At 74.5% G+C, this 57671-nt stretch carries 47 protein-coding genes and 3 tRNA genes (1 of these 50 running past the window's edge); 33 read left to right on the forward strand and 17 right to left on the reverse strand.

What is annotated here, in order from left to right:
- Positions 1–300 precede the first annotated feature (300 nt).
- Positions 301–1053, reverse strand: coding sequence for a GPP34 family phosphoprotein (locus ACFVFS_RS25780; RefSeq protein ID WP_380627071.1), 753 nt, complete (start codon positions 1051–1053; stop codon positions 301–303).
- Positions 1054–1353: 300 nt separating this feature from the next.
- Here ACFVFS_RS25780 and ACFVFS_RS25785 point away from each other — a divergent pair, with 300 nt between their 5' ends.
- Positions 1354–3642 carry a hypothetical protein gene (locus ACFVFS_RS25785; RefSeq protein WP_380627072.1) on the forward strand — a complete coding sequence of 763 codons (2289 nt, stop codon included), beginning with the start codon at positions 1354–1356 and terminating at the stop codon, positions 3640–3642.
- A 49-nt stretch (positions 3643–3691) separates the two neighbouring features.
- Here the strand turns inward: ACFVFS_RS25785 and ACFVFS_RS25790 are convergent, their stop codons facing one another.
- Both ACFVFS_RS25790 and ACFVFS_RS25795 read right to left on the reverse strand, forming a co-directional pair.
- Positions 3692–4651 carry a YhjD/YihY/BrkB family envelope integrity protein gene (locus ACFVFS_RS25790; protein WP_380627073.1) on the reverse strand — a complete coding sequence of 320 codons (960 nt, stop codon included), beginning with the start codon at positions 4649–4651 and terminating at the stop codon, positions 3692–3694.
- 78 nt (positions 4652–4729) lie between these two features.
- Positions 4730–6295 (reverse strand): glycosyltransferase family 39 protein, encoded by a 1566-nt coding sequence (locus ACFVFS_RS25795; RefSeq protein WP_380627074.1) that lies wholly within the window; start codon positions 6293–6295, stop codon positions 4730–4732.
- Positions 6296–6498: 203 nt separating this feature from the next.
- On the opposite strand from ACFVFS_RS25795, the gene ACFVFS_RS25800 reads away from it, so the two are divergent.
- Positions 6499–6571: transfer RNA gene (locus ACFVFS_RS25800), tRNA-Arg, on the forward strand.
- 85 nt (positions 6572–6656) lie between these two features.
- Here the strand turns inward: ACFVFS_RS25800 and ACFVFS_RS25805 are convergent.
- Positions 6657–7496 (reverse strand): phosphatase PAP2 family protein, encoded by an 840-nt coding sequence (locus ACFVFS_RS25805; protein ID WP_380627075.1) that lies wholly within the window; start codon positions 7494–7496, stop codon positions 6657–6659.
- Positions 7497–7890: 394 nt separating this feature from the next.
- Between ACFVFS_RS25805 and ACFVFS_RS25810 the strand changes: the two genes are divergently transcribed.
- Complete coding sequence (locus ACFVFS_RS25810; RefSeq protein ID WP_350553867.1) at positions 7891–8862, forward strand: sigma-70 family RNA polymerase sigma factor; 972 nt, start codon at positions 7891–7893, stop codon at positions 8860–8862.
- Between the two features lie 142 nt (positions 8863–9004).
- A complete protein-coding gene (locus ACFVFS_RS25815) occupies positions 9005–9250 on the forward strand; it encodes a hypothetical protein (RefSeq protein ID WP_380627076.1) in 246 nt (81 codons plus the stop codon).
- 21 nt (positions 9251–9271) lie between these two features.
- Here ACFVFS_RS25815 and mscL read toward each other — a convergent pair whose 3' ends face one another.
- The 5 genes from mscL to ACFVFS_RS25840 all read right to left on the reverse strand — a co-directional run bounded on the left by mscL (position 9272) and on the right by ACFVFS_RS25840 (position 13876).
- Complete coding sequence (mscL, locus tag ACFVFS_RS25820) at positions 9272–9691, reverse strand: large conductance mechanosensitive channel protein MscL (protein WP_380627077.1); 420 nt, start codon at positions 9689–9691, stop codon at positions 9272–9274.
- A gap of 29 nt (positions 9692–9720) precedes the next feature.
- Positions 9721–10020: a hypothetical protein gene (locus ACFVFS_RS25825; protein ID WP_380627078.1), complete on the reverse strand. Its 300-nt coding sequence runs from the start codon at positions 10018–10020 to the stop codon at positions 9721–9723.
- A gap of 231 nt (positions 10021–10251) precedes the next feature.
- Positions 10252–10572 (reverse strand): FmdB family zinc ribbon protein, encoded by a 321-nt coding sequence (locus ACFVFS_RS25830; protein WP_380627079.1) that lies wholly within the window; start codon positions 10570–10572, stop codon positions 10252–10254.
- Positions 10573–10699: 127 nt separating this feature from the next.
- Entirely contained in the window at positions 10700–11959 is a 1260-nt protein-coding gene (locus tag ACFVFS_RS25835) for an MFS transporter (protein WP_380627118.1), read from the reverse strand.
- 426 nt (positions 11960–12385) lie between these two features.
- Entirely contained in the window at positions 12386–13876 is a 1491-nt protein-coding gene (locus tag ACFVFS_RS25840) for a potassium/proton antiporter (protein WP_380627080.1), read from the reverse strand.
- 289 nt (positions 13877–14165) lie between these two features.
- Here ACFVFS_RS25840 and ACFVFS_RS25845 point away from each other — a divergent pair, with 289 nt between their 5' ends.
- Positions 14166–16883, forward strand: coding sequence for a penicillin acylase family protein (locus ACFVFS_RS25845; RefSeq protein ID WP_380627081.1), 2718 nt, complete (start codon positions 14166–14168; stop codon positions 16881–16883).
- A 69-nt stretch (positions 16884–16952) separates the two neighbouring features.
- Here the strand turns inward: ACFVFS_RS25845 and ACFVFS_RS25850 are convergent, their stop codons facing one another.
- Entirely contained in the window at positions 16953–17528 is a 576-nt protein-coding gene (locus tag ACFVFS_RS25850; protein WP_380627119.1) for a 5-formyltetrahydrofolate cyclo-ligase, read from the reverse strand.
- Between the two features lie 119 nt (positions 17529–17647).
- Between ACFVFS_RS25850 and ACFVFS_RS25855 the strand changes: the two genes are divergently transcribed.
- From ACFVFS_RS25855 to ACFVFS_RS25890, 8 genes are all read left to right on the forward strand, one after another.
- Positions 17648–18616 (forward strand): GGDEF domain-containing protein, encoded by a 969-nt coding sequence (locus ACFVFS_RS25855; RefSeq protein ID WP_380627082.1) that lies wholly within the window; start codon positions 17648–17650, stop codon positions 18614–18616.
- Between the two features lie 13 nt (positions 18617–18629).
- Positions 18630–19550, forward strand: a complete 921-nt coding sequence (gene galU, locus ACFVFS_RS25860; RefSeq protein WP_380627083.1) for a UTP--glucose-1-phosphate uridylyltransferase GalU — start codon at positions 18630–18632, stop codon at positions 19548–19550.
- A gap of 26 nt (positions 19551–19576) precedes the next feature.
- Entirely contained in the window at positions 19577–20932 is a 1356-nt protein-coding gene (gene glp / locus ACFVFS_RS25865) for a gephyrin-like molybdotransferase Glp (protein WP_380627084.1), read from the forward strand.
- A gap of 187 nt (positions 20933–21119) precedes the next feature.
- The gene (gene moaC, locus ACFVFS_RS25870) at positions 21120–21572 is read left to right on the forward strand and encodes a cyclic pyranopterin monophosphate synthase MoaC (protein ID WP_380627120.1); all 453 of its coding nucleotides are present in this window, start codon (positions 21120–21122) and stop codon (positions 21570–21572) included.
- Positions 21569–22072, forward strand: a complete 504-nt coding sequence (locus tag ACFVFS_RS25875) for a molybdenum cofactor biosynthesis protein B (protein WP_380627085.1) — start codon at positions 21569–21571, stop codon at positions 22070–22072. The genes moaC and ACFVFS_RS25875 overlap by 4 nt, the downstream gene beginning before the upstream one ends.
- Positions 22069–22695 (forward strand): GNAT family N-acetyltransferase, encoded by a 627-nt coding sequence (locus ACFVFS_RS25880; protein ID WP_376093628.1) that lies wholly within the window; start codon positions 22069–22071, stop codon positions 22693–22695. Before ACFVFS_RS25875 ends, ACFVFS_RS25880 begins: the two co-directional genes overlap by 4 nt.
- A 150-nt stretch (positions 22696–22845) precedes the next feature.
- The gene (locus ACFVFS_RS25885) at positions 22846–23901 is read left to right on the forward strand and encodes a hypothetical protein (RefSeq protein WP_380627086.1); all 1056 of its coding nucleotides are present in this window, start codon (positions 22846–22848) and stop codon (positions 23899–23901) included.
- 112 nt (positions 23902–24013) lie between these two features.
- Positions 24014–24087, forward strand: a tRNA-Ala gene (locus ACFVFS_RS25890).
- A 188-nt stretch (positions 24088–24275) separates the two neighbouring features.
- Here the strand turns inward: ACFVFS_RS25890 and ACFVFS_RS25895 are convergent.
- Positions 24276–25148 (reverse strand): peptidase, encoded by an 873-nt coding sequence (locus ACFVFS_RS25895; RefSeq protein ID WP_380627087.1) that lies wholly within the window; start codon positions 25146–25148, stop codon positions 24276–24278.
- Positions 25149–25150: 2 nt separating this feature from the next.
- On the reverse strand, positions 25151–26470 hold the full coding sequence (locus ACFVFS_RS25900) for a VWA domain-containing protein (RefSeq protein ID WP_380627088.1): 1320 nt from the start codon (positions 26468–26470) through the stop codon (positions 25151–25153).
- A gap of 288 nt (positions 26471–26758) precedes the next feature.
- Between ACFVFS_RS25900 and ACFVFS_RS25905 the strand changes: the two genes are divergently transcribed.
- The 3 genes from ACFVFS_RS25905 (at position 26759) to ACFVFS_RS25915 (ending at position 30799) form a co-directional block, all read left to right on the forward strand.
- A complete protein-coding gene (locus ACFVFS_RS25905; RefSeq protein WP_380627089.1) occupies positions 26759–27268 on the forward strand; it encodes a DUF1269 domain-containing protein in 510 nt (169 codons plus the stop codon).
- A 489-nt stretch (positions 27269–27757) separates the two neighbouring features.
- The gene (locus ACFVFS_RS25910) at positions 27758–29245 is read left to right on the forward strand and encodes an amino acid permease (RefSeq protein ID WP_380627090.1); all 1488 of its coding nucleotides are present in this window, start codon (positions 27758–27760) and stop codon (positions 29243–29245) included.
- Between the two features lie 129 nt (positions 29246–29374).
- Positions 29375–30799: a glycosyltransferase 87 family protein gene (locus ACFVFS_RS25915; protein ID WP_380627091.1), complete on the forward strand. Its 1425-nt coding sequence runs from the start codon at positions 29375–29377 to the stop codon at positions 30797–30799.
- A 19-nt stretch (positions 30800–30818) separates the two neighbouring features.
- Here the strand turns inward: ACFVFS_RS25915 and ACFVFS_RS25920 are convergent, their stop codons facing one another.
- Positions 30819–32582 (reverse strand): penicillin-binding transpeptidase domain-containing protein, encoded by a 1764-nt coding sequence (locus ACFVFS_RS25920; protein ID WP_380627092.1) that lies wholly within the window; start codon positions 32580–32582, stop codon positions 30819–30821.
- Between the two features lie 175 nt (positions 32583–32757).
- Positions 32758–34638: a dolichyl-phosphate-mannose--protein mannosyltransferase gene (locus tag ACFVFS_RS25925; protein ID WP_380627093.1), complete on the reverse strand. Its 1881-nt coding sequence runs from the start codon at positions 34636–34638 to the stop codon at positions 32758–32760.
- A 106-nt stretch (positions 34639–34744) separates the two neighbouring features.
- Here ACFVFS_RS25925 and rsmI point away from each other — a divergent pair, with 106 nt between their 5' ends.
- From rsmI to ACFVFS_RS25960, 7 genes are all read left to right on the forward strand, one after another.
- Complete coding sequence (rsmI, locus tag ACFVFS_RS25930; RefSeq protein ID WP_380627094.1) at positions 34745–35626, forward strand: 16S rRNA (cytidine(1402)-2'-O)-methyltransferase; 882 nt, start codon at positions 34745–34747, stop codon at positions 35624–35626.
- A gap of 279 nt (positions 35627–35905) precedes the next feature.
- On the forward strand, positions 35906–36355 hold the full coding sequence (locus ACFVFS_RS25935) for a hypothetical protein (protein ID WP_380627095.1): 450 nt from the start codon (positions 35906–35908) through the stop codon (positions 36353–36355).
- Positions 36356–36452: 97 nt separating this feature from the next.
- Positions 36453–38072 carry a methionine--tRNA ligase gene (gene metG / locus ACFVFS_RS25940; protein WP_380627096.1) on the forward strand — a complete coding sequence of 540 codons (1620 nt, stop codon included), beginning with the start codon at positions 36453–36455 and terminating at the stop codon, positions 38070–38072.
- Positions 38073–38092: 20 nt separating this feature from the next.
- On the forward strand, positions 38093–38974 hold the full coding sequence (locus ACFVFS_RS25945) for a TatD family hydrolase (protein ID WP_380627097.1): 882 nt from the start codon (positions 38093–38095) through the stop codon (positions 38972–38974).
- A 249-nt stretch (positions 38975–39223) separates the two neighbouring features.
- Positions 39224–40120, forward strand: a complete 897-nt coding sequence (gene rsmA, locus ACFVFS_RS25950) for a 16S rRNA (adenine(1518)-N(6)/adenine(1519)-N(6))-dimethyltransferase RsmA (RefSeq protein WP_380627098.1) — start codon at positions 39224–39226, stop codon at positions 40118–40120.
- A gap of 10 nt (positions 40121–40130) precedes the next feature.
- On the forward strand, positions 40131–41066 hold the full coding sequence (locus ACFVFS_RS25955) for a 4-(cytidine 5'-diphospho)-2-C-methyl-D-erythritol kinase (RefSeq protein WP_380627099.1): 936 nt from the start codon (positions 40131–40133) through the stop codon (positions 41064–41066).
- Between the two features lie 123 nt (positions 41067–41189).
- A complete protein-coding gene (locus ACFVFS_RS25960; RefSeq protein WP_380627100.1) occupies positions 41190–43028 on the forward strand; it encodes an ABC-F family ATP-binding cassette domain-containing protein in 1839 nt (612 codons plus the stop codon).
- 17 nt (positions 43029–43045) lie between these two features.
- Here the strand turns inward: ACFVFS_RS25960 and ACFVFS_RS25965 are convergent, their stop codons facing one another.
- Positions 43046–45079: an FUSC family protein gene (locus tag ACFVFS_RS25965; protein WP_380627101.1), complete on the reverse strand. Its 2034-nt coding sequence runs from the start codon at positions 45077–45079 to the stop codon at positions 43046–43048.
- Between the two features lie 413 nt (positions 45080–45492).
- Between ACFVFS_RS25965 and ACFVFS_RS25970 the strand changes: the two genes are divergently transcribed.
- From ACFVFS_RS25970 to ACFVFS_RS26010, 9 genes are all read left to right on the forward strand, one after another.
- Positions 45493–46044: a hypothetical protein gene (locus ACFVFS_RS25970; RefSeq protein WP_380627102.1), complete on the forward strand. Its 552-nt coding sequence runs from the start codon at positions 45493–45495 to the stop codon at positions 46042–46044.
- A gap of 40 nt (positions 46045–46084) precedes the next feature.
- Complete coding sequence (locus ACFVFS_RS25975; protein ID WP_380627103.1) at positions 46085–47752, forward strand: WXG100 family type VII secretion target; 1668 nt, start codon at positions 46085–46087, stop codon at positions 47750–47752.
- A gap of 146 nt (positions 47753–47898) precedes the next feature.
- On the forward strand, positions 47899–49164 hold the full coding sequence (gene mycP, locus ACFVFS_RS25980) for a type VII secretion-associated serine protease mycosin (protein ID WP_380627104.1): 1266 nt from the start codon (positions 47899–47901) through the stop codon (positions 49162–49164).
- A 105-nt stretch (positions 49165–49269) separates the two neighbouring features.
- Entirely contained in the window at positions 49270–50604 is a 1335-nt protein-coding gene (locus ACFVFS_RS25985) for an MFS transporter (RefSeq protein ID WP_380627105.1), read from the forward strand.
- A gap of 66 nt (positions 50605–50670) precedes the next feature.
- Positions 50671–50743 (forward strand) — tRNA-Thr (locus ACFVFS_RS25990).
- A gap of 181 nt (positions 50744–50924) precedes the next feature.
- A complete protein-coding gene (locus tag ACFVFS_RS25995) occupies positions 50925–51593 on the forward strand; it encodes a response regulator transcription factor (protein ID WP_350557932.1) in 669 nt (222 codons plus the stop codon).
- A 171-nt stretch (positions 51594–51764) separates the two neighbouring features.
- Positions 51765–52727 (forward strand): UDP-glucose 4-epimerase GalE, encoded by a 963-nt coding sequence (gene galE / locus ACFVFS_RS26000; RefSeq protein ID WP_380627106.1) that lies wholly within the window; start codon positions 51765–51767, stop codon positions 52725–52727.
- Between the two features lie 328 nt (positions 52728–53055).
- Positions 53056–54057, forward strand: coding sequence for a LuxR C-terminal-related transcriptional regulator (locus ACFVFS_RS26005; protein ID WP_380627107.1), 1002 nt, complete (start codon positions 53056–53058; stop codon positions 54055–54057).
- 86 nt (positions 54058–54143) lie between these two features.
- A complete protein-coding gene (locus tag ACFVFS_RS26010) occupies positions 54144–55772 on the forward strand; it encodes a polysaccharide biosynthesis protein (protein ID WP_380627108.1) in 1629 nt (542 codons plus the stop codon).
- A gap of 27 nt (positions 55773–55799) precedes the next feature.
- Here ACFVFS_RS26010 and ACFVFS_RS26015 read toward each other — a convergent pair whose 3' ends face one another.
- On the reverse strand, positions 55800–56294 hold the full coding sequence (locus tag ACFVFS_RS26015) for a MarR family transcriptional regulator (protein ID WP_320435994.1): 495 nt from the start codon (positions 56292–56294) through the stop codon (positions 55800–55802).
- 110 nt (positions 56295–56404) lie between these two features.
- Here ACFVFS_RS26015 and ACFVFS_RS26020 point away from each other — a divergent pair, with 110 nt between their 5' ends.
- A complete protein-coding gene (locus ACFVFS_RS26020; protein ID WP_380627109.1) occupies positions 56405–57268 on the forward strand; it encodes a methyltransferase domain-containing protein in 864 nt (287 codons plus the stop codon).
- An 87-nt stretch (positions 57269–57355) separates the two neighbouring features.
- On the opposite strand, the gene ACFVFS_RS26025 is transcribed toward ACFVFS_RS26020, so the two are convergent.
- Positions 57356–57671: the 3' portion of a TetR/AcrR family transcriptional regulator gene (locus tag ACFVFS_RS26025; RefSeq protein WP_350551889.1), read on the reverse strand. It continues 287 nt past the right edge of the window; only the last 316 of its 603 coding nucleotides appear in the window; its start codon lies beyond the right edge, outside the window; its stop codon occupies positions 57356–57358.

Below are 57671 nucleotides of genomic sequence, written 5' to 3' on the forward strand. Positions count from 1 at the left end.
TGTTTTTCTGTCACCGCGGGTTGGGGGGGGGGGGGGGGGGGGGGGGGGGGCGGGGGGGGGGTGGGGGTGGGGGGGGGGCGCGGGGCTAAACCGGGGGGGGGCCCCCGCCCCTTCTCACTGTCGGGTGGTGCCGGTTGCTCGTCGCCGCAGTAGGGCGCGAGCGGTGTGGTGCGCGCTGCTGTGCGCGCCGGTACGCACCCGGCGTGCGGGGTGGCCCGGCGCCGAGCTCGGCGCGGGGCCCGGTGCGTCCCGCGGTCCGGCGGGCCGTGCGGCCCGGTCGTCCCCGCGGCCGCGGAGGCGTCAGCGCACCCCGACGCGGGACGCCGCGACCCGTCCGCCGCCGCCGCGCCCGGGCGCCGTGCGCTGGCCGGCGCGGCCGCCCGAGCCCGACGGGGCCGCTCCGGCCTGGGCGGAACGGTTCTGCTGGCCCGGGAGACCGTTCTGCACGTCCATCACGGCGTGCGCGACCATCCCGCCCAGCGGGTCGTACCGGATCAGATCGCGCAGCCGGGAGCGCGAGGAACGTCCCTCGTTGCCCGGGTAGAGGTGCTTGCCCAGCCCGACCGAGTGCGCCAGCGCGGCGAGCGCCGCCGTCCGCGGGTCCGGCGGCACGCCGGTGCGGATCGCGGTGTCCAGCCGCTGCTTGATCGCGGCGTTGGTGCAGTCGTCCGACGCCTGGTAGCGGGTCGTCGGCAGCACCCCGCACACCTGGCCCGGCACGGCGGTGACCATGCCGCACCGCTCCAGGTGCGCCAGATAGGTCTGCCGCAGCCCCAGCCGGGGCCCGCCGATCCAGTGCGCCGCGCGGACCGGGCTGCCCCGTCGGCGCAGCAGCTCCAGCGCGTGGTCGAGTGTCGGGTCGCCGGTCGGCCGTGGCAGCACCACGGCGATCCGGTCGCCCTCCGGAACGATCCGTCCGGCCAGGGACAGCTCGACGAGCTGGGCCCCGGCGAGTCCGAGGTCGAGGGTCTGCGGCTGCGCCGTGGTGCCCGTGGCCGGGTCCAAAGCGAGCAGCAAGAGCTCCTCGGGAACAGTTCTGCGGCTCTTGCCCATCCAAGCCTCCCCGCGTGGATGGGAAACAGCGTGACGCCTCTCACACGGGCTTGTCGAGTACGCCTCCGAATCGTGACCTTGCGATCGAGCGGGGGAACCGGCCGTGGCGGGCCCGGCGTCTGACCGTTGAACAGGTCGCGGTGCGACCGTGCCACGGCAATAACCGCCGGTCGGGCGGGGTGTGGGCGGCCCGATTCGGTCGCCGGTGGCGGAGACTGTACAGGTACACGGGGCGGGGTGCCGGCTTCCCGAAATACGGGCTTGCCGGTGCCCCGCCGGGCGTTGAGGAGGCTGGGTTACGTGGGCGAGTCCCCCGACAGGGTGCTGCGGGACGGCGAGCGGGCGCGGGAGCGGGACGGCGAACGGGCCGGTTCCGGCGCGGCGGCCGAGGAGCCGGCGGCGTCGGCGGCGGACCCGGCGGCGGGGACGTCCGGGCAGTCCCGGGTGCCCGACGACGCAGACCCCGCCGGTGCCCCGGGCACGGACTCGGCCGACCCGGACGCCGTTGACACGGCCGACGCGGCAGAGGAGGCAGAGGGGGCCGACGCGTCCGCCGAGGGCCCCTCCGCCGACCCGGTCCCGGACGCCGGAGCCGGACCCGGCGCCGCTGCCGGCGAGGCGGTGCGCGCGGCCCGGCCCGGGCCCACCGTGCAGCTGCGTGTCCGGGATGCGGACAACCGGACGACCGCGCTGCGGCTGCCGACCGATCAGGCGACCACCGCCCTGCGCCTGCCCGCCGATGACGCGACGACCGCCCTGCGCCTGCCCGCCGACGACGCGACGACCGCCCTGCGCCTGCCCGAAGAGCTGGCCGAACCCGCCGGTGCCACGGCGGCCGACGTCGCCGGCGCGGAGGACACGGCCGCGCCCGGCGCGCCGGAGCGCCCGGCGGGCGTCGACCCCCGTCTCGCCATGCGGACGGACCGGCCGGCCGGGCCGGCGGCCGACCGGAGCGACGGCCAAGCCGACGCCGAGGCGCCCGCGGCGGCCGAACCGCCGGCGCGGGCCGAGAAGTTCGAGAAGCGGGAGGACGCCGAACGGACCCGCGTCCTGCGCGTCCCCGCCGCGGCCGTCCCCGACGCGGACACCGTCCCGGAGCCGCCCGCCCCGCTCCCGCTGCCCGAACCGGCCCCCGTCCCGGAGCCGACCCCCGAGCCGCACCCGGAGCCCGGGCCGCTGCCCGAACCGGAGCCGGTCCCCGGCCCGGAGCCGCTGCCCGCGCCGGTGCCGGCCCCGAAGCCCGTTCCCACCCCTGCGCCGCGGCCGCTGCCCGTTCCCGACCCGGCGCCAGTGCCCGAGCCCGAGCCGTTCCCGGAGTCCACCTCCGAGGCCATGGAGGTGCTGGCCGCGCTCAACGGCCGACCGGTCTCGCCGCTGCGCCGTGCGCTCAAGCGGATCACCGTCTGGACGCTCTTCCTCGCCGTCGTGCTCGGCGCCGCGGTCACCGCCCAGCTGCTGCGCCCGCTGCCGGACACCAGGCTGGCGATGACCGCCGCCGGCGGCTTCGCCTTCCCCGGCGACCCGCTCGACCTGGCCTGGCCGGCCAAGGGGCAGTCGGCCGCCGAGGTGGTCGGCATCGGCAGCCTGGGCAGTTCCGGCCCGGAGACGCCGGCCTCGATCGCCAGCGTCACCAAGGTCATGAACGCCTACCTCGTGCTGCAGGCGCACCCGCTGAAGAAGGGCGAGGCCGGTCCGAAGATCACCGTCGACAAGCAGGCCGCCCAGGAGTCCGGCAACGTCGACGAGTCCCGGGTCACCCTGACCGAGGGCCAGCAGCTCAGCCAGTACCAGGCGCTGGAGCTGCTGATGCTGCCGTCCGCCAACAACGTCGCCCGGCTGCTGGCCCGCTGGGACTCCGGGTCGGAGGAGGCGTTCGTCCGGAAGATGAACGACGCCGCCGCCAGGCTCGGCATGGCCAACACCACCTACACCGACCCGGCGGGCTTCAACCCGGAGACCAAGAGCACCGCCAAGGACCAGCTGAAGCTGGCCGGCCAGGTGATGCAGGACGAGATCTTCCGGCAGATCGTGTCCACCCCGGACACCACCTTCAACAACCAGAAGATCTCCAACACCAACACCCTGATCTCCCCGAAGAACGGCATCATCGGCGTCAAGACCGGCTCCAGCACCCCGGCCGGCGGCTGCCTGATGTGGGCCGCCTACAAGGAGGTCGCCGGTGTGCGGCGGCTGGTCCTCGGCGTCACCCTGGGCCAGCCGGCGACCACCGCGGAGCCGAGCATCCTCAAGGTGGTGCAGAACGTCAGCGCCAAGCAGATCCTGGCCGCGCAGAACGGGCTCACCGGGCAGACCCTGGCCAAGCAGGGCGACGTGGTCGGCCGGGTCGAGGACGGCCTCGGCGGCTCCGTCCCGGTGGTCGCCGCCCAGGACCTCACGGTGGCGGGCTTCCCCGGTGTCACCGGCACCCTGGTGCTGGACCCGCTGAAGGTCGGCCACCAGGTGGCGGCCGGCACCAAGGTCGGCGTGCTGCGCGCGGGCGAGGGCGACAACCGGGTGGAGGTGCCGGTGGTGCTCGGCTCCGAGCTGGCCCCGCCGTCCATCGCCTCCCGGCTGACCCGCGCCCTGTGAGGCGCTCCTGCTGAAGCGCTCCGGTTGAAGCGCTCCGGGCGGCCCGCGGTCAGAACCGCGGGCCGCCCCACTGCCCCGGCTCGGTGGGCGAGCCCAGCAGTCCGGCGACCGACTCCTCCTCGGACACCACCCGGCCGAGCGCGATCGCCAGGGTCAGCCCGGTGAACACCACGATCAGCCAGGACAGCCCGGTGAACACCACGCCGAACGGGCCGAACTGGCCGATGCTGCGGCTCATCGCGCCCGGCAGGTAGACCCGCGAGGCCACCCCGATCCCCGTCACCGCCACGCCGCAGAGCACCGCGCCCGGCAGGAGTGGCAGCCAGCGCACCCGGGCGCCCAGCAGCAGGTGCTGGGTCCACCACCACATCGCCGTCGCGAGCAGGAAGGTCAGCGGCAGGCCCAGCCAGGCGCCCAGGCCGAAACCGTCCTTGACCGGGGTCTGGAACGCCAGGACGACCAGCCAGACCACCAGCCAGACCAGCCACCGCCAGGCCGCCACCCTGGTCCCCGCCTTGGGCAGCTCCCAGCAGCGCTCGCAGACCCGCTGCATCGCCCGGCTCAGCGCCGTCGCCGACAGCAGGGTCACCAGGGCGCCGACCACGCCGAAGCCGGTCTCCTGCTCGTGCCCGCTCCCGAGCATCTGCTGCACCGACTGCCCCGCCGGGCCCTCCAGGCCCAGCTCCTTGCGGAGCGAGTGCACCACGCCCTCGCGGATCGCCGCGGGGGTGAAGACCGCCACCACGAACAGCGCGGGCAGCGCGCTCAGGAACGCCTGCGCGGCCAGCCGGGTCGCCGAGTCCAGCAGGTTGACCCGGAACAGCTGGCGCAGCGCCCGGCCGACCATCGGGACCTGCTCGGGCAGTCCGCGGGCGGACCCGGCCAGGACCGCCGTCCGGTGCCGCCACCGCGCGGTCCGCCGGTCCTCCCGGTCGTCCGTGCTGCCCCGGTCCTCCGTGCTGCCCTGGCCGTCCCGGCCGGCCGGCCGCCCGTTCGGCTGCTCGCTCACCCGCCGTCCTTCCGACCGTGGTCGCCGGGCTCCATGGTCGCCCGGCCCCGGTCCGGGCGCACCCGGGCCGGTCGGCGCTCAGCGCCCGGTGCGGGTCCCGTCCAGCAGTGAGAGCGTCATCCCGCCCAGCGGCGTCACCTGCTGCGGCGTCCCGAACCGGGCCTGCAGCGCGGCCGCCTGGTCGGCGGGCAGCGCGGTCAGCGGGTCGGGGGTGTTGCCCAGCACGACCAGCCAGACGCGGGTCCCCCGGCCGGTGCACTCGGCGGGCCGCGGGCACGGCACCGGGAAGAGGTCCTCGGCCTGGACCGCCCCGGTCGCCTCGAACAGCGGGTACGGCCGCACGTCGTCCGGCAGGTAGTAGGAGACACCCGGGCCGACCATCGACCAGGCCTGGTCGCCGAGCGGCACGGCCAGACCGTCCCCCGGCCGGTAGCCGGCCGCGATCAGCCGGGCGACGTCCCGGTAGGGCTCCTTGGACTGCGCGTGCGCGTTGGCGTAGCGGACCACGGACTGCTTCGGCATGGCCGCCGCCCCGGTCACCGCCACCATGCCGACCGCGAGCAGCAGGCCCACGACCCGCACCCGCGGCGAGGTCCGGCCGCGCCGGGCCACGGTGGTCACCGCGGCGTAGCCCGCTCCTATCCCGCAGCCGGCCAGCGAGGCCCAGGCCGGCAGGGTGAAGAGCAGGTACCGGTCGAGGAAGTACGAGGTCGGGCCGAACGAGGCGACCCAGACCGCCAGCACCGGCAGCACCGCGAGCGCCAGCAGCCGCAGCGCCGGACCGCGCCGCCCGGGCAGCACCAGGGCCAGCAGCGCCAGCAGCAGGAAGACGTGGAACACCCGGGGCGCGCCGAACAGCGGCTCGCCGAAGTGCAGGAGCTGGTGCACGGTCGGCCGGGCGAGCCAGCCCAGCTGGCGCCCGGACTGCTGGCGGCCCAGCAGCGCCACCGGCAGCACCAGCACCACTACGGCGGCGAGCGTCAGCGCGAGCCGGCCGAGCAGCCGGCGCCGGGCCGGACCGGCGGTGCGCCACAGGTGCGGCGCGACCAGCGCCGCCTGTCCGGCCAGGGCGCTCAGCGAGACCAGGTGCGCCGCGCCCGCCACCGCCATCGCCAGACCGTACGGCGCCCACCAGCGCAGCGCCGGCCGCTCCAGCGCGCGCAGCAGGAACCAGGTCGCGGCGGCGACGGCGCAGGTCACCAGCGCGTACGAGCGGGCCTCCTGGGCGTACCGGGAGATCAGCGGCACCATCGCGAACAGCAGTCCCGCGCAGGCGCCCGCGACCCGGCCGCCGTACAGCCGCTGGGTGGTCAGCGCGGTGAACGCGGCCGCGCCCGCCATCGCCAGGACGGAGGGCAGCCGCAGCGCGATCTCCGAGTCGCCGAACAGGGCCGTCCAGGCGTGCAGCAGGACGTAGTAGGTGCCGTTGCTGGCGTCGACGTGCTGCAGCATCCGCAGCAGGTCACCGAGCGGCCGGGTGGCCGAGGTCCAGCTCGCCACCTCGTCCCGCCACAGCGCGGGCGACGTCAGCCGGTACGCGCCGACCGTCAGCATGACCAGCGCGGGCGCGAGCCACACCGCCGGCCCGGCCGCCCTCCGCACCAGGCGGACGGGGCTCCGGTCCCACCGGTCACCCGACGCCATCTGCCGCCCCCGTTCTCTCCCCCCTGCCGGAGGGGCTCCCCGGCCCGTCCGTCCGAAGGTCCGTCCTCCCAGGCTATCGGCGGCGGGTCCGGGCACTCCGGTCGCCCCCGTCCCATCTGACCCGCCGTCGGCCGACCCGCTGGCCGGGCCCGTCCGGCCCACCCGTCCGCGTCCGATCCGCTAGGCTGTCTGGGGTCGTCCCCGCCTCAGTAGCTCAGGGGATAGAGCACGGCTCTCCTAAAGCCGGTGTCGCAGGTTCGAATCCTGCCTGGGGCACAGCGCCGGTCACGGCGGATGACGTGAATGCGGGCCCCCTCGGTTGCGACCGAGGGGGCCCGCGGTGTTCCCGGGTGAGGGGGCGTCAGCGCAGGAGGCCGTCGGGGTGGTCGGCGGCCGGGCCGGGGGCGCGGTCCGCAGCCGGGTCGGCGGCGGGCTCGGCGGGTTCGCGGGGCGGGCGGGCGGGGGAGACCAGGACGCGTTGCACCCGGGGGCGGGTGCGCCGGTTCACCCGGCGGAAGTCGCGGGCGAGCGCGCCGGGGCGGGTGAGCTCGACGAGGACGGTGACGCTGCCGAGGACGATGCCGGCGGCGAGCCAGCCGCCCAGGACGTCGCTGGGCCAGTGGACGCCGAGGAAGACCCGGGAGGCGCCGATGCCCAGCACGGTCAGCGCGGCGATCGTGCAGGCGGTGATCCGGCCGGCCCGTCCGACCCGCGGCCAGAGCAGGCCGACCACGACGGCGCAGGTGATCGCGGAGGCCATCGCGTGGCCGGAGGGGAGGGCCGGGCCGCCGGCGTGCGAGACGGGGTCGGAGAAGGTCGGGCGCTGGCGGCCGAGGGAGAGCTTCAGCAGCCACAGGCCGCCCCAGCCGACCAGGGTCTGGGCGGCGACCCAGCCGCCCAGCGTCCGGGCGCCGATCAGCCAGAGCCAGAGGGCGGCCGCGCCGAGCACGGAGCGCATGGTGATCGTTCCGCCGGTGTCGGAGAACATCTGCACCGCGGCGGTCCACACGGTGTGATCGACCGCGAAGCGGTGCAGGTTGTCGATCGGTTTGTGGTCGAGTCGGGAGAGCGGGCTCCAACCGGTCTGCACCAGGGCCGCCAGGACGGCGAACAGCACGGCGCAGCAGACCGCGAGTGCCGCGTGCCGGAGCAGGTGGCGGTCACGCGGGGTGATGGAGGGCGAGCTGTTGGTCAGGTGCATGGCTGACACCTTCCCAGCCGCCCGCACCGATCGTGCGCTGTGGTGATAGCGATTTGGCATCTTTTGTGCGGAGGACCTGCGTGCGCCGGGGTGTGGGCGCGCCCCGCGCGGGAACGCGCCCGGGATCCGCGGGGTTGTGGTGGGGGAAGGGCGTGCGCGGGGGTGCGCCGAGCGGTCCCGGAGGGACGCGTCGGGTATCCGGCCGGTCACCCTGCGTCCGAACCGTGGGCGGGATCGGGCAGGATACTGCATCGCCGGAAGAATCTGAGCGACTTGGGAATGTTGTCCGGATTCTGTTCGTTGGATCGTTACGTGTGAGCCCCGCGGGGCCCGCACTTCTTGCCCTCTCCGGGCAGGCAGCCAGACCGCGGCAACACCAGCAAAGGGAGCAAGCATGGCCACCCGTGCCGTCGTTCGCGACAGGGCCGACCGGACTCGCGCGGCCCGCCCGACCAACCTTGAGGCCGACCGTGACCTGGTCGGCATGTACCTCGACGAGATCGCCAGGACGCCCCTGCTCGATGCCGCCGAGGAGGTCGAGCTCTCGCTGCGTATCGAGGCCGGCGTGTACGCCCAGCACCTGCTGGACGAGGGCGGGCTTCCCGAGGGCGTGCGGCGCGAGGAGTTGGAGGCGATAGCCGAGGACGCCGAGCGCGCCAAGGACGTCTTCATCCGCTCGAACCTGCGCCTCGTGGTCGCCGTCGCCCGGCGCTACCCGCGCAGCGGACTGCCGCTGCTCGACCTCATCCAGGAGGGCAACGCGGGCCTGGTGCGCGCGGTGGAGAAGTTCGACTACGCCAAGGGCTTCAAGTTCTCCACCTACGCGACGTGGTGGATCCGCCAGGCGATCACCCGGTCGATCGCCGACCAGTCGCGCACCATCCGGCTGCCCGTCCACCTGGTGGAGGAGCTGGGCCGGATCCGCCGGGTGCAGCGGGAGAAGTCGAAGGAGCTGGGCCGGGAGGCCGAGCCCGCCGAGATCGCGGCCGAGCTGGACACCACCGAGGCCCGGATCAAGGACGTGCTGGACTGGGCGCGGGACCCGGTCAGCCTGAACATGTCGGTCGACGACGAGGGCGAGACCCAGTTCGGGGACCTGGTCGAGGACACCGGTGCGACCTCCCCGGAGGACGCCGTGATGGTGATGCTCCGCCGGGAGGAGCTGGACGGCCTGATCGGGCGGCTGGACGACCGGACGGCCTCGATCATCCGGTCGCGCTACGGCATGGAGGACGGCCGCGAGCGCACCCTGACCGAGGTGGGCAAGCAGCACGGGCTGACCCGTGAGCGGATCCGCCAGATCGAGAAGCACGCGCTGGCCGAGCTGAAGAAGATCGCCGACCACGCGGGCTTCGAGGCCGCGTGACGCGGGCCGGGGGAGTGACGGAGGCCGGCGGGCCCGGTGCGGAGCGGTCCGTACCGGGCCCGCCGTCGCGCCGGGGCCTTCTAGGCTGGTGACAGCGGGCGGGAACGGCGTCGGGGGAAGGTCGAGAGCGGTGGAGGCGAAGGTGTCGGAGGAACAGGCGGTCGAGGAGACGGCGGCCGAGCGGGCGGCGGAAGAGTCGGCGGAGCAGACGGCGGCGGAGAGGGCGCGGAAGGCGGCGAAGGCCCGGCTGGTCTTCGGCGACCCGCTGGAGCGGCAGTCCCGGGACGACACCGACACCGGCTGGGGCGACCGCCCCGGGGCGGGGGACGGCGGTGGGCGGGGCCTCGACTGGTACCTGAGCCAGCGCCCGCCGCACCACGGGGACTGACCGGCCGCCCCCGGCCCGGCCTCAGCCGGCCCTGGTGACCAGGGCGTCGCGGATCTCGGTGAGCAGCTGCACCTCCTTGGCCTCGGCCTCCGCCTGGACCTCGGCCAGCGTCTTGCGCCGGGCGGTGTAGCGGGTCATCGGCAGGATCAGGCAGAAGTAGACGACGGCCGCGGTGATCACGAACTGGAGGGCCGCGCTCAGCACGCTGCCCCAGAGGATGAGGATCCCGGTCGTGACCTCGCCGGTGTCGGACACCTCGCAGGGGCCCTTGAGGCAGGAGCTGTAGGACGCGAGGTCCTTGGCTCCGAAGGCGCCCACGATCGGATTGATCACGCCCTTCACGAAGGCGTTGACGATGTTGGTGAAGGCCGCGCCGATGACCACGGCGACGGCCAGCTCGACGACGTTTCCGCGCAGCAGGAATTCCTTGAAGCCTTTCATGCCGCGTGAACGACGACGTCGTCCGCCGGTCACGGGTGATTTTCTCCCCCCTCCGCCGGACAACCCGTTCGGCCCACCGGCGGCGGCGCCCCGGGCGCGGGCGGGACCGCCCGGGCCGGGCCGAGGGTGAGCGCGGCCGCCGCCGCGAACAGCAGCACGGCCGGGACCGGGACGCGGTGGCGCAGCGCCCGCCGGAGCCGGCAGCGCGGTCCGGCCCGGCCGCCGATCGGCGCGAACGGCGGCACCGGCTGCCGGGGCGGCACGCTGGACGCGGGCAGCGGCGGGATCGGCAGCGGACGGGGGGAGAGGACGGGCGAACCGGTGCGCACGGGCACCTCCAGGGTCGGCTTTCGGGGTTCCGGTGACCGCCACTCTGGGCCGCCCGCGCCCCGCCCGGAAACGGTGATTCCCAGCCTGTGGAAAACCCCGGGGCTGTGGACGGAAACCTTCACCCCGAGGAGTGAGGGAACGCCCCCGGAGATGACGGAAGGCCCGTCGTTCCCGCGGGGAAGCGGGAGCGACGGGCCTTCCGGAACCTGGCGCCGGTGCCCGGCCGAAGGTCAGCCGGCCGCCGGAGCGGGGCTCGCGGCGGGAGTCGACGAGCTGCTCGACGAGGACGAGCCCGAGCCCGAGGAGGACGTCGACGAGCCCGAGGCGGACGAGGAGGCCGAGGACGAGCCCCCGCCCACCGAGCTGCTGGAGGAGGAGCGGCTGTCGGTCCGGTAGAAGCCGGAGCCCTTGAAGACCACGCCCACCGCGGAGAAGACCTTGCGGAGCCGTCCCTGGCAGTCGGGGCACGTGGTCAGCGGCTCGTCGGTGAACTTCTGCACCGCCTCCAGGCCGTTGCCGCACTCGGTGCACTGGTACTGGTACGTGGGCACTTGTCTTCCTCCTGGCACTCTCGCCTGATGAGTGCTAACGATGGTCAATGATGCGGCATTCCGGTGGATCAGTCCAGCGACTCGAATGTGAGATGAGTCGGCCCCGGTCCCGATCCGGCCGGTGCGCTCAGTGCTCGGCCGCGCCCACCAGCCGGGCCGGGGCGCCGCGCTCCGCGGAGCCGGCGGTCACCGTGCCGCGCGCGCCGCGCGGGACCAGCAGCCTCCGGAACGTCACCAGCGCGATCAGGCCCAGCCCGGCCCCGGCCACCGGCACCAGGAACCCGACCGACGGCCCGTGCGCGTCGATCAGCCGCCCGGCCGCCGTCGCGCCGGTCGCCAGGCCCAGGCCGATGGCACCGGTCAGCCAGGTGAACGCCTCGGTCTTGGCGCCGTCCTCGACCAGCGTCTCGACCAGGGTGTAGCCGCTGATCAGGGTGGGCGCGATGGCCAGGCCGCAGACCAGTCCGGCGATCGAGAGCGAGACCAGGTCGGGCATCGCCCACAGGGTCGAGCAGCCCAGCACCAGCAGGCCGTAGCCGATGACCATCCGCTGCTGGACGGGGCGCCGCCAGGCGATCACGCCGTACAGCACGCCGGCCACCATCGAGCCCCCGGCGAAGACGCCGTACACGGTGCCGGCGGCGCCGTGCCGCCCGACCGAGTCGGCGAAGGCGTTCACCGAGACCTGCATGCCGCCGAAGACGGCGCCCACCCCGAGGAAGGCGCCGGCCAGCAGCCGGACGCCGGGCGAGGCCAGCGCCGAGGCCTGCCGGACGCCGGGCTCGCGCACCACCCGGGCGGGCGCGCTGCGCCGCCGGGCGGCGAAGGCCAGGCCGCCGGCCAGGGTCAGCGCGGCCTCGGCGACGAGCGCGGCCGAAGGGCTGACCGAGGTGGCGACGGCCGCGGCCAGGATCGGGCCGATCACGAAGGTGAACTCGTCCGTCACCGACTCGAAGGCGAAGGCGGTGCTCAGCTTGGCGGCGGAGGCCGGGGACGCGCCCCCGGCCGAGAAGGTGGCGATCCAGCGGGCCCGGACCATGGCGCCGACCTGCGGCACGCTCGCCCCGGCGGGGGCGGCGGCGAGGAACAGGCTCCAGGCCGGCGCGTGCCCCAGCGCGAGCGCGATCAGCGCGCCGACCGAGACCGCGTGCACCACGACGGTCGGGACGAGCACCGGGGCCTGGCCGTACCGGTCGGCGAGCCGTCCGGTCTGCGGGCCGATCAGCGCCTGGGCGACGGCGGCCACCGCCGCGACGGTGCTGGCGGTGCCGTACGAGCCGTGGGTGTCCTTGACGAGCAGCAGGATGCCCATGCCGAGCATCGCGTAGGGCAGCCGCGCGACGAACGCGGGTGCCAGGAAGGTCCAGGCGCCGGGCGTGCGCAGCAGCGCCCCGTAGCCGACGCGGGCGGGCGCGGCGGCGCTCGCGGTGGTCTCCGAGGGGGCGGCGGTCCGGGTGTGATGGGCGTCCTGGACGCTCTCGACCGTTCGGCGGGCCGTCACGGTCGGTCCTTCCTGCTGCCTGGTAGCGCGGCAGGGCATGGGGTGGCCCCGACGGCGCCGAGAGTCGTCCTCTCGCGCGTCGACCGGGGTAGATACCGGGCCGGTCCGGCGGTGGGCCGGAGCGGGCCGCGGCCGCCGAGCGGTCGCGCCAACTCTGCTTCAGACAGATGCTGGGGTTCGGTGTATCAACCAAAGCGAACTTTACGCGCGTAGATGCGCGCTCACCCCGACCCTACCGGACCGATCCAAACTTGTCCCGTGACGCCGGGGTGAACACCCGGTGCGGCTGCCATCCGCCATCCGCCGGCCCGGTCAGCCGCCGCGCCCGTTCAGCCAGTCGGCCAGCTTGCCGCCCTTGTCCACGGCCCGCAGCCGCCGCTCGGCCGCCTCGCCGACCTCGTCCGTGGTCACGACCAGCAGCTCGTCCCCGCCGCGCAGCACGGTGGTCTTGTCCGGCACGAAGCTGCTCCCCTCGCGCACCACCAGGGTCACCGCCGCGCCGGCCGGCAGCCGCAGCTCGCCGATCTCCACGCCGGACATCTTCGAGTCCGGCGCCAGCGCGACCGACAGCAGGTGCCCGTGCAGCTTCTCCAGCGGCGCGGACTCGATGTCGAGGTCCTGGCCCATCGAGCCCTCGCCGATCCGCAGGGCCTTGGCGACCCAGGGCAGGGTCGGGCCCTGGAGCAGGGTGAAGACCACGACCAGGATGAAGACGATGTTGAAGACGTCCTGCGCCAGCGGCGCGCCGGAGACCAGCGGGATGGTGGCCAGCACGATGGGCACCGCCCCGCGCAGCCCGGCCCAGCTGAGCAGTGCCTGCTCGCGGGCCGGCAGCCGGAACGGCGTGAGGGTCAGCACCACCGACAGCGGCCGGGCGAGGAAGACCAGCACCGCGCCGATCACCAGGGCGGGCACCACGGCCGAGCCCATCGACTCGGGGGCGCAGAGCAGGCCGAGCAGCACGAACATGCCGATCTGCCCGATCCAGGCCAGGCCGTCGGCGAAGCCGCGTACGGCGGGGCCGTGCGGCAGCTTGGCGTTGCCGAGCACCACCGCGCTGACGTAGACGGCGAGGAAGCCGGAGCCGTGCAGCAGCGCGCCGCCGGCGTAGGCGAGCACGGTGAGCGCCATGACGGCGATCGGGTAGAGGCCGGAGGAGGGCAGCGCGACGTGCTTGACGCCGTACGCGCCCAGCTTGCCGACCAGCAGGCCGATGGCCAGGCCGACCGCCAGCTCGGCGGCGATCGTGGCGAGCAGGACGTACCAGGAGTCGTGCGCGCCGACCGTGGCGAAGGAGACGACCAGGATGACCACGGGCGCGTCGTTGAAGCCGGACTCGGCCTCCAGCAGGCCGGTCAGCCGGCGCGGCAGCGGCACCGTCCGCAGCACCGAGAAGACCGCCGCGGCGTCGGTGGAGGAGACGATCGCGCCGAGCAGCAGCGAGGTCCGCCAGTCCAGGCCGGTCAGGTAGTGCGCGCCGGCCGCGGTGACGGCGACGCTGATCCCGACGCCGGCGGTGGCCAGCACCGTGGCCGCGGGCATCACGGGTCTGGCCTCGCGCCAGTTGGTCTTGAGGCCGCCCTCGGCCAGGATCACCACCAGCGCCGCGTACCCGAGGACCTGGGTGAGCTCGGCGTTGTTGAACGAGATGCCCAGGCCGTTCTGGCCGAGCGCCACGCCGATGCCGAGGTAGATCAGCAGGCTGGGCAGGCCCGATTTCGTGGACACCCGCACGGCGACCACCGCGACCAGCAGGATCACGGAGAACTCGAGGAGCAGCTGGTTCAGGTGGTCGACATTCACGCAGGGGCACCTCGGGCGTGGCAGCGGGCGGCGGACGGGGTACCGACAGGGGTGACGGCGTCACGCACCGATTACTCCCCTTGCGGATCGTTACTCAGTCTAACATTTTGCCATATCTTTAAGTTCGCCTGTCACCGGCTCCTCACCTGGCAGCTCCAGCCCCTCCGATCCCACCGTGAACGTCCCCCGTGCACGGCCGCCAGCCGGGGCGGCCTAATGTGGTGCCCTGTCACGGCTCCGTGCTCTCGACATGTCCGCCCGCCCCCCAGTGAGGACCGCAAGGACCCAGATGCCCCGCTCCAAGAAGTTCCGGCGCGCCCGTCTGATCGTGATCGTGCTGGTCGTCCTGCTGGTGGCCGGCGCCGGCTACGGCGGCTACCGGGGGGTGGCCGCGGTCCGTGCGTCCTTCCCGGAGGTCGACGGCAGCATCAAGCTGGCGGGCCTGAGCGCGCCGGTCGACGTCAAGCGCGACGCCAACGGCATCCCGCAGCTCTACGCCGACACCTCCGAGGACCTCTTCCGCGCCCAGGGCTACGTCCAGGCCCAGGACCGCTTCTGGGAGATGGACGTCCGGCGGCACATCACCGCGGGCCGGCTCTCCGAGATGTTCGGCGACGGCCAGGTCGACACCGACGCCATGATCCGCACCATGGGCTGGCGCCAGATCGCGCAGAAGGAGTTCGACACCGTCCTGAGCGCCGACACCAAGAAGTACCTCCAGGCCTACGCGGACGGCGTCAACGCCTGGCTCGCCGAGCACCCGGGCGGCTCCTCCGCCTCGCTGGAGTACAGCCTGCTCGGCGTCGTCAACGGCGACTACACGCCGGAGCAGTGGACCCCGGTCGACTCGGTGGCCTGGCTCAAGGCGATGGCCTGGGACCTCTCCGGGAACCTCCAGGAGGAGATCGACCGCTCGCTGCTCGCCCAGGACTTCAGCCGGGAGAAGATCGACGAGCTGTACCCGGACTACCCGTACGCCCGCAACGGCACGATCGTGAAGACCGGCGCCGTCAACGGCACCGCCTACAAGCCGGCCGAGGGCACCGCCCCGGCCGCCGGAACCGGCACCGGAACCGCCCAGGGCGCCGCCGCCACCAAGGCGCTGCTCAAGGACGTCACCGACCGGATCGACGCGCTGCCCGAGCTGCTCGGCCGCAACGGCCAGGGCATCGGCTCCAACTCCTGGGTGGTCGCCGGCAGCCACACCACCACCGGCAAGCCGCTGCTGGCCAACGACCCGCACCTCGGCCCGGGCCTGCCCTCGGTCTGGTACCAGATGGGCCTGCACTGCCGGACCGCCTCGCCGACCTGCCAGTACGACGTCTCCGGCTTCACCTTCGCCGGGATGCCCGGTGTGATCATCGGCCACAACAAGGACATCGCCTGGGGCCTCACCAACCTCGGCGCCGACGTCACCGACCTCTTCCTGGAGAAGGTGACCGGCCCCGAGACCTACCTGGTGGACGGCAAGGAGGAGAGGTTCGAGCTCCGCAAGGAGACCATCAAGGTCGCCGGCGGCGAGGACCGCACCATCACCGTGCGCACCACGAGGACCGGCGCCCCGCTGATCTCCGACCCGAGCACCGAGCAGCAGAACGTCGGCAAGTACGCGCCCAACGGCGACTCCGCCCCGGACCGCGGCACCGGCGGCTACGGCGTCGCCCTGCAGTGGACCGCGCTGATCCCGGGCAAGACCATGGACGCGATCTTCTCGCTCGACCGCGCCAAGGGCTGGGAGGACTTCCAGAAGGCCGCCGCGGACTTCGCCGTCCCGGCCCAGAACCTCATCTACGCCGACGCCAAGAACATCGGCTACCAGGCCCCCGGGTACATCCCGGTGCGCGGCAAGGGCAACGGGCGCTACCCGGCGCCGGGCTGGGACTCCGCCTACCAGTGGAAGAAGGACCCGGTCCCGTTCAGCGCCCTGCCGTGGAGCCTCAACCCCGCGAGCGGCTACATCGTCACCGCCAACCAGGCCGTGGTCGACCCCTCGTACAAGTACGCGCTGACCGAGGACTGGGAGTACGGCACCCGGGCCAAGGAGATCACCGACCAGATCGAGGCCCGGCTGAAGAACAACGGCAAGATCTCGCCGGACGACATGCAGGAGATGCAGCTCGACAACACCAGCATCCTGGCCAAGACGCTGGTCCCGATGCTGCTCAAGGTCCAGATCGACGACCCCTACGTGCGCGAGGCCCAGGACCTGCTGAAGGACTGGAACTACCACCAGGACGCCGACTCGGCCGCCGCCGCCTACTACAACGGCGTCTGGCGCCAGCTGCTCACCCTCGCCTTCGGCCAGAAGTTCCCGGCCGACCTGCGGGCGAAGGACAACTGCCTGCTGGTCCGCGAGCAGGCCGACCCGACCAAGCCGGACAGCAAGTCGCGGATCGTCACCGAGTGCGGCACCCGCGACCCGGGCCGGGCGCAGCCGGACGGCGGCGACCGCTGGAACGAGGTGGTCCGGCAGCAGCTGGAGAAGCCCGACAGCAGCTGGTGGACGTACATCGACTCCCAGCACAAGGAGCAGAAGGGCCTGGACAACCTGCTGCGCGAGGCGATGACCAACGCCCGCCAGGAGCTCACCTCGCTGCTCACCAAGGACATCACCACCTGGAGCTGGGGCCGGCTGCACAAGCTGGAGCTGCGCGAGCGCACCATCGGCTCGGACGACTCCTCGATCGCCTCGGGCGCCGTCCGCAAGCTGCTCAACCGCGGCCCGTACCGCCTCTCCGGCGGTTCGGCGGCGGTCGACGCGGCGGGCTGGAACGCGGCCGCCGGGTACCAGGTCGACTGGATCCCGTCGATGCGGATGGTGATCGACCTGAACGACCTCGACGCCTCCCGCTGGATCAACGTCGGCGGCGCCTCGGGCCACGCCTTCCACGAGAACTACAACGACCAGACCGACCTCTGGCTCAAGGGCAGGCTGCTGACCTGGTCCTACTCACCGGACGCGGTCGAGAAGGCGACCAAGCACAAGCTGACGCTGACCAACGGCTGACGCCGCCCGGCCCCGACGGCCCCGCGCCCGGACCTCCGGGTGCGGGGCCGTCGGCGTCCTCCCCGGCCCTCACCCCAGCCGGTGGGTGCCCGAGGGGGTCAGCGCGAGGTCCACCGGCCGGTCGTGCGGCTCCGCCGGCACCCGCTCCAGCAGCTCGTGCTCGTACAGCAGCACCGCCAGCACCGGCCGGGCCCCGGACCGCTCCAGCCGGGCCAGCACCCGGTCGTACGAGCCGCCGCCGCGCCCCAGCCGCAGGCCCCGGGCGTCCACCGCCAGCCCCGGCAGCAGCACCAGGCCCGCCTCGGTCACCGCCTGCGGCCCGAGCCGGTCGCCGACCGGCTCCAGCAGCCCGCGCCCGGCCGGGGCCAGCGCCCGCGGGCCCGCGTACGGGGCCCAGTCCAGGTCGTTGTCCGGCAGCAGCACCGGCAGCAGCACCCGCACCCCGCGCGCCCGCAGCGCGTCCAGCAGCGGACGGGTGCCCGGCTCGGCGCCCACCGAGACGTACGCCGCCACCGTGGCCGCCGCGGCCGCCAGCTCCCCGGCGTGCCCGGCCAGCGCCTCGGCCGCCCGCTCCCGCTCCTCGGGGGACAGCGCCCGCCGCTCGGACAGCAGCCGTGTCCTCAGCGCGCTCTTCTCGTTGTGCATGGGATCGTCCACCGCTCCTCCACCGCTCGACCTCGACCGTTCCGACCCACGACCGCTCTGGGTCCCCGACGCCGCGCGACCGGGACGCCCAGAGCCTGCCACGCGGAAGGCGCCCCCCGATGTCCACCCCGCTGCTGGTCCAGGCCCTGGCCGTGCTGAGCGCCCCCGCGCTGGCCGGTGCCGCCGCCCTCGGCTGCCGACTGCGGCTCGGCTCGACCCGTGCGGAGCGGCGCGAGTCCGCCCTGCGCGAGCGCCTCGCCGGGCTGGAGTCCCGCTGCGCCGAGCTGGAGCGCACCGCCTCCTGCGACCCGGTCACCGGCGTCTGGAACTACCGGCACCTCCAGCTCACCCTGGAGCGGGAGATCGACCGGGCCCGCCGGGCCGAGCAGCACGGGCAGCACGGGCAGCCGGACGGGCCGCGCCCGCTGGCCGTCCTGCTGCTGGAGATCAGCGGGTTCGACGCGGTGGTCGCCGAGCACGGCCGGGCCCGGGCCGGGACGGTGCTGCGCGACCTCGCCCAGCGGCTCGGCATGGAGATCCGCCGCTCCGACACCCTCGGCCGGTACAGCGGGGAGGAGTTCCTGGTGGTGCTGCCGGACACCGGCGCCGAGGGCGCGGCCCAGGTCGCCGACCGGCTGGTCTGGTCGGTCCGCCGCCACCTGCTGCTGGACTGGTCCTCCGGGGACCGGGAGGGCCGGCGCCCGTACGGCAACGGGCTCACGGCCGCGGCCGGCCTGGCCGTGCTGCCCGAGGACGGCGCGCACGCCGCGGTACTGCTGCGGGCCGCCGACCGGGCCCTCGCGGCGGCCCGCGCGGAGGGCGGCGACTGCTGGCGCCCGGCCGGGTCCGCGGCCCTTCCCGGGGACGGTCCGACGGCCGCCCCCGCGGGCGTTCCCGCGCGCTCGGCGGGCGGCTCCGCTGCCGACCGTGACCGTTCGGAAAAGCCGGGTAGTCTGTCGCCCTGTGTCGGAGGGGACCCCCTCACCCCGCCCGCCACGTCCCCTATGCCTGCCATCTCGGCCGGATCCGGCGACGTGCTGCCCAAGCATCGGTCAAGTGCGCCCGGTCAGGCGAAATACGTGCCTTAGTAAGGTAAAACGCATGACGACGACGAACTCCCGTACCCCGGTCACCAAGGCAGTGGTCCCCGCGGCCGGTCTGGGTACCCGATTCCTGCCGGCCACCAAGGCGACTCCGAAGGAGATGCTGCCCGTCGTCGACAAGCCGGCGATCCAGTACGTCGTCGAGGAGGCGGCCTCGGCCGGCCTGTCCGACATACTGATGGTCACCGGCCGCAACAAGCGCGCGCTGGAGGACCACTTCGACCGCGCCTACGAGCTGGAGGAGCTGCTCGCCCGCAAGGGCGACCAGGACCGCCTGCGCCGGGTCCGCGAGTCCGTCGACCTCGCCAACATGCACTACGTCCGCCAGGGCGACCCGAAGGGCCTCGGCCACGCCGTCTCGGTCGCCGAGCAGCACGTCGCCGGCCAGCCCTTCGCCGTCCTCCTCGGCGACGACCTGATCGACCCGCGCGACCCGCTGCTGTCCCGCATGATCGAGGTCCAGCAGGAGCTCGGCGGCTCGGTCGTCGCCCTGATGGAGGTCGACCCCTCCCAGATCCACCTGTACGGCTGCGCCGCCGTCAAGCCGAACGGCTTCGGCGAGGACGTCTTCCAGGTGACCGACCTGGTCGAGAAGCCGGAGACCGCCGAGGCCCCGTCGAACTACGCCGTCATCGGCCGCTACGTGCTCGACCCGTCGGTCTTCGACGTGCTGCGCGAGACCGAGCCGGGCCGCGGCGGCGAGATCCAGCTCACCGACGCCCTGCGCGAGCTGACCAACCGCCCCGCCGACACCGGCGGCCAGGTCCACGGCGTGCTGTTCAAGGGCCGCCGCTACGACACCGGCGACCGCGCGGACTACCTGCGCGCCATCGTCCGGCTGGCCTCCGAGCGCGAGGACCTCGGCCCGGACTTCCGCAGCTGGCTGCGCGAGTTCGTCGCCTCCGAGCTGCAGGACTGACACACCGACAGAGAGCGAGTGCGCCGATGACCGGGTCCGCGGAGAGCGGTACCACCCCCGCAGCCTGCTGCGACGACTCCGCGGACCCGGTCGCGGCCGCCCGCCCCGGCACCCGGCCGGACGGTCTGTGGACCGTGGACGAGCACCTCGCCGACGTCCTGGCCGCCGTCGGCCCGCTGCCCGCGATCGAGCTCCAGCTGCTCGACGCGCAGGGCTGCCGGCTGGCCGAGGACGTCCTCGCCGAGGGGGACCTGCCGCCCTTCGACAACAGCTCGATGGACGGCTACGCGCTGCGCACCGCCGACACCGTCGGCGCCGGCGCCGCCTACCCCTCGGTGCTCGCGGTGGTCGGCGACATCGCGGCCGGAGCCGAGGACCTCCCCAAGGTGGGCCCCGGCCAGGCCGCCCGGATCATGACCGGCGCGCCCGTCCCGCCCGGCGCCCAGGCCGTCGCCCCGGTCGAGTGGACCGACGGCGGCACCGGCACCGGCCGCCCCGCCGACGCGATGACCGCCCCGGTCGAGGGCGAGGAGGTCCGGGTGCTGCGCCCGGTCGCCGAGGGCGCCCACATCCGCCGCCGCGGCAGCGACGTCGCCGCCGGCACCCGGGTGCTGACCGCCGGCACCCGGCTCGGCCCCGCCCAGCTCGGCCTGCTCGCCGCGATCGGCCGGGCCACCGCCACCGTCCGCCCGCGCCCGCGGGTCGTGGTGCTCTCCACCGGCAGCGAGCTGGTCCAGCCCGGCGAGCCGGTCGGGCCCGGGCGGATCACCGACTCCAACAGCTTCACCCTCACCGCCGCCGCCCTGGACGCCGGCGCGATCGCCTACCGGGTCGGCGGCGTCCCCGACGACGCGGCCCGGCTGCGCGCCGTGCTGGAGGACCAGCTCGGCCGGGCCGACCTGATCGTCACCAGCGGCGGCGTCAGCGTCGGCGCGTACGACGTGGTCAAGGAGGTCTTCGCCGAGTACGGCGGGGTCGACTTCCGGCGGCTGCGGATGCAGCCCGGCAAGCCGCAGGGCTTCGGCCGGATCGGGCCCGGGGCGGGCGTGCCGCTGATGGCGCTGCCCGGCAACCCGGTCAGCGCGTACATCTCCTTCGAGCTGTTCGTCCGCCCGGTGATCCGCGCGATGCTCGGCGCCGAGGACGTCCACCGCCCGGTGGTCCGGGCGCACTGCCCGGTGGCGCTGCGCTCGCCGGCCGGACGCCGGCAGTTCCTGCGCGGCCGGTACTCCGCGCGGGACGGCCTGGTCGAGCCGGTCGGCGGCGCGGGCTCGCACCTGGTCGGCGCGCTGGCCCGGGCGGACTGCCTGATCACCGTGCCCGAGGACGTCACCGAGCTGCCCGCCGGCAGCGAGGTGGACGTGGTGCTGCTCGGCGGCTGAGCACCGGCCGCCCGGACGAACTCCCGCCCGGGGCGGGCCGTCTCACCGAAGCGGCCCGTCCCACGCCCGGGCCGGACCGGGGGGTACGGTAGCGCGGTATTCGACCTGCGCGCCCCTGGAGCCACCCGTGACCACCTCGCCCCCCGGCGACCGCCTCACCCACGTCGACGAGCAGGGCGCGGCCCGGATGGTCGACGTCTCCGAGAAGGCGGTGACGGCCCGGACCGCCGTCGCGGCCGGCCGGGTCCGGGTCTCCCCGCGGGTGGTGGAGCTGCTGCGCGGCGAGGGCCTGCCCAAGGGCGACGCGCTGGCCGTGGCCCGGATCGCCGGGATCATGGGCGCCAAGCGGACCCCCGAGCTGATCCCGCTCTGCCACCCGATCGCGGTCTCCGGCGTCGAGGTCGAGCTGACCGTCGGCGACGACGCGGTGGAGATCACCGCCACCGTGCGGACCGCGGACCGTACGGGCGTCGAGATGGAGGCGCTGACCGCCGTCGCGGTGGCCGGGCTGACCGTGATCGACATGGTCAAGGCGGTCGACAAGGGCGCCGCCATCGAGTCCGTCCGGGTGCTCGCCAAGACCGGCGGCAAGAGCGGCGACTGGACCGCCCCGGCGGCGGCCCCCGGGGCGTCCGCATGAGGGCGCTCGCGGTCACCGTCTCCAACCGCGCCTCGGCCGGGGTCTACGCCGACAGGGGCGGTCCGCTGCTGGCCGAGGGCCTGCGGGCGATGGGCTTCACGGTCGACGGCCCCCGGGTCGTCCCGGACGGCGAACCGGTCGAGGCGGCGCTGCGCGAGGCGGTGGCGGCCGGCTACGACGTGGTGCTGACCACCGGCGGCACCGGGATCTCGCCGACCGACCTCACCCCCGAGATGACCGCCAGGGTCCTGGAGCGGGAGATCCCCGGCATCCCCGAGGCGATCCGCGCGTACGGGCGGGAGAAGGTGCCGACCGCCGCGCTCTCCCGCGGGCTGGCCGGCGTCGCCGGACGTACCCTGGTCGTCAACCTGCCGGGCTCGACCGGCGGCGTCAGGGACGGCCTGGCCGTGCTGGCCCCGCTGCTCGCCCACGCCGTCGACCAGCTCGGGGGCGGGGACCACCCCCGGCCCGACGCACCAGCTTCCGGGAGCGCGCACTGAACGCCGGCTGGCCGGTAGAACTCCACGAGGGGGACGTCGTGCTGCGCCCGATCCGGGCCCGCGACCAGCGCGAGTGGCAGGAGGTCAGCCGCCGCAACCGGGACTGGCTGCGGCGCTGGGAGGCCACCGTGCCGCCCGGCCCGGCGGGCCTCGCGGCGGGCCCGCGCCCGACCTACCGGCAGATGGTGCGCTACCTGCGCGGCGAGGCCTCGGCCGGCCGGATGCTGCCCTTCGTGGTGCTGTACCGGGGCCGCCTGGTCGGGCAGTTGACCGTCGGCGGGATCACCTGGGGCTCGATGTGCTCGGCCAACGTCGGGTACTGGATCGACGAGGGGGTGGCCGGGCGGGGCATCATGCCGACCGCCGTGGCGCTCTCGGTGGACCACTGTTTCGCGACCCTGGGCCTGCACCGGATCGAGGTGTGCATCCGGCCGGAGAACGGCCCGAGCCGCCGGGTGGTGGAAAAGCTCGGCTTCCGCTCGGAGGGAATGCGGCCGCGCTATCTGCACATCGACGGCGACTGGCGGGACCACCTGGTGTTCGCGCTCACCTCCGAGGAGGTTCCCGAGGGGATGCTGGAGCGCTGGCGTTCCCTCAGCTCGGGCCGCCGTCCGAGAAATTGAATACATGTTCGAATGAAATATCGATATGGCATCGGCGTGGCGACGGACGGGCACAAATACCGGCAAAATAGTCGGAGAATCAGCTTGATCACACGACACGCCGCACCAAATTGCTACCGGCCCTTCCTCCACGCCCGTACGGTGTGAATCGTGAGCAGTAGCGGCCTTATCTACGCCGTCATCGTAGGGGCCTGGGCCGCCTATCTGGTGCCGATGTGGCTCCGCAGGCAGGACGAGCTCAACGAGGCGCGCCCGACGGAACGCTTCAGCACCGCCATCCGCCTGCTGGCCGGGCGTTCGGCGCTGGAGCGGCGGGCGTCCCGGGCCCTGGGTGACGAACCGCGTGACGACGAGCAGACCGAGGACGGCCCTCCCGAACGGGACGGGGCCGCCTCCGGCGACCCCGCCCCCGGCGGGCCGGAAGCGGCGCCGGGCGGCCCCGCCGACGTGCCGGCGGCCCCCCGCCCGGCCGTCCGGGCCGAGGCGCGGCCGGAACCCGCGGGCGGCGGCCCCGAGCGCAGGGCGAGGCTGCTGGCCCGCCGGCGCCGGATGGTCACCGTCCTCTTCCTGGCCTTCGCGCTGGGCGCGGTGGTCGCGGCGGTGGCCGGGCTGGCCTTCCTCTGGGTGCCCGCGCTCCCGGCCGTCCTGCTCACCCTCTACATCGGCCACCTGCGCCGGCTGGAGCGTCAGCGGTACGCGGTGAAGCTGGACCGGGTCCGCGCCGCCCAGGCCGCCGAGCGGCTGCGCAAGCGCGAGCAGCAGCGTGCCGCGGCCGGCCGGGAGAAGGCCGCCGCCGAGTCCGCGCCCGCTCCGGCCGCCGCCGAGCCGGCGGCCGGAGCGCCCGCCGGGCGCGGCCGACCGCACCTGCGGCTCGCCACCGAGGCCGACGCGGCCCGGGCGGCCTCCGCGGGCACCGCCCCGGCCTCCTCCGCCTCGGCCGTGGCGGAGGCCACCGAGCACGAGGAGTGGGTCGACGGCATGCGGGAGCGCGGTGCGGCCGGCCCGGACTCCTGGGAGCCGGTGCCCGTCCCGCTGCCGACCTATGTGACGGCCCCGGTGGCCCCCCGGGTCAACCGCGGTCTCGACCTGTCGGCCCCCGGCACCTGGACCGCCGGGCGCCCGGCCGAGCCGCGGCGCACCCCGCTCTTCGACCAGTACGCCGAGCCCCCCGCTCCGGAACCGCGGCCCCGCGCCGCCAACGAGTAGCGTCGAGGCCCCCTCCCCGGGGGCCTCTTCGCTGCCCGGGGCCGCCCCCGCGCTCCCCACCAGGGGGGTGGTCACGGACCCCCTCCGAAAGGTGCTAGAGTTTCTTCTCGTTGGGGCTGTGGCGCAGTCCGGTAGCGCACCTCGTTCGCATCGAGGGGGTCAGGGGTTCGAATCCCCTCAGCTCCACCCAACGGAAGTCCCGCCCGATCGGTTGATCGGGCGGGACTTCCGCGTTGTGGGGGTGCGTCGGCCGACGGGCGGTCAGCCGGGGTGGTGCGGGGGCGCTCCGAGGGGCCTGTGAGGCGGATCACGTGCGGGAACGGCCGAGGGCCGGTCCGGAGCGCGCTCCGGACCGGCCCTCGGGGTCGGACGGGTCAGGGCTGGCCGGAGCCCGCGTACGGGCCGGGCTGCGGGGCGCCGGACTGCGGCGGGACGGCGCCGTAGCGGGCCGGACGGCGGCCGCGCGGGTGCCGGGTGAGGGTGTAGCCCGCGACGCCCGCCAGGGCGGCCAGGACGCCGCCGGCCAGGGTCCAGAACCAGCGGCCGTTCCAGCCGGAGAACCAGCCGGTGTACCAGTGCTCCTCGGGCTCCTCCGGGGCCGCCGCCTTGGCGGTCGCGGCGCCGCCGCCGGCCGGCGGGACCAGCGGGGCCTTGAGCTCGCCGCCCTCCGGCTGGGCGTTGTCGGCGTCGCCCTTGGCGGCCACCCGCAGCTGCACCGAGGCGGCCAGGCCGAGGTCGGGCTGCGGGGCGTCGGGGACCGAGAGCCGGACGTAGTAGCTGCCCGGCAGCGGGTCGCCGGACCACGGCTCGGCCCAGGAGCGGACCTCGCGCAGGGTGCAGCTGAGCGTCAGCGTGCCGGTGGCCTGATCGGCGGTGGCGTTCTGGACGCCGTCGGTGCAGGCCTGGCGGCGGCGCAGGCCGTCGAACAGCTCGACGCTCCAGGTCTGCGGACCGTGCCGGTCGGCGGACGGGGCGAGGGTGACGGTCAGGTCCACCCGGGCGGTCTGGCCCTCGGCCGCGCCGAACGCCCAGTACAGGTAGTCGCCGGTGGAGACGGCGACCGCGGCCTCCTGGCCGGGGGCCAGGTTGACGGCGGTCAGGAAGGAGGTGCCGGCCTTGTTGGCCGGGGCCGGGGTGCCGCTCGCGCTCGGCGAGGGCGAGGCGGCGGTGGCGGCCGGGGCCGTCAGGGCGAGCGCGGGGAACAGGGCCAGCGCGGCCGCGGCGGTGCGGAGGAAGGTCGTACGCATGGTCAGTTCTCCTGCCAGACAGCGATGCGCCAGCGCGCGATCCAGCCGAACAGCAGACCGGTCACCAGGCCGGCCAGGGTCAGCACGAGCAGCAGGATCCAGCCGCGGCCCAGACCCATCGCCGGGCCGTCCGGGGCGGGGGAGGCGGCGGTCAGGTCGACCGTCAGCTCCAGCGGCAGGCCGGGGTCGGCCGCGACGCCGGCCTGCGGGGCCAGCGAGTTGGAGACCACCAGGCAGACGGTGGTCTCCGGCTTTCCGCTCGGGGAGGCCGAGGCGGTCGCGGTGGCGGTGTGGCCCTTGGAGCCGTCGGAGGACCAGCGCAGGCCGGTGGAGACCACGTCGGTGCGGCCGCTGCCGGCGTCGGTGCCGCGGACCAGCTCCTGGCCCGCGGTGCTGGTGGCCTGGAGCAGGACGCCGTAGTCGCGGGCCACCGCGCGGTCCGGGGAGACGCTGACCGAGGCGCGCAGCTCCTGGCCGGACTTGACCGCCACCCGGTAGACGCGGTGCTCGGAGAACTTCTCGCGGTCGCTGTAGACGCCCGGGGTGAGGACCGGCGCGGTCTCGCAGGCGTCGGTGCCGGCGGTCTTGACCGGGGTGACCGCGTAGGTGTCGTTGGACCGGTCGACCAGCTGCTTCACCTTCTCGGTGAGCTGCTCCTGGGTGCGTACGTCGGTGTAGGTGCCGCCGGTGGCGTTGGCGATGCAGAGCAGCTGCTGGCGGGTCTTGTCGTCGTGCGCCAGGCCCAGGGTGTCGACCACCAGGTGGATGCCCTGGGAGGCGAGCTCGCGGGCGACGTCGCACGGGTCGGGCGGGGTGCAGGTGTCCTCGCCGTCGGTGATCAGCACCACCCGGCGGGTGGTCTCGCCCTTGCCGAGGTCCTGGGCGGCGCCGCGCAGCGCCAGGCCGATCGGGGTGAAGCCGGTCGGCCGCAGGGTCGCGACCGCGGTCTTGGCCTCGGTCTTGTTGGTCTTCCCGACCGGGAAGAGCTGCTTGGTGTCCAGGCAGCCCTGGGCCTTGTCGGCGCCCGGGTAGTTGGCGCCCAGCGTCCGGATGCCGAACTCGGTCTCGGCCGGAAGGGCGTCGATGACGTCGTTCAGGGACTGCTGGGCCACCGCGATGCGGGTCTTGCCCTGGATGTCGGCCTCGCGCATGGAGCCGCTGACATCCAGTACGAGGTCGACCCGGGGGGCCTCCTTGCCGGCCGCGCCGGCTGATGGTTCGTCGGCATGGGCGGGCAGGCCGCTGAGCAGCGCCCCGCCCGTTATCGCCAGGGCGGCCAGCAGGCTGCCGAGCCTGGCCTTCGGTCGTCGTCCATTCATCACCCGCCCGATCCTAGGGATCATCAGTTCCCCGTGGCCAACGTGCGCTGGTGCGCGAACGGGCCCGCTCCGGCGCGAACTCGCGGGCGCTGGTGGGCGATCGGGGCGCGGGTGCACCGGGGTGCGCCGGTCGCGTGGACCGCTGGTGACGGAGCCTCGGGCAATCCGGGACACACCGGGTGAAAAGTCGATGGACGGGGATGTGCTCGTTAGGGTGACGAGCGGGGCGAGGGCACCGGTGCGCCGGTCCCCGCCCCGGCCGGCACGTCCGTTCGAGGGAAGGACCCGTACGTGAGCAACCTCTTCGCGATCGCCTATCCGGATCTGGCCACCGCCAGGGCGGTGCGCGACGAAGCGGTCGGCCTGCAGAAGCAGCGGCTGATCGAGCTGGAGGACGCGGTCGTCGTCGAGCGTCGCGCGGACGGGAAGATCAAGCTGCACCAGCAGGTCAGCACCACCGGGGCCGGGGCCGCCTCGGGCGCCGTCTGGGGCGGGGTGATCGGCCTGCTGTTCTTCATGCCGATCCTCGGTGCGGCGGTCGGCGGCGCGGCCGGGGCCGCGGTCGGCGCCACCACCGACATCGGCGTGGACGACGACTTCATGCGCCAGGTCGGGCAGCACCTCCAGCCGGGCACCGCCGCGGTGTTCCTGCTGGTCCGCAGGGCCACCGCGGACAAGGTCGTCCCGGCGCTGGCCCGCCACGGCGGACGGATCATCCAGACCTCGCTCTCCGCCGAGGCCGAGGCCGACCTCAGGGCGACCGTCGAGGCCGCCCGGTCGCACGCCGCCCCGGTCGCCTGATCCCCGGTCGCGCCCCCGTTCGCCCCGCTCCGCCCGGCCCCCGGATCCCGCCGGAGCGGCCGCTCACGCCGGGGCGGACGGGCCCGCCGCCCGTCCGCCCCGGTCGTCACCCCGCCGGGCCGGCCGCGGCGCCCTGCCGCGTCCACAGCCTGTGGACGGCCTGACCCGGAGCGACGTGGCGGGCAGTGCGCCCGCCGCCCCGGTCGCCCGTTCGGTGATGCAGGCGGTGCTCCCTAATCAAGCCCCTTACCGGTAGCTCTGACCTGCCGCTTTAGCCGGTCGGCGAGGGATCCGCCGTTTGCGAAGTGTCCGGTTTGTGCATGCCGATGCGACGGTTCGTACAATGCGCGCGGTGCGACTGTTCGTTTGCGACACTGGTGTTTTCGCTGGGTACTACCCATCTTTGTTCGGTTGGTCGCCGATGCCCCTTTCGGTGCGTCGAGCGGCCGGCCGCTCAAAACCCTCCCCCGCCCAGAAAGACCCTCCGTTTTGGCCAGCAACACGCTCGGCGCGCGCCTTCTGAGGCGCAAGCCCGTCATCACCCTGATCGCCGAGAGCGAGGGCCGCGAGGGCCTGCCCGCCGGTGCGCCCGAGGAGGGCGGACGCTCCGGCATCCACCTGCGCCGCTCGATCGGGCTCTGGCAGCTGTCCGCGATCGGCATCGGCGCCACCATCGGCACCGGCATCTTCTTCGTGCTGACCAGCGCCGTGCCGTCGGCCGGACCGGCCGTCATCCTGTCCTTCGTGATCGCCGCCGTCACCGCGGGCCTCACCGCGCTCTGCTACGCCGAGATGGCCTCCGCCATCCCGGTCTCCGGGTCCTCCTACTCCTACGCGTACGCCACCCTCGGCGAGGGCGTCGCCTTCGCGGTCGGCGTCTGCCTGCTGATGGAGTACGGCGTCTCGGCCTCCGCGATCGCGGTCAGCTGGGCCGAGTACCTCAACAAGTTCTTCGACCTGGCCTTCGGCTTCAAGATCCCGGAGGCGGTCTCCGGCGCGCCCGACAGCACCCACTGGTTCAACCTGCCGGCGCTGCTGCTGGTCGCCATGGTCTGCTTCCTGCTGATCCGCGGCGTCAGCGAGTCGGTCAAGGTCAACGCGGCCATGGTGGCCATCAAGATCCTCATCCTGCTGCTCTTCGTCGGCATCGCGTTCACCGGCTTCCACTCCGGCAACCTGACCCCGTTCATGCCGCTGGGCATCGGCGGCGTCCAGGTCGCCGCCTCCAGCATCTTCTTCTCCTTCATCGGCCTTGACGCCGTGTCCACCGCCGGCGAGGAGGTCAAGAACCCCCGGCGCACCCTGCCGATGGCGATCATCATCTCGCTGGTGGTCGTCACCCTGCTGTACATCCTGGTGGCCCTGGCCGGCATCGGCGCCCAGCCGTGGCAGAAGTTCGAGGGCCAGGAGGCCGGCCTCGCCCAGATCCTCCAGGACATCACCGGCCAGAGCTGGCCGGCCATGCTCTTCGCGGTCGGCGCGATCGTCTCGATCTTCTCGATCACCCTGGTGGTCATCTACGGCCAGACCCGCATCCTGTACTCGATGGGCCGCGACGGCATGCTTCCCAAGCGCTTCGCGGAGCTCTCGCCGCGCAGCGGCACCCCGGTCTGGAACACCATCGTGGTGGGCCTGGGCGTCGGCGTGCTGGCCGCCTTCGTCCCCCTGGCGAAGCTGGCCGACATCACCAGCCTGGGCACCCTGATCGCCTTCTCGGTGGTCTCGATCGGCGTGATCGTGCTGCGCCGCACCCAGCCCGACCTGCCGCGCGGCTTCAAGGTGCCGGGCTACCCGGTCGTCCCGCTGATCAGCGTCGGCTTCTGCGTCTACCTGATCACCGGCCTGCACGCGGACACCTTCGTGGCCGGCGGGATCGCCCTGGTGCTCGCGGTGGCGATCTACTTCGGCTACAGCATCAAGCACTCCAAGCTGGAGCGGGCGGACCGGCAGGCGGACGCCGGGAGCAAGGTCGGCTGAGCCGGCGGTGCGCCGCGGACGGGGCCGAACGGGGGAGGACCGAACCCCTCGCCGGCCCCGTCCGTGTCGGCTGACACTCCCGTCCCCGACATGGCGACAGCGCACCGCCCCCGGCCCTAACCTTCCACCATGGTGAGCACCCGCACGTCCGGCCATTTCCGCCCGCGCGGCCGCTTCACCGGCCGGGGCGCGACCCCGACGACGCCGGCCCCGGCCGTTCCCGCGGCCGTCCCCGCCGCCCGGAGCGGCCGCCCGCGCGGTGGCCGGGCCCGGCGGCCGTTCCCCCACCAGCGCGGCGGGAGCGGCCCGCCGACGCCGCCCGACCGGCCGCTCCGGACCGGCCTCGCCGCGCACCGCGGCGTCCAACTGCTCGGCTGCCTGGTCGCCGCCGGGTGGGCGGCCGGCTTCCCGCTCGTCTCCGACCTGCCCAACCAGCGCCTCTGGGGCACCCTCGCCGCCCCCGCCTACCTGCTCGCCGGGCTGCTCTGCGTGGTCCTGCCGCGCCGGCTCGCCGCCCGGGCCGGGGCGGCGGTCGCCCTGCTGGGCGCCGTGCTGGTGCCGCTGGTGGCCCTGGTGCTGCAGGGCCGCCACCAGTCGGAGGTGATGGTGGTCGAGCGCTCGGCGCACCTGCTGTTCACCACCGGCAGCCCGTACCTGGCGCACCCGGTGGTGGTCACCGACTACAACCCGTACCTGCCCGCGATGTCGCTGTTCGGGGTGCCGCACACCCTCCTCGGCGAGGGCAGCGCCGCCGCCCGGCTGGCCGGGGACGCCCGGATCTGGTTCGCGCTGGCCTTCGTGGCCTGTCTGCTGGCGAGCTGGCGGCTGCTGCGGCCCACCCGGGACCGCGCGCCGCTGCTGCCGCTGGCGGTGCTCACCGCCTCGCCGCTGGTCGCGCTGGCGCTGGTCGGCGGCGGGGTGGACCTGCCGCTGATCGGGCTCTGCTGCCTGGCCATGGCGCTGGCTGAGCGGGACCGGACCATCGCCGCCGGGCTGGTGCTGGCCCTGGCCGGGACCCTGAAGTGGACGGTCTGGCCGGCGCTGCCGGTGGCCGTCCTGCTGCTCTGGCGGCTCTACGGGCGCCGGCCGGCCGCCCGGGCCGGGCTGACCGCGCTCGGCGCGGCGTCCGCCGTCATGGTGCCGTACGCCCTGACGCGGGCCGACGAGCTGCGCGAGCAGGTGGTGCGCTTCCCGCTCGGGCTGGCCGCGATCCAGACGCCGGCCGGCAGCCCGCTGCCCGGCAAGGTGCTGGCGGGGTTCGGCCCGACCGGGCACATCGCCTCGCTGGTGCTGCTGACCGTCGGCGGCCTCGGGGTGACGGTCTGGCTGCTGGCGCGGCCGCCGGTCTCCGCGATCGCCGCCGCCGACCTGCTGGCGGGCGGGCTGGCGATCGCGTTCACGCTGGCGCCGGCCGGGCGGTTCGGCTACCTGGCGCTGCCGGCCGTGCTGGTGATCTGGCCCCGGCTGGCCGCCCGGCGGTGGAGCGCCCGCCCGCCCGTCCCGTCGGCCTGCCTGCTGGCGCACGCCGAGCCCGCCCTGCCCGCGGCGCGGTAGGGCGGGCCCGGCGGCGGCGTCAGCGGTTTCCGGCGGCCTTGATGATCGAGGCGACGGCGGGACCGGCGGCGTCCACGCCGTGGCCGCCGCCCTCGACCTCGGCGGCCACCGCGAGGTTGCCCCGGTAGGCGGTGAACCAGCTGTTGGTGGTGGCGATGCCGGTGGCCTCGGCGGAGCCGGTCTTGGCGCCCGCGTTGTCGGAGATCCCGGCCATCACGTCCTTGGCGGTGCCGCCGGTGGCGGTGGCGGCCATCATCTGGCGCAGCTTGCCGGCGACGTCGGGGGTCATGTCGCGGGCGGCCTTCTGCTGCGGCAGCTCGGCGACCAGGACCGGCTGCTTGAAGCTGCCGCTCTGCACGGTGGCCGTGATCGAGGCGATGGCCAGCGGGTTCATCTGGACCTTGCCCTGGCCGATCGACTGCATGGCCTGCTCGTCCTTGTTGGTGCCGGCGTCCGGCACCACCGCGTCGAAGCTGGGCAGGCCGGTCTGCCAGTTCAGGCCGATGCCGTAGACGTCCTTGGCGGTGGTGGTGAGCGCACCCGGCTTCAGGCTGGTCAGGCCCTGGTCGATGAAGGCGGTGTTGCAGGAGATCATGAAGTCCTGCTGCAGCGTGTTGTTCGGGTACGCGTCGGGGAACGAGTTCGGGATCTTCTTCGGGTTGCTGCTCAGGGTCGGGCAGGCCACCGGGGTGTCCGGGTTGACCCCGGCCTCCAGCAGCGCGGTGGAGGTGAGGATCTTCAGCGTGGAACCCGGGGCGAGCTGGCCCTGGAAGGCCCGGTTCAGACCGGTGACCGGCGCGTTGGCGAAGGCCAGGATCTGGCCGGTGCTCGGCTCGATGGCGACGATCGAGCCCTTCTTGCCGCCCAGGTCGGTCATCGCCTTCTCGGCGGCGGCCTGCAGGGTGGCGTCGATGGTCAGCTTGAACGGCTTCGGGGGCTTCGGGTCGACGATGGTGAACAGCCGGTCGGGCACGCCGTTCTGGTCGGCGGCGTTGGTGATCACCACGCCGGTGCCGTTGTCGCTCTGGTCCTTGTTCTGGTCCGCGAGCAGCTTGGCGACCTTGGCCTGCACGGTGGCGACCAGCGGGGTGATCGAGGGGCTGTTCAGCGCCTTGTTGTTGCGGTCCACGACGTTGCCCGCGATCGGGGGCAGCGGCTGGACGGCGATCGTCTCGCCCGGGGCCAGGTGCGGGTGGATCACCGACGGGGCCCAGTGCACGGCGGGGGTGTTGTCGCTCATCTTCACGACGCTGAGGAAGCCGTTGTAGTCCCAGACCCGGTTGGTGCCCTCGAACTCGGCGCGGGCCTTGAAGCCCATCAGCACCCCGGCCGGGCCCGCGGACGGCGAGGCGGAGGGGGCGGCGGAGGCGGAGTCGGTGGCGCCCGGGGTGGCGGCGGGGGTCGTGCTCTTGGCGGGGGAGGGGGTGCCGGTCGCCGAGGCGAAGGCCGCCGGGGTGGCCGGGCCGGCCGGCGACAGGGTGAGCCCGCTCGGCTTCACCTGGTCGCGGAACGCGTTCAGCGCGGTGGTCGCGGCCGCCGGGTCGTCGGTCAGCGAGGCCGCCTTGGCGAGGTCGCCGGCCGCCCAGGCCTCCAGGAAGTCCTTGGTCCCGGCCGCGGCCTGCTCGGCGGTCGGGGGCTCGGCGACCACCGTGCGCTGCTTCTTGGCGGCCGGTTCGCCCTTGTCGTCCGAGCCTCCGACGAGGCTGTACGCCCCGTAGCCGCCGGCGGCGAGCACGGCGACGGCCACGCCGGTGATCAGGCCGGTCTTCGCGCCATTGCGCATGGTGAGGTTCCCCCAAGGGTCAGGCGGGCGGCCGCAGCCGGAGCTGGCCGGATGCGCGTTCGGAGCCCAGCCTAGGCAGCCGGGCTCCGTGCACCGACGAAGGGAGCCCGTCTTGTGACGGTTCTGGTACGTGTTGCGCACCACTCCGGTACGCTTCGCCACTCTCCGTCCGCGGTCAGATCCAGGTGTTGAACCACATCCTCCGGCGCCAGTCCTCCATCGGGATCGTCTCGCCGGTGTACAGCGGGTGGAAGAACAGGAAGTTCCACATGATCAGCAGGACCACCAGGCCGGCCGCCGCGGCGCCGATGACCCGCCGGTCCCGGGAGGCCCCGGCCGGTCCGATCAGCGCGCCCACCAGCATGGTCACGGCGAGCACCAGGAACGGCACGAAGCAGACCGCGTAGAAGAGGAAGATCGTCCGCTGCTGGTAGGCGAACCAGGGCAGGTAGCCGGCGGCCAGGCCGCAGAGCACCGCGCCGGCCCGCCAGTCGCGCCGGGCCGCCCACCGCCACAGGCAGTAGACCAGGGCGATCACGCCGGTCCACCAGAGCAGCGGGGTGCCGATGCCCAGGACCTCGCGGGCGCACTCGTTCACCGTGCAGCCGGCCGCCCCCTGCTTCGGGGACTCGTAGAAGAAGGAGACCGGCCGGCCCAGCACCAGCCAGCTCCACGGGTTGGACTGGTAGGTGTGCGGGTCGCTCAGGTGGGTGTGGAAGTCGTAGACCGTCGAGTGGTAGTGCCAGAGCGCGCGCAGGCCCTCCGGGATCCACGGGTAGTCGGTGGAGCGGCCGACCGCCCAGTCGCGGCCGTAGCCGCCCTGGTTCGGCGCGCTGCTGCTGGCGAACCAGCCCCACCAGGAGGTGACGTAGACGACCGCGGAGACCGCCACGACGGAGACGAAGGCGGGCACCGCGTCGCGGACCAGCGTCCACAGGTAGGGGCGGTCGGCGCCGGCCAGCCGGCGCGAGCCGGCGTCCCACAGCACCGTCAGCAGGCCGAAGGCGGCCGCGACGTACAGGCCGCTCCACTTGGTGGCGCAGGTCAGGCCGATGCAGACGCCGGCCGCGATCCGGTACGGGCGCCAGCCCAGGTTCATCCGGCGGGCGAACGCCGGGTCCGGCCCGCCGCCGTGCGCCGCGAGGCGGGCGGCGATCCGGGCCCGGGTGTGGTCGCGGTCCAGCAGCAGGCAGCCGAAGGCGGCGAGGATCCAGAACATCACCACCAGGTCCAGCAGCGCGGACCGGCTCATCACGAAGTGCAGGCCGTCCACCGAGAGCAGCAGGCCCGCCACGCAGCCCAGCAGGGTCGAGCGGAACAGCCGGCGGGCGATCCGGGCCACCATCAGCACCGAGAGGGTGCCGAGCAGCGCCACCGCGAACCGCCAGCCGAAGGGGTTCATCCCGAACAGCTGGATGCCGGAGCCGATGATCCACTTGCCGACCGGCGGGTGCACCACGTAGGAGGGGTTCGACCGGTACGGGGCCGGGCCGCCCGCCATGATCTGCTCGTTGGCGCCGTCCGGCCAGCTGATCTCGTAGCCGCCGTGCCAGAGTGCGTAGGCGTCCTTGGCGTAGTACGTCTCGTCGAAGATGATCGCGTTCGGCGAGCCGAGGTCGCTGAACCGCAGCGCGCCGGCGAACAGCGCCACCGCGAGCGGGCCGAGCCAGCCGGCCCAGCGGACCAGCCAGGACCAGAGCGGCGCCGGCAGGGACAGGCCCAGCCGGAGCAGCAGCGGCGAGGGCGGCACCCGCTTCGGCGTGACGCCCGGGCCGTCCGGCATCGGCGGCACCAGGCGCTCGGCCAGGGGGGCGGCCGGCGGCGGCGCGTAGCCGAAGCGGGCCAGGCCGCGCAGCCAGGCGGGGCGCGGTGGCGGCGGGGGTATCGCGCCCCCGCCGTCGCCGCCGTCGGGGTCGGCGGCCGGGTCGCCGCCGTCCGGGTCGCGGGGCCCGGGCAGGGTGGGTGACGACTGGTCCGTCAGGACCGGCACGCCGACGTCACCCCGCGCGGTGTGGTCTGTACCAGTGGGCGTCTGCGCCGCCGTGTCGCCGTTCATCCGCCACATCGTAGGGGCGCATCGTGAGCCTGCGGAGTCTCCCTCCGAAGGTGCCCGAATCGTCACCAAAAGCGCCCGGCGGCCGGTTGCTGGAAGGATGGGGTCCGTGACAGGAGTACTCGTACTGGCAGGAACCCCCATCGGCGACGTCGCGGACGCCCCGCCCCGGCTGCTCACGGAGCTGGCCTCGGCGGACGTCATCGCGGCCGAGGACACCCGGCGGCTGCGCCGGCTCACCCAGGCGCTCGGGGTGACCCCGGCCGGGCGGGTGGTCTCCTACTTCGAGGGCAACGAGGTCGGGCGCACCCCCGAACTCGTCGAGGCGCTGCTCGGCGGCGCCCGGGTGCTGCTGGTGACCGACGCCGGGATGCCGTCCGTCTCCGACCCCGGCTACCGGCTGGTGGCCGCCGCGGTCGCCGCCGACGTCAAGGTGACCGCGGTGCCCGGGCCGTCCGCGGTGCTCACCGCGCTGGCGCTGTCCGGGCTGCCGGTCGACCGGTTCACCTTCGAGGGCTTCCTGCCGCGCAAGAGCGGCGACCGGGCCCGGCAGCTGGCCTCGATCGCGGCCGAGCCGCGCACCATGGTCTTCTTCGAGGCCCCGCACCGGATCGCCGAGGCGCTCGCCGCGATGGCGGAGGCGTTCGGCGCCGAGCGGCCGGCCGCGGTCTGCCGCGAGCTGACCAAGACCTACGAGGAGGTCCGGCGCGGGCCGATCGGCGAGCTGGCGGCCTGGGCGGCGGAGGGCGTCAAGGGCGAGATCACCGTGGTCGTGGCGGGTGCCCCGCCGGCCGCGCCGCAGGAGCTGACCCCGGCCGAGCTGGCCCGGCTGGTAGCCGTCCGGGAGGAGGCCGGGGAGCGCCGCAAGGAGGCGATCGCCGCGGTCGCGTCCGAACTGTCGTTGCCCAAGCGGGAGGTCTTCGACGCGGTCGTGGCGGCCAAGAACGTGGCCGGGCGGGCCCCCGCAGAGGCGCCCCGAGAAGGCTCTTGAAGTGGCCGCGACAAGCCGCTGAGCTGCGGGTACGTACGGTTCGTCGGCGATGTGCCGCACGGCGCGCGGGCGCGTACCGTGGAGAGAAGGCCCCGGGTTAAACGCCCGTCGAGCTGAAGCTTCGGTCGAGGTTCCCCGACAGGACCCACCCTTTCGTATAGGGATTCCCAACCTGCCTCCAAGTCTTCACAAGACGGGCATCGCCGGGGGCGGTCCGGGCATTTCCTGGGATGGAAAGACCCAGCCGGGCGAGCGCCCGGCGGGCGCTGGGAGACGGCTATGAGCGAGACGATCGGTAGCCCCCGCAGTGGCAACGCCCTGAGCGACCCCGGCCCGAGCGGCACCGGCCCGAGCGGTCGGACGCACACCCCCGTCGAGACCGTCCGGGAGGCCTACTCCTTCGCGTGCCTGAGCTGCGGGTACGGCTGGGAGCAGGCGTACGACATCGAGCACCACGTGGCCCGGGACGGGCACGTCGTGTTCGAGTACCACGCCAATGGAGTCCGGGTGCCGTCGCCGCTGCTCAAGCCGACCTGCCCGGGCTGCGGCGGCCACACCGTGCGGATCATGCGCGAGGGCCGGGTGGGCACCGCCGACCAGTCGGTGCGGCACGCCCCCGGGTTCGCGGCGCACGCCGAGCCCGCCGGGTCTCCGGCGATGGCCGGGCCGGTGCGCACCGCCCCCGCGGGCGGGCGCTGGGCGCGGTTCTGGGCGCGGCTGCGCGGCTGACCCCCGGGCGGCGGCGGGCCGGCGTTCCGGGGCGGTCCCCGGGCCGCCGGCCCTCGCCGTCGGAGGGCGCGCGCGGGCCCGACTAAGCTTGCGCACCATGGCGGCCACTGCAGAGCACAGCACCACCGGGGGCACCACCCCCGCGTACTACGTCACCACCCCGATCTACTACGTCAACGATCGCCCCCACCTCGGCCACGCGTACACCACCGTGGCGGGCGACGTGCTGACCCGCTGGCACCGCCAGCGCGGCGAGAAGGTGTGGTACCTGACCGGCACGGACGAGCACGGTCAGAAGATCCTGCGCACCGCCGAGGCCAACGGCGTCACCCCGCAGGAGTGGTGCGACAAGCTGGTCGAGGAGGCCTGGAAGCCGCTCTGGCAGCACCTGGAGATCGCCAACGACGACTTCGTCCGCACCACCCAGGAGCGGCACACCGCCCGGGTGCAGGAGTTCGTCCAGGACCTGTACGACAAGGGCGAGATCTACAAGGGCGGTTACTCCGGCCCGTACTGCGTCGGCTGCGAGGAGTACAAGCTCCCCGCCGAACTGCTCGACGGGGCCACCGAGGGCGAGAAGCTCTGCCCGATCCACAAGAAGCCGGTCGAGTGGCTGGAGGAGGAGAACTACTTCTTCCGCCTCTCCGCGTACGGCCCGAAGCTGCTGGAGTTCTACGCCGAGAACCCCGGCTTCATCGCCCCCGAGTCGGCCCGCAACGAGGTGCTGCGCTTCGTCGAGCAGGGCCTGCAGGACCTCTCCATCTCCCGCTCCACCTTCAACTGGGGCGTCCCGCTGCCCTGGGACGAGAAGCACGTCCTGTACGTGTGGGTGGACGCGCTGCAGAACTACATCACCGCGGCCGGCTACGGCGCCGACCCGGAGCGGTTCGCCGAGCTGTGGCCGGCGTCGGTGCACCTCGTCGGCAAGGACATCCTGCGCTTCCACGCGGTGATCTGGCCCGCGATGCTGATGGCCGCCGGCCTGCCGCTGCCGAAGCGGGTCGTCGCCAACGGCTGGCTGATGGTCGGCGGCGAGAAGATGTCCAAGTCCAACCTGACCGGCATCGCCCCCACCGACCTGACCTCGCACTTCGGCGTGGACGCCTACCGTTACTACTTCCTGCGGGCGATCCCGTTCGGGACCGACGGCTCGTTCTCCTGGGAGGACTTCGCCGCCAGGTACACCTCCGAGCTGGCCAACGACTTCGGCAACCTCGCCTCCCGGGTGGCGGCCATGGTCGGCAAGTACTTCGACGGCGCGCTGCCGGCCGAGGCGGCGCCGGGCGGGGCCGAGCGGGCCGTCGCCGAGGGCCTGGCGGCGGCGGTCGCGGCCGCCGACCGGAAGATCGGCGAGGAGCTGGACTTCGCGGGCGGGATCGCGGCGGTCTTCGACTTCGTCAAGCAGGTCAACGGCTACCTCACCGAGCAGGAGCCGTGGAAGGTCGCCAAGGACGACTCGGCCGAGGGCCGGGCCCGGCTGGCCACCATCCTCTACACCGCCGCCGAGTCGCTGCGGGCCACCGCGGTGCTGCTCAACCCGGTGATGCCGACGACCGCCGAGAAGCTCTGGGCCTCGCTCGGCGCCGCCGAGGGCCTGGGCCCGCTCGCCGCGCAGACCGTCGCCGAGGCCGCGCAGTGGGGCCGGCTGCCCGCCGGCGCCACCGTCACCAAGGGCGACATCCTGTTCCCCCGCCTCGAGGAGAAGCCGGCCGCCTGAGGCCGGAGAGGAACCGACTGATGCCGAAGAAGGACGACGACCGGTCCACCCCGCCGCCGCCGCTGCCCGCCCCGCTGGCGGTGGCGGTCGCCGACTCGCACACCCATCTGGACATGCAGTCCGGCACGCCCGAGGAGGGCCTGGCCAAGGCCGCCTCGGTCGGGGTGGCCACCGTCGTCCAGGTCGGCTGCGACGTGCCGGGCTCGCGCTGGGCCGCCGACCTGGCGGCCCGGTTCGAGCAGGTGCACGCCGCCGTCGCCCTGCACCCCAACGAGGCGCCGCGGATCTTCCTCGGTGACCCCGACGGCTGGTCCGGGCAGCGCCGGGAGCCGGGCGGGCAGGCCGCGCTCGACGCGGCGCTGGCCGAGATCGACGCGCTCGCGGCGCTGCCGCAGGTCCGCGCGGTCGGCGAGACCGGCCTCGACTACTTCCGCACCGGGCCGGAGGGCGTGGAGATCCAGAAGGAGTCGTTCCGCCGCCACATCGCGATGGCCAAGCGGCACGGCAAGGCCCTGGTGATCCACGACCGGGACGCCCACGAGGACGTCATCGCCGTCCTGCTGGAGGAGGGCGCCCCCGAGCGGACCGTCTTCCACTGCTACTCCGGCGACGCCGAGATGGCCAAGGTCTGCGCCGAGCACGGCTGGTACCTCTCCTTCGCCGGCCCGGTCACCTTCAAGGCCAACCAGCCGCTGCGGGACGCCCTGGCCGTCACCCCGCTCGACCGGATCCTGGTCGAGACCGACGCCCCCTTCCTCACCCCCCACCCCTACCGCGGCCGCCCCAACGCCCCGTACCTGATCCCGGTCACGGTCCGCTCGATGGCGGACACCCTGGGCCTGTCCGAGGACGCGCTCGCCACGGCGATCGCGGAGAACACGGCGCGGGCGTTCGGATACTGAGCCGGTCGAACGAGTGCCGGGATTCGGAGGAACGATTCGGCACTCGTGACGGCTCCCTACTGGCGGGTCGGGCGGGGCGTCGACGACCTCCCGATCGTCCACGAGTTCCACCGGGACGAGGAGAAGGGCGTCTAATGCCGGTCGCGCGGCACGAGGGCGTGCTCCGGACCGCCGTCCCCTGCCCCGTGGAGATCGACCTCGCGGCGGTCGTCGAGCTGTGAGGGGGCCGCGCGCCCGTATCCTTGGCGGGTGAGCACCACCGATCCCACCTCTGACAGCCGCCCCCAGCCTCCGGCCGGGGGGACCCCCTTGCTCGGCGGCGCGGACATCCGGGCGCTGGCGGACGCGTTCGGCGTGAAGCCGACCAAGCAGCGCGGGCAGAACTTCGTCATCGACGGCAACACCGTGCGGCGGATCGTCCGGGCCGCGGAGGTGACCGCGGAGGACGCCGTGGTCGAGGTCGGGCCCGGCCTCGGGTCGCTGACGCTTGCGCTGCTGGAGACCGCCCGGCACGTCACCGCCGTGGAGATCGACCCGGTGCTGGCGCGGCACCTGCCGGACACCGTCGCCGCCCGGATGCCCGGGAAGGCCGGGGCGTTCGACCTGGTGTTCAGCGACGCCATGCTGGTCACCGAGCTGCCGGGCCCCGCGCCGACCGCGCTGGTCGCCAACCTGCCGTACAACGTGGCCGTGCCGGTACTGCTGCACATGCTGGCCACCTTCCCCAGCATCGAGCGCACCCTGGTCATGGTGCAGAGCGAGGTCGCCGACCGGCTCGCCGCCAAGCCCGGCAACAAGGTGTACGGCGTCCCCTCGGTCAAGGCCAACTGGTACGCCGACGTGAAGCGGGCCGGGGCCATCGGCCGCAACGTCTTCTGGCCCGCCCCCAACGTCGACTCCGGGCTGGTCTCGCTGATCCGCCGCGAGCCGCCGAGGACCACCGCGAGCCGCGCGGAGGTGTTCGCGGTGGTCGACGCCGCGTTCGCCCAGCGCCGCAAGACCCTGCGGTCCGCGCTGGCCGGCTGGGCCGGCTCCGCCGCCGGGGCCGAGCAGGCGCTCGCCGCCGCCGGGATCGACCACAAGCTGCGCGGTGAGATGCTCACCGTCGAGCAGTTCGCCGCCATCGCCGAGCACAAGCCGGAGTAGGGGACTTCCAGTGAGCGTCACGGTCCGCGTGCCCGCCAAGGTCAACGTCCAGCTCGGGGTCGGCGGCCTGCGCGCCGACGGCTTCCACGACCTGGCCAACGTCTTCTTCGCGATCGCCCTCGGCGACGAGGTCACGGCGACGGCGGGCGAGCCCGGTACGGGCGTCACCCTGAGCTGCACCGGGCCGGACGCCGACGCCGTCCCGCTGGACGACAGCAACCTCGCCGCCCGCGCCGCCCGGCTGCTGGCCGCCCGGCACGGCCTCGCCGGGCCCGACGTCCACCTGCACATCGCCAAGGCCATCCCGGTGGCCGGCGGCATGGCCGGCGGCAGCGCCGACGGTGCGGCGGCGCTGGTCGCCTGCGACGCGCTGTGGGACCTGGACACCTCCACGGAGGTGCTGCTGGAGCTGGCCGCCGAACTCGGCTCGGACGTGCCGTTCGCGCTGGTCGGCGGCGTCGCGCTGGGCCGCGGCCGGGGCGAGGTCCTGGAACCGCTGCCGGTCGCCGGCGACTTCCACTGGGTCTTCGCGGTCGCCGACGACGGCCTGTCCACCCCCGCCGTCTTCCGCGAGTGCGACCGCCTGCGCGAGGAGGCCGGCACCGGCTCCCGCGACACCGAGGTGCCCACCCCCGACGCCGACCCCGCGCTGCTCGCGGCCCTCGCCGACGGCGACGCCGTCGCGCTGGCCGTCGCGCTGGCCAACGACCTCCAGCCGGCCGCCCTGTCGCTGCGCCCCGCGCTCGCCGACACCCTCCGGGCCGGCACCGCCGCCGGTGCGCTCGGCGCGCTGGTCTCCGGCTCCGGCCCGACCTGCGCCTTCCTGGCCAAGGACGCCGACGCCGCCGAGGCCGTCGCCGCCGCGCTGCGCGCCTCCGGCAGCTGCCGGACCGCGCACGCCACCCACGGGCCGGTGCCCGGCGCGGCCGTGGTCGCGGGGGTCTAGCGGACGGCCTGGCGGGCGGCCGGGCTCCCGGCCGAGCGCGCGGGTACCCGGGGCGGGCCCACTAGGCTGGGAGGCTCCGGACTCTGCCCGAGCCGGACCGTCGAACCCAGGAGCGCAGCACACGTGGCCGTCAACCTCGCCACCATCGAGTCCGTCACGAAGGTCTACGGCACCCGGGCCCTTCTGGACGGGGTCAGCCTCGGCGTCAGCGAGGGCGACCGGATCGGCGTCGTCGGACGCAACGGCGACGGCAAGACCACCCTGATCCGGATGCTCGCCAAGCTGGAGGAGCCCGACAGCGGCCGGATCACCTGGTCCGGCGGCCTCCAGCTGGCCGTCCTCACCCAGCACGACTCGCTGGACCCGACCGCCACCATCCGGCACGAGGTCATCGCCGACCGCGCCGACCACGAGTGGCTCGGCGACGCCCGCATCCGCGACATCGTCGAGGGCCTCTTCGGCGGCCTCGACCTGCCCGGGTTCCCCGACGGCCTGGACACCGTGATCGGCCCGCTCTCCGGCGGTGAGCGCCGCCGGATCGCCCTCGCCAAGCTGCTGCTCAGCTCGCCGGACCTCATCGTCCTCGACGAGCCCACCAACCACCTCGACGTCGAGGGCATCGCCTGGCTCGCCCGGCACCTCCAGTCCCGCCGCTCCGGACTGGTCTGCGTCACCCACGACCGCTGGTTCCTCGACCAGGTCTGCACCCGGATGTGGGACGTCCAGCACGGCTCCGTCCATGAGTACGAGGGCGGCTACTCCGACTACGTCTTCGCGCGCGCCGAGCGGTCCCGGATCGAGGCCGTCGAGGAGCAGAAGCGCCAGAACCTCGCCCGCAAGGAGCTCGCCTGGCTGCGCCGCGGCGCCCCGGCCCGCACCTCCAAGCCCCGCTACCGGATCGAGGCCGCCAACGCGCTGATCGCCGACGTCCCCGACCCGCGCGACAAGAGCGAGCTGATGAAGTTCGCCAACGCGCGCCTCGGCCGGACGGTCTTCGACCTGGAGGGCGTGACGGTCAAGGCCGGCCCCAAGCTGCTGCTGGAGAACCTCACCTGGCAGCTCGGCCCCGGCGACCGGATCGGCCTGCTCGGCGTCAACGGCGCCGGCAAGACCTCGCTGCTGCGCGCGATGCGCGACGCGTACGCCTCGGAGGGCGACGTCCAGCCCACGTCCGGGGTCATCAAGGTCGGCAAGACGGTGCGCCTCGCGTACCTCTCCCAGGAGGTCGCCGAGCTGGACCCGGCCACCCGGGTGCTGCAGGCCGTCGAGCAGGTCCGCTCGCGGGTCGACCTCGGCAAGGGCCGGGAGATGAGCGCCGGCCAGCTCTGCGAGCAGTTCGGCTTCGGCAAGGACAAGCAGTGGACGCCGGTCGGAGACCTGTCCGGCGGTGAGCGGCGCCGGCTCCAGCTGCTCCGGCTGCTGATGGACGAGCCCAATGTGCTGTTCCTCGACGAGCCCACCAACGACCTCGACATCGAGACGCTCAACCAGCTGGAGGACCTGCTCGACGGCTGGCCCGGCTCGATGGTCGTCATCAGCCACGACCGCTTCTTCATCGAGCGGACCACCGACGTGACCTACGCGCTGCTCGGCGACCGGCGGATGCGGATGCTGCCGAACGGCGTCGACGAGTACCTGGAGCGGCGGACCGCGATGGCCGCCGCCGCGGCCGCCGCGGCTTCGGCCGCCGCCGCCGTTCCCGGTGCGGCGCCGACGGCCGGCGGGGAGGCCGGGGCGCCCGCGCTGTCGGGCGGGGACCTGCGGGCGGCCAAGAAGGAGATGCAGAAGCTGGAGCGGCAGATCGCCAAGCTGGACGAGCAGGAGTCCAAGCTGCACACCCAGCTCGCCGAGCACGCCGCCGACTTCTCCAAGGTCGCCGAGCTGGACGGCCGGCTGCGGGCGGTCCGGGACGAGAAGGAGGAGCTGGAGATGAGCTGGCTGGAGCTCGCCGAGCAGGTCTGAGCCGCGCGGCCCCGGCCTCAGCGGCTCCCGCCGCGGGTGCCGGCGAGGAGCGTGTCCAGCTCGTCCGCCGCACGGCCCAGCGCGCTGCGCGCCGGGTCGTGCGGACGGGTCGGCCGCGCCGCCGCCCGGGTCGGCGGACGGTGCGCGCGGGCCGCGGCCGTCAGCTCGTCCAGCGCCCGGCCGACCCGCTCCACCTCCACCGGATCGGGCACCCGTCCGCCGTAGCGGCGCTGCGCCGCGAACGCCGCCACCGCACCGCTCAAGCGTTCCAGGGCGGCGGTCGCCGGCAGCCACTCGGCGGCCGTCCGGCCGGCCGGGGGCGGCTCGGCCAGCCCCCGCTCCACCTCGGCGCGGGCGTCGGCCAGCGCGCGGTAGGCGGTGCGGCGCAGCCACACCTCGGCGCGCGGCTCGGGGGCGGGGAGGGGATCGCCGGACGAGCCGTCGGCGGGTGGGGTGTCGGTTGGTGAGGTGTCGACGGGTGGGGCGTCCTGCCGTGCGACCGAGCCAAGGTAGGCCTTGAGCGCCGTCGTCGCGGTCACCAGGCGCGGCTCGATCCGGTGCCGCGGCCGCTCGGGCCAGAGCAGGTAGCCGAACAGCAGCACGATCGCGCTGGCCAGCGCGGTGTCCAGCACCCGGGGCCAGAACTCGGCCGCCCCGTCCTGCCCGCCCAGTTGCAGCAGGACCAGCGACATCGGCGTCATGACCACGGTGTTCAGCCCGTAGTGCGCCGCCGTCGCGTAGGGCAGCAGCGCCACACAGAGCGCGGCGATCGCCACCAGCGCCCAGGGCCCGCCGGCCGGGGCCAGCACCGCCGCCGTCACGGCCACCCCCAGCACCGTCCCGACCGACCGGCTCACCGCGCGCAGGAACACCGAACCGAGGTCCGGCTTCAGCACGAAGGCGATCGTCATCGGCACCCAGTAGCTCCTGCTCAGCGGCAGCGCGGCCGTCACCGCCGCGCCGACCGCGATGCACAGCGCGAGCCGCGCCCCGTACCGGGCCGCGCCGGGCGAGACCAGCCGGACCCGCAGCCGCCACGGGTCCGGCGGCGGGACCGGCGCCGTGCCGAGTGCCGCCTCCCGGCCGGCGACCGTCCCGGCGGCCGCGCGGAGCGCCGCGTCCAGGGCCCGCCGGGACGGCGTGTCCGGCGCCCAGTCGGGCACCGCGACCTCGCCGCCGCCGCGCTCCACCGCCCGGGCGAGCCGGCCCGGGACGGCGGCGACCTCGGGCGGCACCGGCCGCCAGGCCCAGAGCAGGCCGGTGGCGGCCTCGGTCGCGGCCAGCGCCGCCCGGTACATCGCATGGCCGCGGTGGGGGTGACGGGGAGGCGGGAGCACGTCCTGGAGCTGGTTCAGACGGGCGGTCAGCACCTGGCGGGAGGCCGCGCCCCGCGGCGTCCCCAGATCGGCGAGCATCCGGCCGAGCGCGTCGTACGCGGCGGCGAGCGCCCGGGCGACGGGGTCGGCCGCGGGCGCCCGGCCTCCACGGGGCGGGAAGCGGCGGGTCGGCAGCGGGAGCAGGCCGAGGAGCAGGACCAGCGCGGCGCCCGCCGGCATCATCGGCGCGGCCGCCCACCAGGGGTGCGGCAGCGGCATGCCGCTGCCGAGCGCGGCGGAGACGAGCAGCAGCAGGCCCGCCGCCGAACCGCGCGGCCCCGTCGCGCTCAACGCCCCGGAGACGAAGGCCGTCACGGTGAGCGCCGCCCCCAGGGCGAGCGCGTCGGCGTGGAGGTGCTGGAGGGTGGTGCCCACCAGCATCCCCAGTGCGGAGGCGGACACCGCGGTGGCGATCCGCCGGGCCCGCAGCCCCACCGGCTCGACCCGGTCGTTCATGGTGGCGTGCATCGCGCCGAGCCCGGCGAACACCCCCAGGTCCACCCGGTGCGCCAGCACTCCGGCGGCCAGTGCCACCGCCATGCCGAGGGCGGCCCGCACCATCGGCGCGACCGGCGGCGCCGGCCGGGTCGGGCGGACGGCGCGGGCCCACCAGGGGGCGTCGGCGGCAGCGGGGGCGTCCGCCGAGGGGGCGTCGGCGGCGGGGGTGCGGCTCACGTGGGCATCCGATCCGCGGCGGGCCGTCGGGCTCCGGGGCGGTCCGGGGACCGGGCGGGGCGGGGGCGGCCAGGGTCGCTGCTGTGCGACGTTGCGCGGCAGATGAGGTCGTGTCCGGGACGAACCGGACCCGGCCAGTCTAACGGCGGCCCTCGGCGCACACGTGTCGAGTTCGTACCGATCGCGTACAAGCGGGCCTTGGGCCCTGCCGGTTCGTCGGAGGCGGTGGCTACGATGAACGAGGCGCCGTCCGTCCTGAGGGATGGACGGTTTCGTCGGTCAGGGCGGGACGGGGCCCACACCCCGCGTCCGTCCGGCCGCTTCGAACATGCGGTAGGACCGAGTAGTTGACGGTGTGTCGCGGTACGGCGACCTGCGGGGGCGCGCCGCGTACGGGGGAGAGGTGGATTGCTGTGCCAGGCGAGGCTGGACCGGGCGGAGCGGGCTGGGCCGACGGCCCCAACGGCGAGGTGCGGCCGTGGACGCTCGACAACAGTTGGTTCGGTCGTGCGGTCGGACAGGTCCAGGTCGACGTCAGCGCCACCGCCCTGGTGGCGGCGTTCGGCTCCAAGGACGTCAAGATCGAGCTCGACACGCTGACCGCGTTCAAGAAGAAGGTCGACGCGCTCCTGGCCTCGCTGGAGGGCTCGGAGGCGGCGCAGCACAAGATCAAGGAGCAGAAGCTGATCGCCGGCAACCTCGGCACCGGCTTCCACGAGTCCACGGATCTGATGGCCGCGTACGACCGGACCCATGCGGCGATCGCGCAGCTCTCGAAGGCGTTCGCGGAGCAGATCGACAAGATGAGCCAGGCGGTCGCGCAGACGGCGGGCAGCTACGGCGGCAACGAGGAGCACCAGGCGGCGGCGGTCACGGCGGTCGCGAAGAACGCGGACGCCTACACGTCGGCCGCCGGGTCCAGCGGGCCGGCGCCCAAGCAGGGCGGTGGCGGGGGGTTCGCGTGACGGTCCGGCGAGCGGGTTTCGGCTATACGGGGAGTAATTGATGGCAGGTGGGACGAACTTCGAGGGGATCCAGCACGTCCAGCTCAAGTCGATGGTGTCCGGCAGTGATCCGTCGAAGGTGACCAGCCGCGGCAACCAGTTGAAGGACGCCGGGCGGGTACTGGACGACCTCAGCCGGGCGCTGGCCGCCCACGTCGGCCAGATCCAGTGGGAGGGGCCGGCCGCCGAGAACTTCAAGACCTGGGCCGGCAACCTGAACAAGTCGGCGGCCATGATCAGCGAGTACTCCAAGGGCGCCGGGGACGCGATGGTCCAGGCCGGCGAGGCTCTGGGCGGCGCCAAGACCGGTGTGCCGGAGGTGCCGACCACGGACATCGACACGGTGAAGCGGCACGCCGCGCAGCCGTGCCTGAAGCCCTCGCCGCTGAGCATCGCCGGCTTCGGCAACCCGACGGCGACGACCGACGCGATCATGAAGAAGGAGGACCCGACCTGGGTCTCCTACGCGGAGGCCGCGGCGGCGCAGAAGCGGGTGGACACCGCGCACCAGGAAGCCATCCACCAGATGGAGAAGCTGGGGCAGGCGTACGAGGCGGCGACCTCCAAGCTGAACGGGCTGAAGCTGCCCGAGCTGCCGGGGGCGGGCGGGGGCAAGGACGGCGTCAGCGGCAGCGAGGACGTCTGGGTCGGCGGCGGTGGTTCCGCCGGGTCCGGTGGCTCCGGGCGCACCCCGGGTGCGGGGACCGGCCGCAGCGGCGGTGGCTACGTGCCGACCGGCGGTGGCGAGTACGGCGGTGGCGGCGGTTCCGTGACGCCGCGTCCGCCGGTATCGGTGCCGGACGGGCCGCGGACTCCGGGGCACGACACACCGATCCCGCCGCGCGGCGGTGGTTCGGTGCCGCTGCCGGGCGACCCGAACACGCCCGGCGCGGCGATACCGCCGGGCTCCTTCCCCGGGGACCGTCCGAGCACCGGGCTGGACAGCCTGCCGACGGTGCCGACGCTGCCCGGGCAGACCGGCCCGGTGGGGCCGGGCGGTGGGGGCCCGGTGTCGCCGTACCCCCAGGGCGGCGGTTCCGGGTACCCGGGGATTCCGGGCGGGGGGACCGGCCCCTTCCCCGGGGGCGGGCCGATTCCGATGGGCGGCACCGGTCCGTTCACCGGTGGGGCCGTGCCGTTGAAGGGCGGCGGGGGCTCCGTGCCTCCGAACCGGACCGGCCCCTTCGGCGGCGGGAACCCGTCGGCGAAGAGCGGTGGTCCGGGGCCGACCGGCGGCGGGACCGTCTTCGGGGCGCGTGAGGCGGCCCAGGGGCGGTCCGGAACGGCCGGTGGCGGCTTCGGCGGTCTGGGCGGCGGCATGCACCCGGGCGGTGGCGGGGGCCACGGTGGTGGCGCGGTCGGAGGCTCACGCGGTCGGGGCTACAGCTCGACCGTCGGCGGTGTGGTCGGCGGGGCGCAGGGGCCGTCGGCCGGCGGGGAGTTCACCCCGGGCGGCAGCGGCCTGCGCAACCGGGCGGCCGCGGCCGGGGCTGCGGCCGTCGAGGGCGCGGCGCGGCCGGGCCAGAACGGCATGATGGGTCCGGGCATGACGGGCGGCGCGGGGGAGCGGCGCGAGCGTGAGCGCCGTCGGCGGGCCGACTACCTGCACGAGGACGAGGAGACCTGGGCCAGCGGTACTCCGAGGAGCAATCCGGGCGTGATTGAGTAGTCCGGAACGACTGCCCGGCCACGGGGCCCACACCCGGTGGCCGGGCAGTGCTGCGCGGGGTGCTGCCCGTGCGCGATGGGGAAAGTGACGAGGGAGCAGTGATGCGGCGGACGAACGTACGGGGGCGCGGGCGGGGGTTCGCCGCCGTGGTGCTGGCTGCGGGAGTGGTCGTCGTTGCCGGGGCGGCACCGGCCGCAGCGGAGTCGATCCGCGAGAACCAGTGGCACCTCGATGCGATGAAGGCATCGGAGGTGTGGAAGATCAGCCAGGGACAGGGTGTCACGGTCGCGGTGATCGACAGCGGCTTCAAGCTCGATCATCCCGACCTCGCGGGGCAGTTGCTGCCGGGTAAGGACTTCAGTGGCCTGCCGGGCGGGGTCGGGACCTTCACCGAGAGCCACGGCACAGAGATGGCGTCGGTGATCGTCGGCTCCGGCAAGGGGATGGGAGGGGGCGGTGCCTACGGTTTGGCGCCCGGGGCCAAGGTGCTGCCGATCAAGATCCGGAACAACGACAACTCCGCGGGTGTGACCGGATCGGATTTCCTGAAGCAGATCGGCCAGGGCATTGTCTACGCCGCCGACCAGGGGGCGAAGGTCATCAACATCTCCCAGGCGAGGTCGGCCGCTTCGGTGACGGCGGAGGACGTGGCCGAACTGAAGGCGGCTGTCGATCACGCGGCCGCCAAGGGCTCGTTGATCGTGGCGGGTGTCGGGAACTCGGCGCAGAGCGGCAACCCGGTCGAGTACCCGGCGGCGTCGCCCGGGGTCATCGGAGTCGGTGCCGTCGGGCGTGACGGGATGGTCACCGCAGAGTCGGAGCAGGGGCCGCAGGTGGACCTCGCCGCGCCGGGGATCGACATCTACAACGCCTGCACCGGGCCGTCCGGCTACTGCAAGGGGCACGGTACGTCGAACTCGACGGCGATCGTCTCCGCATCGGCCGCACTGCTGTGGTCCGTTCACCCGGATTGGAGCGCCAACCAGATTGCCAGGGTGCTGATCAACACCGCCGGAAAGCCGACGGACGGCTCCACTCGGAATGACATCGTCGGGTACGGCATCGTCCGGCCGAGGGTGGCGCTGACGGAGCCGGGGGATCCGGGACCGGCGGACGTGTACCCGATCCAGGAGCAGCCGGCCGCGCCGTCGGCCTCCGCCGCTCCTCCGGCGACGACGCCGTCGGTCTCCGCGTCCGCCGCTCCGGTGCCCGAGCAGGCGGCCACGCCGGTGCCGCAGCAGGCGCCGGCCGGTGAGAAGGCCTCCGGGTCGGGGAGCGTCCTGCCCGTCGTGGTGGGGGTGGTCGCGGGGCTGGCCGTGATCGTCGCGGTGGTCGTGGTGCTGGCGCGGCGGCGGGGGGCGGCGGGTGCCGTGCCGCCTCCGCCGCCGGGTGGCAACCCCTACGCCGAGTAGCCTGACCCCCCGGCGGCGCCGGGGGGCGTGGGCGGCGGGGTGGGGCGCGGGTGTCACTCGGGTGGGCGCTGTCGGGGGTGTGGCGGGGTCGCCAGGGTTGGGGGCATGGGTGCGACGGGGCAGATGCGGCGGGCCGCTGCGGCGGCGTTGATCGGTACGGCGATCGAGTTCTACGACTTCTTCATCTACGGGACGGCGGCGGCGCTCGTCTTCGGTGACGTGTTCTTTCCCGAACTGGGCACGGTGGGCGCGCTGTTGGCGGCGTTCTCGGTGTACGCGGTGGCGTTCCTGGCACGGCCGCTGGGGGCGGTGCTGTTCGGTCACTTCGGGGACCGGCTGGGGCGCAAGACGACGCTGGTGGTGTCGCTGCTGCTGATGGGGCTGTCGACGGCGGCGGTGGGGGTGCTGCCGGGGTTCGCGGCGTGGGGGTGGTGGGCGCCGGTGGCGCTGGTGGTGCTGCGGGTGTGCCAGGGGGTGGGGCTGGGTGGGGAGTGGGGCGGTGCGGCGCTGCTGGTGGCGGAGAACGCGCCGGCGGGACAGCGGGGGCGGTACGGGGCGTATCTGCAGCTGGGGCCGACGACCGGGTTCGTACTGGCCAACGGGGTCTTCCTGGCACTGCAACTCCGGCTGGACGACGAGGCGTTCCGGTCCTGGGGCTGGCGGGTGCCGTTCCTGGCGTCGCTGGCGCTGGTGGCGGTGGGGCTGTTCGTGCGGCTGCGGTTGGAGGAGACGCCGCTGTTCCGGGGCGAGGCGCGGACCGGGGCCGAGCGGGCGCCGGTGGTGGAGGTGCTGCGCGGGCACTGGCGGACGGTGCTGGTGGGCTGCGGGGCGATCACGGTGGGGTACGCGCTGTTCTATCTGACCACCACCTACGCGCTGGCGTACGCGACGACGGGGCTCGGGGTGCCGAGCACGGTGGTGCTGTCGATGCTGCTGGCCGGTGCGGCGGGCAAGGCGGTGACGGTGTGGCTGAGCGCGCGGCGCAGTGACGCGTGGGGGCGGCGGCGGACGCTGCAGGGGGCGACGGGGCTGGCGGCGGCGTGGGGGCTGGTGCTGTTCCCGCTGCTGGAGACGGAGCGGCGCGGGCTGATGTTCGTGGCGCTGGCGGGCGCGATGGTGGTGCTGGGGTGCCTGCTGGGGCCGTTGGCGGCCTTCCTGCCGGAGCTGTTCCCGACCCGGGTGCGCTACACGGGGGCGGCGCTGACGTACAACCTGGGCGGGGTGGTGGGCGGGGCGACGACCCCGCTGATCGCGACCAGGCTGACCGAGGCGTACGGGACGGCGGAGCCGGTCGGCTGGTACCTGGCGGTGTGGGGAGTGGTGGCGCTGGTCTGCCTGCGACTGCTGCCGGAGACCAGCGGAACGGACCTCGCGACGGCGGGCGTGCCGCGCGGCCGGAGGGCCGGGACCGATTTCCCAATCGGCCCCCCGGCCGTGTAATGTCTTCCTTGTTCGAGCGAGCGGGCTGAGCGGAATGCGAAGCCGGGGAGCGAGAACAGGGAACAGGCCCCTATAGCTCAGTCGGTAGAGCGTCTCCATGGTAAGGAGAAGGTCTGCGGTTCGATTCCGCATGGGGGCTCGGTCAGGACCCTCGCCTTCGGGCGGGGGTCCTTTTCGTTGTGCCCGCATGATCGGGTGGTGAGACGGTCCGATGAGACGGTCTGGCAGGTCGGGTACGGAATGCGCTCTGATGGTGCGTCATCGGCCGCCTTCCTCAGCCGGGCGGGGCTGCGGGCGGGACGCCGACCTGGAGGGGTCTCATGGGTGTTCGCCTCGTCGTGGTGGACGACCACCGGTTGTTGGCGGAGGCGCTGGCCACCGCGCTCCAGCTGCGCGGTCACCGGGTGCTCGCGGTGGGGTCGCCGGCGTCGTCGGCGGCCGATCTGGTGGCGGGCCGGCGGCCGGAGGTGTGTCTGCTGGGGGTGGCCGCGCCGGGTGAGCCGGGGGCGTTCGACGGGCTGCGGCGGATCCGCCGGGAGCGGCCCGAGGTGGCCGTGATCGTGCTCGGGCCGGTCGGCGAACTGCGCGGAGTGGCGGGGGCGTTCGCCTCGGGTGCGGCCGGGTACGTGCCGAGCGACGAGCGGATCGAGGTGGTCGAGCGGGCGATCGCGCGGGCCCGGGCGGGTGAGGCGGCGGTCGCGGTGGAGGTGCTGCGGGGCGCGTTCGACCAGCTGCTGAGGCCGGCGGCCGAGCCGGACGACGAGGCGCTGCGACTGCTGCGGCTGCTGACCCGGCGGGAGGTCCAGGTGCTGGCGCGGATCGCGGACGGCGAGGACACCGCGGCGATCGCGGCGGGGATGCGGATCGCGGCGAGCACGGCCCGCACGCACGTCCAGCGGGTGCTGATGAAGCTCGGTGCGCGGACCCGGCTGGAGGCGGCGGCGGTGGCGGCGCGCACCGGTCTGCTGGAGCGGATGGCACGCGGCTGACGGGCGGGCGGCGGGCGGGGGACGGGCGGCCGACGGGCAGGTGGACGGTGCCGGGAGCGGCCCGCGGGGTGGTGCGGAGCACTCCCGGCGGCCAGGGAGAATAGGCCGCAGTCGTACGTACGTCCCCGATGGTCCGCCGACGGCGGCCCATCGCCCGCTGGAGGTCGCATCATGAGTAAGTACCTGGTCACGGGTGGCGCCGGCTATGTCGGCAGTGTGGTCGCCGCCCACCTGCTGGAGGCGGGACACCAGGTGACCGTCCTGGACGACCTCTCGACCGGCTTCCGCGAGGGCGTGCCGGCCGGTGCCGAGTTCGTCGAGGGCCGGATCCAGGCGGCCGGCGAGGTCCTGGACGCCTCCTTCGACGGGGTGCTGCACTTCGCCGCCTCCTCGCAGGTCGGCGAGTCCGTCGCGGACCCGGAGAAGTACTGGCGCAACAACGTGGCCGGCTCGCTGGAGCTGATCAGCGCGATGCGCGCGGCGGGCGTGCGCAAGCTGGTGTTCTCGTCGACCGCCGCCACCTACGGCGAGCCGGAGTCCGTGCCGATCGCCGAGACGGCCCGCACCGCGCCGACCAACACCTACGGCGCCACCAAGCTGGCCGTGGACCACCTGATCACCAGCGAGGCCGTCGCCCACGGCCTGGCCGCGGTCTCGCTGCGCTACTTCAACGTGGCCGGCGCGTACGGCGCGTACGGCGAGCGGCACGACCCCGAGTCGCACCTGATCCCGCTGGTGTTCCAGGCAGCCCTCGGCCGGCGCGAGCACATCGCGGTCTACGGCGACGACTACCCGACCCCGGACGGCACCTGCATCCGCGACTACATCCATGTCGCGGACCTGGCCGACGCGCATCTGCTGGCGCTGGACGCCGCCAAGCCGGGCGAGCACCTGATCTGCAACCTGGGCAACGGCAGCGGCTTCTCGGTCCACGAGGTGATCGAGTCGGTCAAGCGCGTGACCGGCCGGGAGATCCCGGTGGTGGTCTCCGGCCGCCGCGCCGGCGACCCGGCAGTGCTGGTGGCCTCCGCCGAGCGCGCCCGCCAGGAGCTGGGCTGGACCCCGCGTCGTCCGAACCTGGACGACATCGTCGCCGACGCCTGGAAGTTCACCCTGGAGAAGCACGGCGAGTAGGCCCCTGCGGCACCCGCCGAGCGCCGCCCCCGTCCGGACGGGGGCGGCGCTCCGGCGTTTCCGCGGCGCTCCGGCGTTTCCGCGGCCGCCGGGAGGGCCGCGGCGAGGTATCAAGTCACGCCAATTTCGCACCTCCTGACGAAACTTCACCAAACCCCCACCGAGCCAGCGCCCACCCCGTACGCTGATTCCGGTACCGGTGGGGGCCGGTACCCAGGCGCTTCCGGGTATCCGGGAGGCGGTCGGCGCAGGAGCGCCCGGACGGCGGCGGCGGGACGTGAAGCGCCGTCCCGGACGCGGTCCGGAGCTGGGCAGGGGGGAAGTGACGATGGGGCGGATCCGCGTCCTGGTGGTCGACGACCACCGGATCTTCGCCGAGGCGCTGGCCGCGGCGCTCGCCGCCGAGCCCGACGTCGAGGTCGGCGCGGCGGGCAGCGCGGCCGCCGCGGACCGCGCGCTGGAGCGCGCCGCCACCGAGGGGCGGGCGTTCGACGTCGTCCTGGTGGACGCCGATCTCGGGGTGGCCGAGGGCGGGGCCGCGGCCGCGCGCAAGCCCCGCCAGCCGGGCGCCGAGCCGTCGGACGCGCTGCGCCGCCGCCCGTCGCCGAGCGTGCCGTCGCCCCGCCGTCCGCCCGCGGTCCCGGCCGCCGGCACCGCGGGCTCCCCCGGCGGGGCGGTCCGCTACCCGGCCGCCGCGCGCCAGTCCGGCCCGTACCCGGCGGAGCCGCACCCGGCGACGGTGACCCCGTCCGCCGCCCCGGCGCCCCCGGCGGCCGTGCCGTCCGCCGCCCCGGTTCCCGACGGCATCACCCTGCTGGCCCGGATCCGCCGCCACCACCCCGGCCTGCGGGCGATCGTCCTGGCCACCGCCGACGATCCGCAGCGGGCCGCCCGCGCCCTGCACGCCGGCGCCACCGGCTGGGTGGCCAAGGAGAGTTCGCTGGCCCGCCTGCTGGCGGTGATCCGGGGCGTGCTGCGGGACGAGACCCATCTGCCGCCCGCCCTGCTCACCGGGGTGATCCGCGAGCTCACCACGGCCCGCCGGGACCGCACCGAGAGCGAGCGCCTGGTCGACACGCTCACCCCGCGGGAGAAGCAGATCCTGCGCTGCATGGTCGCGGGCCTCGGCCGGCAGGCCGTCGCCGAGCGGCTCTACCTCTCCCCGCACACCGTTCGTACGCACATGCAGAACGTCCTCGGCAAGCTCGGGGTGCACTCCACCCTGGCCGCCGTCGCGGTGGCCCGCCGGGCCGGCGTCAGCCCGTCCGAACTCGCGGCTCCCACCGCCCCGCCGTCCGTCGCCACGTCCACCTCTCCCGGCGCCGGCTGATCCGCCCGTCCGTCACACCCAGGTACCGGCCCGGGGCCGTCCCCGGTCGGCTCAGGTCCGTCAGGTCAGGGAACTCCGGAGGACAGATGTCGCCGCACAGCACTTCCGCACGCCCGCACACGGCCCCGCAGGGCGCGAACGAGGGCGCGAACGACGCCGTGAGCGCCCCGGGCGCGCGGTCGGACGCACCGTCCGGCCCGTCCGATCCGGCCTCCGGCAGCCCCGCGGCGCCGCCGACGGGCCTGCGCACCCTGGTGGTCGGCGCCGGGGCGGCCGGCACCGCGCTGGTGCGCGACCTCGGCCGGGCCCCGGAGTTCGGCCTCGCCCCGATCGGCCTGCTCGACGACGACCCGGCCAAGGCCGGCCAGGCGGTGGACGCCGTCCCCGTGCTCGGCACGCTGGCCGAGCTGACCGCGCTGGCGGTCGAGCACCGCGCCCAGGTCGTCGCGCTGGCCATCCCCGGGCTCGCCCCGCAGCGGGTCCGCGCGCTGGCCACCGCCGCCGCCGCGGCCGGCGCCGCCGTCCGCTACCTGCCGTCCTTCCTCGCCGCGCTGCGCCGCGAGGTGGTCGGCTCCGACATGCGCAGCCTGGACGTCAACCGGCTGATCGGCCGGCACGAGGTGCACGTGGTCTCCGCCGACGTCCGGGACGTGATCGAGGGCCGGCGGGTGCTGGTGACCGGCGCCGGCGGCTCGATCGGCAGCGAACTCTGCCGCCAGGTGCACGCGTTCAACCCCAGCGCGCTCTACATGCTCGACCACGACGAGTCCAATCTGCACCGGCTGCAGCTGGAGATCTGGGGCGAGGCGCTGCTCACCGACGAGTCGTTGGTGATCGCCGACATCCGGGACCGGCCGCGGATCCAGCAGATCTTCCGCGACCTCAAGCCCGAGGTGGTCTTCCACGCCGCCGCCCACAAGCACCTGCCGCTGCTGGAGCGCCACCCCAGCGAGGCGGTGAAGTCCAATGTGCTGGGCACCGACCACCTGGTGGAGGCGGCGCTGGCCACCGGCGTCGAGCGGTTCGTGCTGATCTCCACCGACAAGGCGGCCGACCCGACCTCGGTGCTCGGCGCGAGCAAGCGGCTGGCCGAGCTGATCGTCCAGGCGAACGCCCGGGACGCCCGCAACCTGGGCACCGGGGTGTTCTCGGCGGTGCGGTTCGGCAACGTGCTGGGCTCGCGCGGCTCGCTGCTCTCGGTGCTGGCCGAGCAGCTGCGCAGCGGCGGCCCGGTGACGATCACCCACCCCGACGTCACCCGGTTCTTCATGACCATCGAGGAGGCCGTCGGCCTGGTGCTGGAGTCCGGCCGGATGGCGCGCGGCGGCGAGGTGTTCGTGCTGGATATGGGCGAGCCGGTGCGGATCGTCGACCTGGTGCACAACTTCGCCGAGCAGGTGCAGCTGGCCAGGGACGAGGTGGAGATCCGCTACACCGGGCTGCGGGCCGGGGAGAAGCTCAACGAGGCGCTGTTCTCGGAGGGCGAGGAGCGGCTGTCGACCGAGCACGCGCGGATCTACGCCACCGTCGCGGACTCCGCGGCCGGGCCGGAGGACCTGGCCGGCGGGCTGACCGGGCTGTACGGGGCGGCGGCGGTGAACAGCGACGACGAGGTGCGCCGTCGGCTGGCCGAACTGCTGCCGGGCTACCGGACGCCGGAGCCCGTGCCCGCGCCGGTGCCGGCGCTGAGCACGCCGTACCCGGACGGGTTCTGAGGGCGGGGCCCGGTGCCGCGGCCGCGGCTACGGGATGTTGTCGAAGGGCGCGACCAGCTGCCGCAGCAGGCCGGCGAGCTCGCCCTGCTGGGCCGAGGTCAGCTGGGCGAGCAGCTCGCGCTCGTGCGCGAGCAGCCCGGCGAGCGCCTGGTCGGCGCGGTCGCGCCCGTCGTCGGTGAGCCGGACGAGGACGCCGCGCCGGTCGTCCGGGTCGGGCAGCCGCTTGACCAGGCCCTTGCCGGTGAGGCGGTCGATCCGGTTGGTCATGGTGCCGGAGGTGACCAGGGTCTGGGTGAGCAACTGGCCGGGGGAGAGCTGGTACGGGGAGCCGGCCCGCCGCAGCGCGGTCAGCACGTCGAACTCCCAGGGCTCCAGCCCGTGCTCGGCGAAGGCGGTCCGGCGGGCGCGGTCCAGGTGGCGGGCGAGCCGGCTGACCCGGCTGAGCACTTCGAGCGGCTCCACGTCGAGGTCGGGGCGCTCTCTGCGCCACGCTGCGACCAGCCGATCGACCTCGTCCTCCATGACGATCAGTGTATCGGTGGTTCTGTCGATGTGAAGTCTCTTGACATCGAGAAATCCAGTCCCGAAGCTGGCATGGATATCTTGATGTCGAGATACTTGCGAGGCCGATCATGACCGCCCCCGTCTGGGACCCCGCGCAGTACCTGCGCTTCGCCGACGAACGGACCCGCCCGCTGCGCGACCTGCTCGCCCGGGTCCCCGCCCTCCCGCACGAGCCGGCCCCGACCGTCCTCGACATCGGCTGCGGACCGGGCAACTCCACAGCCGTCCTGCGCGAGCGCTGGCCCGCCGGCCGGATCACGGGAATCGACAACTCCGCCGAGATGCTCGCCGCCGCCCGCGCCGAGGGCGAGCCCACCGCCGACTACCTGCTCGCCGACGCCGCCGACTACGACCCGGCCGGGGCGGCGCCGGACGCGATCGTCTCCAACGCGGCCCTGCAATGGGTCGGCTTCGGGGCGGGCGGCCGACCCCGGCAGGGACCCTCCTCGCCGAAGGCGGGCGAGGGGGGACGGACCGACGGGCACCTCGCGCTGCTGCCGCGCTGGGCGGCGGCGCTCAGGCCCGGCGGGGTGATCGCCTTCCAGGTGCCCGGCAACTTCGACGCGCCCAGCCACACCGCGCTCGCCGAGCTGCGCCGCGGCCCCCGCTGGCGGGCCGTCCTCGGCGACGGCGCCACCCGGTCCGGCGTCCACGAGCCCGGCGCCTATCTGGACGCGCTGGCCGGCGCGGGCTGCGCCGTCGACGTCTGGGAGACCACCTACAGCACCCTGCTCACCGGGCCGGACCCGGTGCTGGAGTGGGTCAAGGGCACCGCGCTGCGGCCGGTGCTCACCCGGCTCGGCGACGGCGCCGAGCGGGCCGCCTTCCTCGCCGAGTACGGGGCCCTGCTGCGGGAGGCCTACCCGGCCGGGCCGCACGGCACCGTCTTCCCGTTCCGCCGGATCTTCGCCGTCGGCGTGAAGTCGGCGTGAGCCCGGCGTGAGCCCGGCGTGAGGCCTGGGCGGGCCCGGGGCGGGGCCGGTGCGAAGCGGTCCCGGGGCGGCACCGCCCCGGGACCGTCAGGCCTTGCGCTCGCCGACCAGCTTGGGGTGCCGCTCCATGCCCTCCAGGCCGTGCCAGGCCAGGTTCACCAGGTGGGCGGCCACCTCGGCCTTCTCCGGCTTGCGAACCTCCAGCCACCACTGGCCGGTCAGCGCGACCATCCCCACCAGCATCTGCGAGTACATCGGGGCGAGCCGCGCGTCGAAGCCGCGCGCCTTGAACTCCAGGCCCAGGATGTCCTCCACCTGGGTCGCGATGTCGCTGATCAGCGAGGCGAAGGTGCCGGTGGACTGGGCCACCGGGGAGTCCCGGACCAGGATCCGGAAGCCGTCC

The sequence above is a fragment of the Kitasatospora sp. NPDC057692 genome (assembly GCF_042799475.1).
Classification (GTDB): domain Bacteria; phylum Actinomycetota; class Actinomycetes; order Streptomycetales; family Streptomycetaceae; genus Kitasatospora.

What these genes read in the sequence shown, in the direction of transcription:
- ACFVFS_RS25780 (WP_380627071.1), bottom strand. Translation starts at nt 1,053, where the DNA reads ATGGGCAAGAGCCGCAGAACTGTTCCCGAGGAGCTCTTGCTGCTCGCT.
- ACFVFS_RS25795 (WP_380627074.1), bottom strand. Translation starts at nt 6,295, where the DNA reads ATGGCGTCGGGTGACCGGTGGGACCGGAGCCCCGTCCGCCTGGTGCGG.
- ACFVFS_RS25805 (WP_380627075.1), bottom strand. Translation starts at nt 7,496, where the DNA reads ATGCACCTGACCAACAGCTCGCCCTCCATCACCCCGCGTGACCGCCAC.
- ACFVFS_RS25810 (WP_350553867.1), top strand. Translation starts at nt 7,891, where the DNA reads ATGGCCACCCGTGCCGTCGTTCGCGACAGGGCCGACCGGACTCGCGCG.
- mscL (WP_380627077.1), bottom strand. Translation starts at nt 9,691, where the DNA reads ATGAAAGGCTTCAAGGAATTCCTGCTGCGCGGAAACGTCGTCGAGCTG.
- ACFVFS_RS25845 (WP_380627081.1), top strand. Translation starts at nt 14,166, where the DNA reads ATGCCCCGCTCCAAGAAGTTCCGGCGCGCCCGTCTGATCGTGATCGTG.
- ACFVFS_RS25850 (WP_380627119.1), bottom strand. Translation starts at nt 17,528, where the DNA reads ATGCACAACGAGAAGAGCGCGCTGAGGACACGGCTGCTGTCCGAGCGG.
- ACFVFS_RS25855 (WP_380627082.1), top strand. Translation starts at nt 17,648, where the DNA reads ATGTCCACCCCGCTGCTGGTCCAGGCCCTGGCCGTGCTGAGCGCCCCC.
- galU (WP_380627083.1), top strand. Translation starts at nt 18,630, where the DNA reads ATGACGACGACGAACTCCCGTACCCCGGTCACCAAGGCAGTGGTCCCC.
- glp (WP_380627084.1), top strand. Translation starts at nt 19,577, where the DNA reads ATGACCGGGTCCGCGGAGAGCGGTACCACCCCCGCAGCCTGCTGCGAC.
- moaC (WP_380627120.1), top strand. Translation starts at nt 21,120, where the DNA reads ATGGTCGACGTCTCCGAGAAGGCGGTGACGGCCCGGACCGCCGTCGCG.
- ACFVFS_RS25875 (WP_380627085.1), top strand. Translation starts at nt 21,569, where the DNA reads ATGAGGGCGCTCGCGGTCACCGTCTCCAACCGCGCCTCGGCCGGGGTC.
- ACFVFS_RS25895 (WP_380627087.1), bottom strand. Translation starts at nt 25,148, where the DNA reads ATGCGTACGACCTTCCTCCGCACCGCCGCGGCCGCGCTGGCCCTGTTC.
- ACFVFS_RS25915 (WP_380627091.1), top strand. Translation starts at nt 29,375, where the DNA reads ATGGTGAGCACCCGCACGTCCGGCCATTTCCGCCCGCGCGGCCGCTTC.
- ACFVFS_RS25920 (WP_380627092.1), bottom strand. Translation starts at nt 32,582, where the DNA reads ATGCGCAATGGCGCGAAGACCGGCCTGATCACCGGCGTGGCCGTCGCC.
- ACFVFS_RS25925 (WP_380627093.1), bottom strand. Translation starts at nt 34,638, where the DNA reads ATGAACGGCGACACGGCGGCGCAGACGCCCACTGGTACAGACCACACC.
- ACFVFS_RS25935 (WP_380627095.1), top strand. Translation starts at nt 35,906, where the DNA reads ATGAGCGAGACGATCGGTAGCCCCCGCAGTGGCAACGCCCTGAGCGAC.
- metG (WP_380627096.1), top strand. Translation starts at nt 36,453, where the DNA reads ATGGCGGCCACTGCAGAGCACAGCACCACCGGGGGCACCACCCCCGCG.
- ACFVFS_RS25945 (WP_380627097.1), top strand. Translation starts at nt 38,093, where the DNA reads ATGCCGAAGAAGGACGACGACCGGTCCACCCCGCCGCCGCCGCTGCCC.
- ACFVFS_RS25975 (WP_380627103.1), top strand. Translation starts at nt 46,085, where the DNA reads ATGGCAGGTGGGACGAACTTCGAGGGGATCCAGCACGTCCAGCTCAAG.
- ACFVFS_RS25985 (WP_380627105.1), top strand. Translation starts at nt 49,270, where the DNA reads ATGGGTGCGACGGGGCAGATGCGGCGGGCCGCTGCGGCGGCGTTGATC.
- ACFVFS_RS25995 (WP_350557932.1), top strand. Translation starts at nt 50,925, where the DNA reads ATGGGTGTTCGCCTCGTCGTGGTGGACGACCACCGGTTGTTGGCGGAG.
- galE (WP_380627106.1), top strand. Translation starts at nt 51,765, where the DNA reads ATGAGTAAGTACCTGGTCACGGGTGGCGCCGGCTATGTCGGCAGTGTG.
- ACFVFS_RS26005 (WP_380627107.1), top strand. Translation starts at nt 53,056, where the DNA reads ATGGGGCGGATCCGCGTCCTGGTGGTCGACGACCACCGGATCTTCGCC.
- ACFVFS_RS26010 (WP_380627108.1), top strand. Translation starts at nt 54,144, where the DNA reads ATGTCGCCGCACAGCACTTCCGCACGCCCGCACACGGCCCCGCAGGGC.
- ACFVFS_RS26015 (WP_320435994.1), bottom strand. Translation starts at nt 56,294, where the DNA reads ATGGAGGACGAGGTCGATCGGCTGGTCGCAGCGTGGCGCAGAGAGCGC.
- ACFVFS_RS26020 (WP_380627109.1), top strand. Translation starts at nt 56,405, where the DNA reads ATGACCGCCCCCGTCTGGGACCCCGCGCAGTACCTGCGCTTCGCCGAC.